Consider the following 57,671-nt stretch of genomic DNA (forward strand, 5'->3'; position numbering starts at 1 on the left):
ATCAAAAAAACTTCCAAAAAATTGCTGATAAATAACAGCGATCACAGCAACCAGTGTTACGAATAACGCTTTTTTTTTGGTGAGTAAGAAATTTGCGACAAATACTGTAATGACAAACAAAATACTAATTGCAAGATTAGGGCCATCCAGTGCAAAAGTAAGTATGCTTAAAAAAGGAATATCAACAATAAAAAAGCCAATAAATTGTTTACTGACCCCATGAGGATAGAACCTAAGCAACATCAGCTGTAAAGCTGCAATAACCGTATATGCAGCGACAGAGTAAAAATATAGACTTGGATAGATGTAATGAGATTCTTGATTTTCTAAGGTAATCAAAAAAATGATTGTTAGACAGCAAGCAATCACAATTCGATAAATTGAATACAATGCGCCTAGGCGGTAAATCGTTTGATAAATAGGAACAGATACCGTAGGCAGCATAATATACTCAAATAAAACTTTATATTTTTAATAGATTTAAGGTTTGATCAAGCCATAACGTATAGCCAGATGAGTCAATTTGACGTCACTGTCTAGTCCGAGCTTTTCAAAAATACGATAACGGTAGGTATTGACGGTTTTAACACTGACAAAAAGTTTATCTGAAATTTCTTGAGCACTCACACAATTGACCACCATCATCGCAACTTGCATTTCACGTTCTGAAAGCGCATCAAAAGGAGAGGTTTGCGTATCTGATAGATATGAGCTCGCCAATTGTTCAGCAATATCTGCGCTAAAGTATTTACCACCTTGCATGACTTTTTTGATTGCTCGAACCATTTCTGTAATTGGAGCGCCTTTGGTAATATAGCCTCTCGCTCCTGCTTTGAGTAGCAATGAAGGATATGGTTCTTCTGCAAGTCCACTCACGGCTAAAACTTTGGTATCTGGTGCTGTTTGTAATAAACGGCGAGTTGTTTCGACGCCACCAATTCCAGGCATATTGACATCTAATAAAACCACATTCGGATGGTGTTGTCTGACGATTGTAATGGCTTCTTCACCTGATTCGGCCTGTCCAATCACTTGAATATCAGTCTGATCTTCTAGCATTCTGCAGATGCCTGTTCTTACTAATTCATGGTCATCTACCACTAAGACAGTAATCACGTACACCTCCTCACAATTCTTAATATCAATATTTTTGTTACACAACGCAAAAAATACTTGCAATGTCATCACAAAATTGGCAATGCTATTCCTAATACCCGTAAAATATTTATGCACAATACTGTGATTAAAATATTTGTTTTAATATAGTCACGTTTGAGTGTAAATGTAAGTCATATTTGAGGCAATTAGCAAGTTTGTGAAAACCTCCCTGAGATGAGTAAATTATCGTGAAAAATTCCAAAAAAACGTTAATGAATGTACTGAGTTTATCAGTACTACTCAGTTTGAGTTCAACTGGTTTTGCTGACATCGTCATGAATTCACCAGGGGCGGCAGGACAAGCGACTGTAAGTTGGTCTTCTTCTGATGCAAGCCAATTGTTGAATGATGACTCTGTAGAAGATGAAGATGAGCCGTCTCCGCAAGGCTCAACGACTTTAACCACAACGATTCGTGCTTCAAATGCTGCACCTACAGCTTTGACCAATAAATCTGTACAGATTGCAGATACCAATAGTTTTAGCAACCAACCATCAGTCAATGCACGTGCTGCTTTGGTGATGGATGCAAAAACAGGTGAAGTACTGTTTAGTAAAAATACCAATACAGCGATGCCAATCGCATCGATTACTAAATTGATGACCGCTGTAATTACTGCTGATGCACGTTTGGATATGTCTGAAGATATCACTTTGCAGCAAATTGATTTTGCGGGTGCAGGTGGTAAAAACTCAAGTTCAACATTAAAAGCCGGCGATACAATGAATCGTGCTGAAATGTTGTTGGTTGCATTGATGAAATCTGAGAACCCTGCAGCCGCAGCTTTGGCTCGGACTTATCCAGGTGGACGTCAGGCATTCATTGCTGCAATGAATGCCAAAGCACGTCAATTGGGCATGAATTCTACGCATTATGCTGAATCGACAGGCTTAGACCCACGTAATATATCTTCTGCGCGTGACTTGGGTATTCTCGTGAGTGCCGCTTCGCAGTACGGGCTAATTCGTCAGTTTTCAACAACAGCACATTATGATTTTAATTTAGGTTATCGTGTTCTCAAGTCGAATAATACCAATGCATTGGTTCGTAATGGTGGTTGGAACATTAATATTTCAAAAACAGGTTATATTAATGAAGCAGGGCGTTGTGTCGTGATGCACACCACTGTAAACAGTCGTCCAGCTGTGGTGGTATTGCTGGGTGCAAGTACCTCTCAAGCACGTACCAATGATGCAACTAATTTGTTGAATTGGGTGAGTCACCTACCAAAAAGAATTTAATATTTTGATCTCAAAAGCTCTTCTATATGAAGAGCTTTTTTTGTGCCCAATCGGAATTGAAAAAGAATTGGCGAAGCAAAATAGCTATGATGAAGATTATGAGTACGAAGAAGAATAATTTTTGAATCTAGAAAATAAAAAAACCAGTTGCAAGCAACTGGTTTTTGTTTCAAATTATATTCTTACATATTTGAAAGGATAGAGTCTTTCACTTGATTCATTGTTGCATCAATTGACAACATGACTGCATCAGCACACTGTTTAATTGCAGTATCAGGATCTTTTAGACCATTACCTGTTACGGTACAAACAATCATAGAACCTTCAGGAATTTTACCTGCTTTAATATCACGGATTGCACCACCAATAGAGGCAGCAGAAGCAGGTTCAACAAATACACCTTCATACATAGAAAGTAGACGTTGAGCTTCTAAGATTTCAGCATCTGTTAATTCATCAAACCAGCCATTTGAGTCGCGCACAACGGCCTTAGCGTGGTTGAAGCTTTGCGGGTTACCAATACGGATTGCTGTAGCAACAGTTTCAGGGTTTTCAACTGGGCCACCACGTAAGAATGGTGCAGCGCCAGATGCTTGATAACCCACCATGATTGGACGACCTTCAGGATTTGGACCAGTGAACTTGTCAGTTGCTGCGTCATAAACCACTTGCTCAAATTCTTCAACAGGCTGGTTTGCAACAGCTTCGGTATAACCCATCCAATGCGCAGTAATATTTCCTGCGTTACCAACTGGTAAGCAGTGATAATCTGGCGCACGACCTAAAGCTTCTACAATCTCATAAGCAATGGTTTTTTGACCTTGCAAACGATAAGGGTTGATCGAGTTTACAATCGTTACAGGTGCTTGATCTGCAACTTCTTTCACGAGACGCATACCGTCATCGAAGTTACCACGGATTTGCATGGTAATTGCACCGTACATCATGGCTTGTGCCATTTTACCCATTGCAATTTTGCCTTCTGGGATCAATACAAATGCTTTAATGCCTGCACGCGCCGCATAAGCCGCAGCCGCAGCAGAAGTATTACCTGTAGATGCACAGATAATCGCTTTAGAACCTTCTTCAACCGCTTTAGTCACAGCCATGGTCATACCACGGTCTTTAAATGAACCTGTCGGGTTTAGACCTTCATACTTCACATAAATTTCAACATTCTTACCAATAATACCGGGAATATTGTCTAATTTAATGAGCGGTGTATTACCTTCATTTAAAGAAATAGCACGTGTAGTTTTCGATACTGGTAAGCGGTCACGATAGCGATCAACAAGTCCTGTATAGCGATTGGCATTAGACATGATGGTGTTCCAATTGTATGTAGAGCAAATAAAGATATTGTTGTAACCCCTAAATTGATTTTCATAAAACAGCTTAGGGGAATTAAAAAAGCCGATTAGTTATCGAGCAATTCTAAACGAATTCTGACGATTTCGCCATGAATAGCAGGTAAAGCTTGAATTTGAGAAAGTGCCGTGTTCATGATCGATTCTTGAACTGGATCCGTTAAAATCACAATAGGAATCAAATCTTTTAGGCGAGGTTGCTGCATAATGGCATCAATACCAATACCAGCACGGCTTAAAATCGTTGTTACATCTGCAAGTACGCCAGTTTGATCTTCAGCATTTAAGCGAATGTAATAACCCGTTGTCATTTCATCACTGCTTAAAATTGGCAGATCAGATAAAGCCTCAAAAGCAAGTTGTGGAATTGTACCTGCACCATCTTCGGTATAGATAATGTCACGGACAATATCTACAACATCGGCAACGACAGCAGACGCTGTAGGGCCTGCACCCGCACCTGCACCATAGTACAATGTTGGGCCGACTGCGTTGGCTTGAACCAATACTGCATTTTTGACGCCATTCACATTGGCAATTAATTCTTCTTCAGGAATTAAAGTTGGATGAACGCGAAGTTCAATGCCTTTTGCAGAACGACGTGCGATACCTAGATGCTTGATCTTATAGCCTAATTCTTCTGCATATTTCACATCTTGCGCAGTCACTTTGGTAATGCCTTCGGTATAGACTTTGTCAAACTGTAAAGGAATACCAAATGCACATGAAGCCAAAATCGTCAGTTTATGGGCAGCATCAATCCCTTCAACGTCAAACGTTGGATCTGCTTCTGCATAGCCGAGTTCTTGTGCTTCTTTAAGTACATCTGCAAAGGCACGACCTTTTTCACTCATCTCAGTAAGGATAAAGTTACCTGTACCATTGATGATCCCAGCAAGCCATTCAATTTTATTGGCTGCTAAACCTTCACGAATGACTTTAATAATTGGAATACCACCTGCAACAGCCGCTTCAAATGCAATTTGGACATGATGGTCATCAGCAGCTTTAAACAACTCATTACCATGTTCTGCTAACAGTGCTTTGTTTGCAGTAATGACTTGTTTGCCATGTTTGATGGCTTCCATAATGACTTCATAAGCAGGGTGAATACCGCCCATGACTTCAACCACAACATCGACATCGGGTTGACGTACGATATCGAGTAAATCTGCGCTTTGTTTAATGGTTGCAGGGAGATCTAAATCTGGACGTGGGCGACGCGTACCCACATGAGTAATTTCGATTTCACGACCGGTGCGACGTCGAATTTCGGCAGCGTTTTCTTGTAGTAGTTTAAGGGCTCCACCGCCTACGGTACCTAGACCGAGTATTGCCAGACGAACTGGTTTCACGTCACACTCCAATTATGCATATAAATTATATTAAGCTTAGATCATAGCTAAAAAATGCGCCAGACTCTAGGGTCTGGCGCACTTTATATTGATGTATAAATAATAGTAAATTTATTGATAAAAACTATTTATTTAAACGGCTTTCAATTTCATCTGCGGTCATGTAACCCCCTAGATATTCACCCTCTGAACTGTAAATCGCAGGTGTACCATTGACGCCCATTTTAAGACCTAAAGCATATTGATCACGAACTGGGTTTTTACATGTCGCAGGTGGAAGAGCAACGCCCGCAATTGCTTGGTCAAATGCAGTTTGGCGGTTTGGACTACACCACACACTTTCCATTGCAGGGATGAATTGTTCACCACGTGGCCATGCGATATAGCGAACTTCGATTCCTTTCGCTGTGATCTCACTCATATGCTCATGCAGTTTATGGCAATACGGGCAACTTGCATCGGTAAACACATAAACCACATGTTTGGCTTTGCCTTGTGTCGGATAAACCAGTAAGTCTTCAACTTTTAAGCTGGCAAAATGTTTCTTGTTCTCAGTGGCTTGAATTTTGTCACCAATACTGCTGAGTTTTTTATCACCTAAGCGAATTACATCGCCTTGAATAAGGTATTTACCATCAGCTGTTGCATAGACTGAACTCATACCTTCCATGCTGACCCAATACATATTTGGCATTTCAGTGGGCTTAACATCTAAAATTTTGGCATTGATGTCTGCTTTTTTGAAATTGGCTTGTAATGTTTGAATTAAACGTTGTTGTTTGTTTCGCTCAGTTAAATTAGATGCTTCACCAGTCGCTGGGGAAGTTGCTGTTAGGGTGTCATCTTTTTTTGAGTCTTGGTTTTTTGAGCAAGCACCTAATGCCATTGCACTTGCAACGATACAAGCGAGCATCAATTTTGAACGATTAAATTGCATAAATAACTCTTTATGTTTTTCAGCATGATTTGAGCGAATTCGCTTTGAGGGAATTAGCATAACAAAATTTTTGACGAGATTCGTTAAAACTTGATTAAGGGATAGAAATTGCCGACATATATCCGCAATGCTGTTCATTTAAAAGAGATTCAATGATTGCTGAGTTAAAATTACTCCTAACCTACGGCTTTGAAAAGAGCAGGGTATCAATGAAACAAATAACATTGGATAAATCGGGGGCTACTTATTTAGTTGAATCTGCCTAATAAAATATTCCTCATTCATCCATTTAAATTTAAGCCCGAGGGTGATATTTCTCATGTAATTGTTGCATGCGAACTTGCGCGACATGCGTGTAAATTTGAGTGGTGGATAAGTCGCTATGTCCGAGAAGCATTTGAACGACACGCAGATCTGCACCATGATTTAACAAATGGGTCGCAAAAGCATGTCTGAGTGTATGGGGTGATAATTCAGACTGAATATTGGCTTGTAAAGCATAACGCTTGATTGCATACCAAAAATTTTGGCGACTCATAATGCCACCATGCTGTGTAAGGAATAGGTAATCCGTAGAAGATTTATATAGTTGTGGTCGAGCAAGTGTTAAATATTTTTCAACCCATTCACATGCCACTTCACCTAATGGTACTAAGCGTTCTTTGTTACCTTTGCCTGTAATGCGTAAATAACCTTGTTTTAAATTGATCAACTCTAATCTTATATTCAACAATTCAGTGACTCGTAAACCACATGCATAAAGCACTTCAAACATGGCTCGATCACGTAAACCCAACGCAGTTTCTGTGTCTGGTGCTTGGATCAAAGCGTCAACATCTTGCTCAGATAAATCTTTAGGCAATGCTCGACCTAGCTTCGGGGTTTTATGTGTTGCGACAGGATTATCAAGACGAATTTTTTGTTCTCTAAGGAATTTAAAAAAAGAGCGTAATGCAGAAAGCGTACGTGCGATTGAACGCGGGCTTTTACCTTGTTTGGTGAGATTGATCAGCACATCAGAAATATCGTCCGCAGTCCAATCGGGTAGGTGTGAATTCACAGCTTCACTGCATTGAATTAAATCGGATAAATAGGCATTACGTGTATGTGGGCTGACTGTTTGTGCAATTAAATAGTCACGAAAACCATTTAGAAAACTTAAATTTTCTGGAATTGTTACAGCTGTTGGAATCCGTGGTTTTTTATTCAGCATAAGTTTAAAGCATATAAATTTCGGTTTATTGTTGAAATGTAGACTAAAAATAAAGTGAAGTCGAATCCTGTGGGAAATGAGAATTGTAATCAAACCTTATTTGGTAATTATTCTCATTTGTATGTATAATAAATTATATATCGAATTAATTTTAGGATTAGTTGCAGTGCGTTTGTCAGACTTGAAAGTAAAGCAAACTGCCATTATCAGCAAGGTCAATCGTACCTCAGAAGATAATGTCAATCAGCCAGATTTAGTGGCGAGTCGTTTGGAAACATTGGGTTTTGTACCTGGCACACGTGTTCAAGTCATCACCAAAGGTGTTTTTGGTGGTGACCCTATTTTGATTCAGGTTGGTTTTACTCGTTTTGCTTTACGTAAAATTGAGGCTGCCAAAATTGAAATTTATGATGTATTGGAAGGAGCTCCGACATGAGCGAAACATTAAGAGTCGCTTTAGTCGGAAATCCCAACTGCGGTAAAACTTCACTTTTCAATCATTTAACAGGAACGCGCCAAAAAGTTGCCAACTATGCAGGGGTAACTGTTGAACGTAAAGTCGGTACATTTAATCTACCCTCTCGTCGTGCAGTGCGTGTTTTGGATTTACCTGGAACATATAGTTTAAATGCAACCAGCCCAGATGAAGCCATTACTCGTGATGTGGTGATGGGTAAAATTGCCGAAGAACAAGAGCAAGATGCGTTTTTATGTATTGTCGATGCGACGAATTTAAAACTTCATCTTGGATTAGTTCTAGAAGTCATTGAACAAGGCAAACCGATTCTGCTTGTTTTGAACATGATGGATGAAGCGCGCCGCCGTGGTATGCAGATCAATACGCAAAAATTGTCACAACGTTTAGGTGTACCTATCGTAGAAACCGTGGCTGTGCGTAATGCAGGGATCGAAAACCTGATGGCTGCTTTGGATAATGAAAAATTCAAAACGCCTGATACAGAGCTGAGTGATGTTAATTTATCGGGTTCAAACCATGAAAAGATTGACCAAATTTTAAAAGATGTCGTGGTTTTTGTTGACCATGAAGATAAGCGTACAGATTTCCTTGATAAAATATTTTTACACCCCGTTTTAGGTTTACTGACGCTTGCATTAATGATGTTTGTGGTCTTTCAGGCAGTTTTTGCTTGGGCAGAACCTGTGATGACCCTGATTGAAGATAGTTTTGCATGGCTAGGTGGGTTCATTGGTCCATTTATTTCACATCCTTTGCTGAAGAGCTTGGTTGTGGATGGGATTATTGCGGGTGCTGGTGGTGTTGTGGTGTTCTTACCGCAAATTCTAATTTTATTCTTCTTTATTCTTGTCTTAGAAGAATCAGGTTATCTACCTCGTGCTGCATTCTTACTTGATAAATTGATGTTTAAAGCAGGACTTAGTGGTCGAGCATTTATTCCTTTACTTTCAAGCTTTGCTTGTGCTGTACCGGGAATTATGGCGACACGAAGTATCAGTGATCCACGTGATCGTTTAACCACGATTTTTGTTGCGCCATTGATGACTTGTTCTGCACGCTTACCTGTATATGCATTGTTAATTGCTGCATTCATTCCAGAAAAAATGGTTTGGGGCATCTTTAATTTGCAAGGTTTGGTACTGTTTGGCCTCTACATGTCAGGTATTGTCAGTGCTTTACTTGTGGCAACTGTGTTGAAGTTTTTGCAAAAAGATAAATCTCAACATGCTTTGCTTATGGAATTGCCAAGTTATCGTATTCCAGATATTCAAAGTGTTTGGATTGGATTGTTGGATCGTGCCAAGATTTTCTTAAAGCGTGTTGGCGGTATTATCTTCGCTTTATCTATCTTGTTGTGGTTCTTGTGTACTTTCCCACAACCCCCTGAAGGTGCAACTTTACCTGCGATTGATTATTCGTTCGCTGGGATGTTGGGGCATTTGATGCAGCCAATCTTTGCACCACTTGGTTTTAATTGGCAGATTTGTATTGCTTTAATTCCAGCGATGGCAGCACGTGAAGTCTTGGTTGCATCGTTAGGTGTGGTTTATGCATTGTCTGCGACTGATGAAGATGCTGTGACCCAAGGTCTTTCGCAATTGATCAGTCAGGGTGATTTGAGTTGGTCTTTGGCAACAGGTTTGTCACTTTTAGTGTGGTTTATCTATGCACCACATTGTTTAGCGACTTTAGCAACCGTAAAGCGTGAAACAGGGTCTTGGAAAACTGTAGCAGGAATGACGGCCTATTTATTTGGTTTGGCATACTTGATGGCATTTTTAACTTACCAAATTGCTTCGCGTTATTTTGGTTTATAAAAGTTGAATTGGTTTTACTGAGCTACGGCTAGGTTTGGTTTAAGTCTATAAGCGAAGGAGCTTGAGATGATTGAATTATTGATTATTACAGCATTGGTGGTTTGGAGTGCGATCTTTGTCTTTAAGAAAGTATTTCCAAAGTCTGCGTATTCGGTATTTTCGAAACTCTCTCAGTTTTGCCGTTCGAAAGGCTGGAATAGTTTAGCAAAATGGTTGCAGCCTGCGATGGTTGCAGGTTGTGGAGGTGGTTGTGGTTGCTCAAGCAATGATGCCGAAGTGCCTAAAAAACCTGAGGTTCAAGCAGTCAAGTGGAAGTAAATAACGCTTTCTAAATTTAAAAAGCCATTCTAGAACTTAGGATGGCTTTTTTATTGATATTCTCTCAAAGCATAATGACAATATTTTTACGGACTGACACAAAAAATTATCAAGAAATCAAAAACAGAAAAAGCTTTCAAATCGCCAAAGTGCTAACATTTTGCAAGTTTCAAAATTTACTCTGAGTGGGACAATAATGTTAATTCAACGTGGTGGCTTAAAAGTCGTTGCTGGGCTAGGTATTTCTGGTGTTTCAGCGGTTAATTTCTTACATGAACAAGGCTACCGAGTTGCAGTCACAGATTCACGTGAAGTCCCACCAGGACATGATAAAATTCCTGCTGCTGTGCAAACCAGCTTTGGCATGCTTGATCAAGACTTATTGTTACAAGCTGAAGAAATTATTATTAGCCCAGGGCTTGATTTGAAACTTCCTGAAATTCAAGCAGCGATTGCAAAAGGTATTCCAGTTGTCAGTGAAATTCAGATTTTACGCCGTGCAACAGACAAACCGATTGTTGCAATTACAGGTTCAAATGCCAAAAGCACAGTAACTACATTGATTGGTTTAATGGCACAGGATGCAGGGGTAAAAGTGGCCGTAGGTGGCAATCTAGGGCGTCCTGCATTGGATTTAACCCATGATGATCCAGATGTTTATATATTGGAGTTATCGAGTTTTCAGCTTGAAACGACGTCTAATTTGGCGGCGGAAGTTGCTGTTGTACTGAACATGAGTGAAGATCATTTAGATCGTCATGGTGATATGGCGGGCTATCACGCAGCAAAACATCGTATTTTCCAAGGCGTAAAAAAGGTGGTGTATAACCGTGATGATTCACTGACACGTCCACTGGTTCCAGATGTAACACCAATGCAAAGCTTTGGCTTAAATGCGCCAGATTTAAATCAATACGGTATTCTCAGAGAAGACAATGGTACGATTTGGTTAGCACGTGGTCGTGAGCGTTTGTTGAAAAGTTCAGAGATGTATATTCAAGGGACGCATAATGTTGCCAATGCCTTGGCTTGTTTAGCTTTGGGTGAAGCGATTGGTTTACCAAGAGACACAATGTTAGAAACTTTAAAAACCTTTAAAGGTTTAGAGCATCGTTGTGAATTTGTCAAAGAAGTCAACAATGTTCGTTATTATAACGATTCTAAAGGAACCAACATTGGCGCAACATTGGCAGCGCTTGATGGCTTAGGTGTTGCGATTGAAGCACAAGGTGGCAAAGTCGCGATTATTCTCGGTGGTCAGGGCAAAGGGCAAGATTTTACGGCTTTACGGGATTCACTACAAAAATATGCCAAAGTTGCTGTCTTGATTGGTGAAGATCGTCCAATTATCGAAAAAGCAATTGCAGGTACAACAACACTGTTGCATGCTGAATCTTTGCAAGAAGCTGTAGCTTTGTCTCAGCAACATACGCATGCGCATGATGTGGTGTTATTATCTCCAGCATGTGCAAGTTTTGATATGTTTACAGGCTATCCAGAGCGCGGACAGCGCTTTGTTGAATATGTAAATGCTTTGAACTAAAAGAATCATAAGGATAACAGTATGGCTGGGTTAGCTCAGACGACTATAAGTAAAATTAATCAGGTGTATGAACGCTGGGTGCCTAAGTTTCCAGCAGAGATTACACCTCGTAATGTACTGATATTTTGCGTCATTTCATTGTTATGCATAGGTACAGTCATGGTTGCTTCGGCTTCGATGCCTTATGCAGAGCGTATGCATGAAAATGAATTTCACTATGTGATTCGACATGCAATTTCGATTGTCGTGGCATTGGTTGCCGCTTTGGTCACCTATCGTATTTCGTTAAATATTTGGTTTAACAATACTTTTCCGCTGTGGTTAATTACCATTATTTTGTTACTCGCCGTTTTGGTGGTCGGGACAGAAGTCAATGGTTCAACACGTTGGATTCGTGTAGGTGGATTTACCTTGCAAGCCACAGAGGTGGCAAAGGTCATGATGACCATCTTTACCGCAGACTATGTTGTACGAAGAGCACAAGAAGTACGCAGTAACTATAAAGGGTTATTGCGTCTAGCCATTGTGATGTTACTTACGGTGGGTTTAATTATCGCTGAACCCGACTTGGGGGCAACAGTGGTGATAGCCGTTTCTATGCTTGGCGTATTCTTCTTAGCAGGTGCACCACTGATTCAATTTGGTATTGCTTTTGGTGCGATTCTTTCAGCGTTTATTTTCCTGATTGTTTTCGAGCCATATCGTTATGAACGTTTGATGTCGTTCTCAAACCCGTGGGCAGATCCGCTGGGTTCAGGGTATCAATTATCCAATGCATTAATGGCTTTCGGTCGTGGTGAGTGGTTTGGTGTGGGCTTAGGACATAGTATCCAAAAGATGTCTTATTTACCTGAAGCACATACGGATTTTATGCTGGCAATTTTAGGTGAAGAGTTCGGTTTCTTCGGTATTGCGACTGTTTTAGCTTTATCTTTTGCAATGGTGATTTGCTGTATTCGTATTGGTCAACGTGCGCTCACTCATCAATATTTAAGAGCAGGCTATTTGGCTTATGGCATCAGCATTATTTTCTTATTACAAATTCTGGTGAATGCTGGAATGAATATGGGAATGTTGCCAACTAAAGGTTTGACTTTGCCTTTCATTAGTTATGGTGGGTCTTCGCTGATCATGTGTGCTGTGATGATTAGCCTGATTTTAAAAATTGATGCATCGACAAAAGAAGCCAATCCTGCGCGAGAAGAATCAAGCTTCTAAGCTGCATTGGTTTAGTTCTAAATGTGAAGAAGGTGTTACATCGCTTGGTGTAATACCTTTTTTATTGCATGTTTATTCAAATTTATTCAAAAACCTATTTAAATGGTTATTTGAAGATCCCTTGAACTTGAGTCCCTTTAGGAATCAATTGAATGTCCCATTGTGCTACAGCTTGAGCGAGCATTTTATGCGGTTGGTCAATATCGACAGACGGTTGACCAAGTGCTGAAATCGCTTGTGAAAGCAATTCAGGTGCATTTTGAATATCAAGTGCATGTGCAAGATTTTGCTTAGAGAGTTTCTGCCCTTGAGCATTCATGGCGAGTGGAAGGTGCATATATTTAAGTTGTGGGTAGCCTAAAAGCTGTCCTAACCATATTTGACGTTCTGTGTTATCTAACAGATCTGCGCCACGTACGACATGAGTGATGCCTTGTAAATAATCATCAACCACAACCGCAAGTTGGTAGTTGATAATCCCATCACGTCGTTTAAGTACGAAATCGCCCAAATCAGTGATTAGATTGGAACAATGTTGGGCTTGTAGGCGGTCTTGAAAACAAATATTTTGATCTGAAACTTTGACTCGAATGGCTTGATTTGCAAAATCTAAATGCTTTTCCCGACAAGTTCCGAGATAGATATGATTTGAGCCAAGCATTTTACGCGTACATTCACATGCATAAACCAATTGTTTTTGTTTGAGTTGTTCTATAGCTGCATCGTAAAGGTTTAAGCGGTTTCTTTGATAAATAATTTCAACATCAGATTCAAATTCAAAGGCATCTAAGCATTTTAAAATGTGTTGTTCACTATCAGGGTAGATACGTGGAATATCGGTATCTTCTATGCGGACGATCCATGTGCCTTGGTTGGCTTTGGCATCGCAATAACTGGCAACTGCGGTGATCAGTGACCCAAAGTGTAGTGGGCCTGTGGGTGAGGGTGCAAACCTGCCCGTATAAACCATTCTATCCCCCTCCTTGTTGAAAGAAAGGGGGAGAGGAGGATTATTCAGTAACGTCATTAACCGTTATTCTGCTTCTCTTTGATTTCTGCAAGTGTTTTACAGTCAATACATAAAGTCGCTGTTGGACGTGCTTCTAAACGACGTAAACCGATTTCGATACCACACGTTTCACAGAAACCATAGTCATCGTTTTTAATCGCTTCAATCGACTGTTCGATTTTGCGAATGAGTTTACGTTCACGGTCACGAGTACGTAATTCAATCGCAAATTCTTCTTCTTGCGTTGCACGGTCATTTACATCGGGTAAAGAAGAAGATTCATCTTGCATGGTGTTCAAGGTGCGATCTACTTCAGACATTAACTCTGCTTTCCACGCGAGCAAAATTTTGCGGAAATGTTCGAGCTGCCCCTCAGACATGTATTCTTCGTTTTTCTTCGGCTGATAAGGCTCGATACCAAATAGACTTGCTGTAGTACCGTTGTCATTCGTCTTTGGCTTGGTTTTACGCACACGCTTTACAGACTTGTCATCTGTAGCCGCAGTTTGTTCATCCAAGATTTGATTTTGGTTGTCATTCGCCATAAAGGGCATTCCTCATCATCATATACGTACTGTTCTATACGTAAAAAATATGGTGATATGCAAGTATTTTTATCACTACCAATAGAATGAATCCATTGGGGGCGTCATCATATAGATTTTTTTACAAAGATGAAAGTCATCTCACCCTTAGTTCGACTTTCAGCATATCTCTATAGGTCGAATAACTTAATGGAAAAAAGCAAAAATGAAAAGCTAATAACCCGAAATTTCTTCATTTATCGTGACTTTGAAGTGATCTAGCCGATGAACGATGGTTTCAAATTCGCCATTGTTTTTTAAATGTAAGCAACGGTAACCAGGCGCAATTTCATCAAAAGCAAAATCTTGACTGAGTGGCTTAAATTGCACGCAAGTGGCTGGTGTTGAAATAAATTGGATTCCATTCCATTCATTTAGAGATTCTTGATGCACATGACCATGGAGCACCATTTTGATATTTTTAAACGGTGCTAATATTGTTTTAAATGCATCAGCATTTTTTAATTTATGTTGATCTAACCAAGCAGACTGCATATCGAATGGATGGTGATGACAAGCGATGATGACATGCTTGTCTTGTTGTTGTTCTAAAATGTGCTTTAAATGTTGTAGTTGCTCAGCTTCAATCCACCCATCCGTTTGCCCAGCGATTACACTATTTAAGAGAACGATTCGCCATTGACCTAATTCGATAACAGTAGGATGAGGCTCTGGAGTATGGAAAGGGAAGATCTCCAAATTGTCGTGATTACCTGGGATATGATAAAAATCGACCGCAAACTTTTGCATATACGCTAAATAGCGATGATATGTCGCAGGAAAAGCAGCTTGTGCAAGATCACCTGTATGTAAAATAAGATCCATATTTGGATAACGTTGCTGAATATCATCCATAATGGCATGAAAGTTTTCTTCAGGATTAATACCAACGAATTCTGCGTCTGGATGGTCCATCAGATGAGTATCTGTGATCTGGATGAAGACGATATCTTTATTTATTGGATTCGATGATTGCTCTGATTGCATGCCTTTCCCCTAGACATTTTCTAATTGGTTTACATGTTGTTGTAGCCATTGTAAAGCCATAATGATTGGCGCATTACATAAACGATTACTTTGGAATAAAAGATTTAGATCTGCGTATTGAATAATATGTAGTTTTATATTTTCGCCTTCATCAGGCATGCCGAAGACTCCGCCTTCAGAAGGTAGTTCTGCTTGAGCAACATAGAGATGAAAGATTTCATCACATGCGCCTGCAGAAGGGTAGAAACTGAATAGCAGTTCAATCTGATTTAATTCGCAACCCGACTCCTCGATACTTTCTCTTCGAATACAGCTTTCTGGAGATTCATCTCCATCGAGAACGCCAGCAATAATTTCAAGTTGCCACGGGGACACTTGGTCATCGATTGCACCTACTCGGAATTGTTCAATCAAAGCAAATTTACGTTGCTGATCATTGTAAATAAGTACACCAGCGGCTTCTTTACGTCGAATAAGCTCACGTTGGATAACAGTCGTATACTCAGATTGATTAAACAAACGATGTCGCAAGCTAATTTTTTCAATCTGAACAAATCCTTGATAGGCAGATTCACGCGATTGAATTTCCACATCTTTATCAGAGTAGGTTGCTTGCTGAGTGATATTCATGAATTAGAGTTAGGATAAAACGTGTTCATTTCATCCTAACTGAGAAATGATTAAAGACAAATATATTTTTTCATCTTTACACTTTGTGGTACAACTTTTGTCCGTGTTCCTGATAAACGGATTTCATGGTTTTCATACCATTTTCAATCACAGATTCATTTTCTGCTGTACTTCCTAGATCTTTTTGGTTTTGAGCATAATCTCTGACATTCTGCGTAATTTTCATCGAACAGAATTTTGGACCACACATCGAACAGAAGTGCGCAGACTTGTGTGCCTCTTTAGGCATGGTTTCATCATGCATCGAACGAGAAGTATCAGGATCTAAGCTGAGATTAAATTGATCTTCCCAACGGAATTCAAAACGTGCTTTAGATAATGCATTATCACGGACTTGAGCACCCGGATGACCTTTGGCTAAATCGGCTGCATGCGCTGCAATTTTATAAGTGATGATGCCATCTTTCACATCTTTCTTATTCGGTAGTCCTAAATGCTCTTTTGGCGTGACATAACATAACATGGCGGTACCATACCAACCAATCATCGCAGCACCAATCGCAGAAGTAATGTGGTCATAACCCGGTGCAATATCTGTGGTTAAAGGACCCAATGTATAAAATGGTGCTTCTTGGCAAACTTCAAGTTGCAGATCCATATTTTCTTTGATCATATGCATCGGTACATGTCCTGGCCCTTCGATCATGACTTGCACATCATGCTTCCAAGCACGGTGGGTTAATTCACCCAAGGTACGTAATTCTGAAAATTGAGCTTCATCATTGGCATCTTGAATACAGCCCGGACGTAAGCCATCTCCTAGACTGAATGACACATCATAAGCCTTCATAATTTCGCAGATTTCATCGAAATGGGTATATAAGAAGTTTTCTTCATGGTGAGCCAAACACCATTGCGCCATGATTGAACCACCACGAGAGACGATACCCGTCAGACGGTCGGCAGTCATTGGAACGTATCTTAAAAGCACACCTGCATGGATGGTAAAGTAATCGACACCTTGCTCAGCTTGCTCAATGAGTGTGTCTTTGAAAATTTCCCAAGTGAGGTCTTCAGCTACACCATCTACTTTTTCTAAAGCTTGGTAAATTGGAACTGTACCAATTGGGACAGGGGAGTTACGAATAATCCATTCACGGGTTTCATGGATATTTTTACCTGTCGATAAGTCCATGATGGTGTCTGCACCCCAACGTGTTGCCCATGTCATTTTGGCAACTTCTTCATCAATTGAAGAGCCGAGTGCTGAGTTGCCGATATTGGCATTAATTTTCACCAAGAAATTACGTCCGATAATCATCGGTTCAATTTCAGGGTGGTTAATATTGGCAGGAATAATCGCACGACCTTCAGCAACTTCTTTTCGCACAAATTCAGGTGTGATTTCCATGAGATTGCGAGCACCAAAGTTTTGACCTGCATGCTGACGCATGTCTACACCTTCACGCTGACGCTGATTTTCACGAATCGCAATATATTCCATTTCAGGTGTGATAATGCCTTGTTTGGCATAATGCATCTGCGTCACGTTCTGCCCCTGTTTGGCACGACGTGGTTTTTGAATATGCGCAAAACGGATGTCTGCGGTACGGATATCTTTTAGGCGCTCTTGACCGAAAGTTGAACTCAATGTTTCTAAACGTTCAGTATCCTGACGTTCGGCAATCCATGTTTCACGGACATTGGGTAAGCCTTTATTCAAGTCAATTTCAACTTGAGGGTCGGTATAAACACCTGAAGTGTCATAGACCATTACCGCTGGATTTTGCTCACCACCTAGACCTGTCGGCGTGTCTGTCAATGCAATTTCACGCATAGGCACTTGAATGTCAGGACGTGAACCTTGGATATAAACTTTTTGAGATGCAGGTAAAATTCGAGTGAGATCTTTGGCATCTTGCTCATGTTGAGCAGATAATTCATTTGAAGAGAGATTCGTTAATGGGTTCATTGCAATGATCCTTATGAATGATATCAACGAATCAAGCACGACCAAAAACGGTGGCAGATTGAGTCTATTTTTTAAATTCTGTATGAACCATTCAATGGCGAATAATACAGGTGTATTTCTACAAAAATAGATCAATAAAAAGCTAAGAGTTTTTAGATGGCTTGATTCCTACGCAGGTCTTAACCTGATCAGGTTCAACGGTACTTGGGTTTAAGTTCATTCAATTGAAGAACTGACTCAATCTCAGCGAGGAATTACTCGCGCTCCGTCAAGCTATGCGGTAAATATTAACATATTCACCCTGAATTAGATTTGCAATTTGTATAATTTATCGCAGTATTAAAATGGATCAATCACAACATTCGCTTAAATCATTTGGACGTTTTTATTGTTAAGAAAGTTGAATAAAGAAAAGGAAATAAGTTGAAAATCATCATATAGCGCTACATATTGCATCGCTAAAACAATCTCTTTTAGGGTTTTTAAAATCAATCGGTTTTAAATTTAAAAACTGATTCAGTTGAGAAAGGGCGAGTAATTGTGGATTATTTTCCAGTTTGGTTTGCTCTTTAACGCTGAGTTGAATTTTTTGCCTGCGTTGTTCCATCGACATATTGATAAATTGTTTAAATTTTTGAGCTTTTGAGGATAATTCACCATCATTAGAGTCAGCTAAACGCTCAATGACCATCCAATTCGCGCTATCCACTTCATTGGCACTTTCAAAGTTTAAAGAAATAGGTGAATGTTCAGGTCCTAAAAACAATAAACTTGTATAGGCATTTTCAAGAAAATGGGCATCACCAATATAAGGGCTTTCAGGATAGTTTCGCGCATATTCCTGCCAAAAAATTGCTCTTTTGGCAATTTCTTCAGCATCGAGGTTGAGTTTCTGATTTTTAAAAAGAGGTTGAGCATTTTGTTGAGCAAGGTTTTCTATAAATTTTTGCTCAGGCTGATCTAAATATGGTGCAAAAACTTTGGCTAAATATTGCGGATTTCTCCGATAAGTGACTTGATTGTCCCCTTGATCAATCAATTCGATATAAGCCTGACCTTTATGACGTAGCAGATATTGGTCACGAATATTCAATTGTTCAAAATGGCTTTGTTGAATTGTAGGATAAGCAGATTGATCTAAAGCATAGGCTTGAAAAGCATGTTGCTGTTCTGAGCTTCGATCCAACTGTAAGAATTGTTGATACATTTGTTTTGACAGTTGCATCAATTCTTTTTGTTCAGCAGGTTTCAGTAAAGGTAAGCACAAACGAATATCTTGATTGACTTGCTCGATTGCTAAAGTTGTTCTTTGCGCATCCATAGCAGTCATTTCTTTTTTTAAATTTTGGCAAATTTGACCGAGATCGGGAACGGAGTGTTCGCTTTGTTGAGGTTCTTTTGCTGCATGCACGATATCCGCCGCAGGTTTTTCACAAGCGGTGAGTAAACTACTAAGCGCAATCAGGGTGCAACAAAGAATAAGATGAGAAAGTTTGTAAGACAATTTCATTAGACGATCATTAAAAAAATTTACCTAATTCAGTACTTGGTTATTGTCGCTTAATCTCATATAAACAAATGCTATGTTTTGTAGTTTTGTGATCATAAAACGTTAATACTTTAGTCGGATTATGGCTTTGTGAAGGTGATTTTGAATGAATTAGTGATAAATTTACTGCGTCGGTCAAAATTGGACTATGTTTAAATAGATGTTTTAGGGCTTTTGCCCAAGCCCAAAGACAGTTAAAAAAATTAACAAATCAATGGATTCGTATTTATCGATGGTTGTGATTCTGGCGGTTTATTTGTTTAGATGTTTTTAGGCATATAAATTTCTTGAGGAATGCTTTGAGCTTCGTCTGAAAGAGAAATAGTTGTCATAAAAGATTCATAATTAGTATGGTTTAATATTAAATCTAAAAAAGCTTTTTGCTGTATGTGGAGTATCAGACTTTGAGCCCAAGTAATCCAGTGTTGACGCATCATATTTCTTCTCAATTTAATGAAGATTTGCAGGATGTAAATACCAAATTTATGACCATGGGTGGTCTGGTCGAACAGCAAGTTGCAAATGCCGTTCATGCGTTATTAGACACCAATGCCAATTTAGCAATCGATGTTCAATTTCAGGACAATACGGTTAACCGTTATGAACGTGAGATTGATGAAGCATTGACATTAATTCTTGCCCGACGCCATCCCGCTGCAATTGATTTACGTATGGTGATTGCAATGAGCAAAGCCAATACTGATTTAGAACGTATTGGTGATGAAGCGGCAAAAATTGCACGAATTGCACAAACCTTGTGTGAAGAGGGTGAGTCCCCACGTGGTTATATGGAAACTCGCCATATTGGCAACCAAGTTCGTGTGATGATTCATGATGCTTTAGATGCATTTGCACGTGTTGATGCTGATCAAGCTTTAAAAGTCTTATTGGCAGATGCGGACATTGACCGTGAGTATCAGTCAGCAACACGTACTTTAATGACTTATATGATTGAAGATCCACGTCATATTAGCCGTGTTATCAATGTGATGTGGGTACTCCGTTCATTGGAACGTATTGGTGATCATGCACGTAATATTTCTGAGCAAGTGATTTATATTGCGAAAGGTTTTGATGTACGTCATACCAGTGTGGAAGAAATTGAACAAAAAGTTCAGAGTAAATAATTTAAAATCAACCATTCGAATCGTAAAAGACCTGAATTTATCAGGTCTTTTTTTTGAGTTTTTACTGTGATTTTCTCAAAGCTTGGTCAAGGCAGTACCTTTATGTGCTGCAATATGATCAGATTTATCACTTTTGATTTCATATTGTGGCTCTTTTTCTGTGGCGTGATGTGTATAACCTTTGTAGTCAAAATCCTTCGTGTGGATTCGTATAATCGTACCTGAAACTCGCCCCGCCTCAGAATTCCAACTCACCTTATCACCGATTTTAAATTGTGTTTCCATGATGATCACATTTCCGTTTTGTTTTCTGTTTGGTCTGTATCAGTACTGGTATTAGCATACGATAGATTTCCATCAACAACGACCGCAGGTGCGGTATATCTATGTTCATCAGCTTTGCCGACTTTCATGATATGTCGCACTGTCCAACCTCTGACTTTTAAAGCATCGGATAACATAGAGCGATGACAACGCCACCATACGGCTTCAGCACACATGATGGCAGTTATTTGTTGGGTTGCTATTTCCTCTAACTGTTCAATGGCTTTTTCAAAAGCTTCGCTTTCCATATAATCGGCATAGCCACGAAAAGAATGATTGTGCCAACGGGTATTCTTTGAATCTTTTTTCATCCGCCGTCTTCCACCTAAATCTTTCAAATAAATGTACGTGATGCCATGTTCAGGCAAAGTAGTTTCAAGATTGTCTTGGTTAAATTGCAGATATTTTCGTGAGCCTGGTAAGCTGCGGATGTCGGCAAGTAATTTTATTTGAAAAGATTGCAGCATCTGCAAAAAATCTTCCAGACTATGGGTAGAATGGCCTATGGTATAAATGATACGTGGTGTCATTTCCTCATCCCATCACCTAATAGCAACTTATATTTATCAATATATTGCTGTTTTTGTTTGGATTTGTATTGCTGGATGTAGCGTGGGTGCTCAAGCACAGTTAACTTATCAAATAATTTTGCATCATGATTCAGTTGATTGATAAATGTTGCATTCTTTTTCCCCAGTATAAATACCTCTGAGGTGTTTAATCCAAAGCTGATCTGTTTTCGCAAGGATTCAATCATAAAGCCTTTGACATCTTGAAACAAAGTATCGTCATCATAATAGTTGGCATTTAATAATTGCCCACGACTTGTTTCGCGTACAAGCGCCAATGGAAAGGGTGAATTGATATAAAATTGTTTGTAAAAATCTTTTGCACCACCATAAGCAGCAATCACATCGTACATAAATACAGAAGAAATTTCGTGAGTATGTGCCGATTGCATTTTGATCCCACAAACAGCTTCCAAGCGTTTGGTGTCTGTAAATGGAATGCCTGTTACGCCTGCACCATGACGACTAGGATTAATACCGATAATAAATTTTCGCTCATTTGAATCATTATAATATTTATCATAAAACGCTTGCATGACTTGTATGGTTTCAGGGTTATCCATAAAGGGATTCATCACCTGAAAATCTTTTGGCAGTTTTCCCACATAATGTAACTGTTGGTTAAATGCTTTGATATGCTCTGCAAAAGTTTTGGACATCAGCACTCCATTTTTTGATATATGGAAGTATCATATTTTGTATGGATCTAGACTAACACACCCATCCTGCTAGTCTAGTAGAGCTTTATTTGAAGACCCAATGAAATTCATCAGGCATGGGTCTAGATACGTGTCACTTTATTTCAGAACGAGGGGGCTATAACTTCAAACAACCACTACACCTGGGCCAAAGCCTGTGCTAAATCTGTAATTAAATCATCAATATGTTCAATACCTACAGATAGGCGAACCATGTCAATACTGACACCTGCTGACTTTAATTCATCTTCATTCAACTGACGATGTGTAGTTGTCGCAGGATGACAAGCTAAGCTTTTCGCATCGCCAATATTGACCAAACGCGTGAATAGCTGCAAAGCATCAATAAAGCGAGTTCCACCTTCAAGTCCATCTTGCACACCAAAAGACAAAATTGCTGAAGGTTTTCCTTTCACATATTTTTGTGCCAAAGCATGTTGCGGATGATCGGTTAAACCTGCGTAATTGACCCATTTTACTTTTGGATGTTGCTGTAAATATTCAGCGACTTTTTGGGCATTTTCAGTATGGCGCTCCATACGTAAATTCAACGTTTCTAATCCTTGTAAAATTAAAAACACACTCAGTGGACTGATTGCTGCACCAGTATTACGCAGTGGAACGACACGTGCACGTGCGATATAAGCCGCTTCACCTAAAGCTTCAACATAGTTCACACCATGATAGCTTGGGTCAGGTGTATTTAAGACTTTAAAACGCTCAGGGTATTTACCCCAAGGGAATTTACCGCTATCGACAATTGCTCCACCGATAGAATTCCCATGACCACCAATATATTTGGTCAATGAATGCACCACAATATCTGCACCATGTTCAAAAGGTTTGAGTAGTGCAGGGGTTGCAACAGTATTATCGACAATTACAGGGATGCCATATTCATGTGCAATTTTGGCAATGGCCTCTAAATCAATGATATTACCCAATGGATTACCAATTGATTCTACAAAAACCAATTTGGTTTTTTCATCAATTAAACCATGTAAAGCTTCAGGGTTTTGATAGTCAAAGAAACGAACTTCAATACCTTGTTTCGGTAAGGTATGGGCAAATAAGTTGTATGTTCCGCCATATAAGGTTGAAACAGAGGCAATATTATCTCCAGCTTCTGCAATGGTCTGAATGGAATAGGTGATTGCAGACATACCCGAAGCCAAGGCTAATGCACCAATACCCCCTTCAAGTGCGGCTAAGCGTTGTTCAAGCACCGCAGTTGTTGGGTTCATGATGCGAGTATAAATATTACCTTGTACTTTTAAGTCAAACAGGTCTGCGCCATGTTGCGTATTATCAAATGCATAAGAAGTGGTTTGATAGATGGGTACGGCAACAGCTTTAGTGGTTGCTTCGGGTGTATAACCTGCATGAATCGCAAGGGTTTCATCTTTATAAGTCATCTTTTTCAGCTTTTTTGTTAAATTTCAAATGAGTGTATCAAATAAATATATGAAGTAAACATGAGTTTTTGTATTTTAAAATCATAAAAAATGATAAAGCTGATGATTGGTGAAGTGGGTTTTTAACATCTATGTATTTATGTATTTTTATAAAAATTAAATTATTTTGGCCAATCTTTTCCTTTTACTCCTTCACCTCCATTGATGTATGATTCTGAAAATTTAGAAAAATTTATTTTTATTCGTTCAATGCTTGATTGGTATGCGGTACCTGCACATTTATCGCCAAACTCAGAACCAGCGATTGGATTGGATAGAATGTTTAGAAATTCATTCATGCGATTTGCAATGTCTTCATTAATTTCTTTGCGACCAGTATTTGGGTTTATTGTCATAATATTTTCAATATCAAAATCACTTGGCCTTAATAGGATTGGTATTTGATCAACTGAAAACTGTGGATTTAATTTGAGCATATGCTGTCTATTATAGTTTTCACACTTATCTAGAACTGTAGGCAGGTCTGGGTCGGTTAAGAAATCGTAAAGATTTTTTTCTGTTTCTGGGGTTACATAAGGAATACCATCATTTTCACCTTTAGCTAAATAATCCTCGGACTTGAGTGCTGTTTCCTCAGGATTACCTTCACCGAATTTATAATGTAATTCTTTTCCATTAAAGATGAAGGTCTTGTCTTTCCAATTTGGATTTGGCGAAAACTTATCGAGTTTAATTTCTTTTATTTTCCCCACATTATTAGGAGACTTTTTTTCATCATTCTTTTGATTTGTAATATTATTATTTGGATTTTCTAAAGAATTTTGAGGTGAGTTTTTGAATGCGTACAAAACATAGGCAACCAATACAATCAGTATAGAGCAGGTTAAAATGAGTAATAATTTAATTTTCATTAGAATGGTTTTTTTTTAACTTTATCAGCAAGAATACTTAAGTTTTTCTAATTCACCAAGCCATATATATTGACTAAATGTAACAATGTTACATATTGGAAATTTAAGCTATTTCAAAACATTTTCTTCAAATGAGCGGTTATATCGCCATTTTAAATCCTGTCATTATGATGTCATTTGTCCTGATTAACATAAGCAACTCAATAAACTATACAACAAACAAAAATGACGATGAAAATTGCAATAATGAAAAAAACGACTTTAACGCTGGCTTTATGTGGATTGATGAGTCTAACTGCATGTTCAGATGATGATGACACTCAATCTTCCCCAAAAAACTTGAGCGAAACCCTCACTTTAGAATTTGGCAATGACGCATGTTCAATGGGCGGTACACGTATTCAAAGTGGTTTAGATAAGAATGAGAATGCTAAACTCGAAGCCAATGAAATAACCAAAACAGAAGACAGTTGTAAAACGAATCTTTTCACACAAGGTGTGGAACTTCCATTCACAGTATTGGGGAGAAATAATGCCAATGGGACAACTATTGACACTGCTTTTGATATCCGTCAGGGTGGTTTTGGTTCAGATGTTGCAGCACATCCAAGCAATAAAAAGCAATTTTATGCCTTAACAGATCGTGGGCCGAATGCTGATTTTAATGATGGTGTGCATGGGGCAGGTAAGATTTTTGCGATTGCTGACTATGTACCTAAAATTGGTTTATTTGAAGTTCAAGACAATGGCACTGTGAAACTGGTTAAAACCATTTCTTTAAAAGATCGTAATGGTAAAGAGATCAGTGGATTGCCCAATACTTCTGCTTTAGGCGGTACGGGGGAAACGCCTTATGATGTGAATGGTAAAGTAATTACAGTTGATTCAACTAAGCCTTTCGATGCGGTTAATAATCCAATCAAATTAGACGATTATGGATTGGACAGTGAAGGTCTTGCAGCCTTAAAAGATGGGACTTTTTGGGTGAGTGATGAATATGGCCCACACATGGTGCACTACGATGCCAATGGTAAGGAAATCGGTCGTATTAACCCATTTAAGGCAGACAAACGTAACAATTGGACATTACCAACTGAATTCAGTTATCGCCGTGCAAACCGTGGTATGGAAGGTTTAAGCATTACACCAGACCAAAAAACCTTGGTGGGTATCATGCAATCTACTTTGAGTTTACCCAATAAAAATGTTAATAAATCAACACTGACCCGTATTGTGACCATCAATTTGGAAACAGGAAAAGTTGCCCAATATCTGTATCAACAAGAAATAAAAGAGAATTCAAACTCTGCGATAGTGGCTTTAAGTGATACGCAATTTTTAGTTTTAGAACGTGATGGTCTATTTTATAAAGATTCAGCGAATGTTATGAAAAATGTCTATCGTATCGACCTCAGTAAAGCGACAAATCTAGAAAGCATTCAAGATCAAAATAATCTTAAACAAGATGAAAAATTAGGACTAACTATTGCAGGAAAGACCCTAGAAGAATATCAACTTGAGCAAGGTTGGGACGCGCTAAAAGCCTTAAATATTGTACCTGCACCGAAGACCTTGGTTTTGGATATGGGGAAAGCTGTGAAATACCCACATGACAAAATGGAAGGTTTGTGGCTGATTAATCATACAACTTTAGGTATTTTAAATGATGATGATATGGGGCTGTGGTTTAACAGCAAAGGGATGGAACCCAAATACTTGGATGCTGCCCGAACTCGTATCGACATAAATACGTTGTACATTGTTGATAAATTAAATTTAAAAGCACAATAAGTTCATCATTAGCCACCAAAAACGGTGGCTTTTTTATAACAATTTTCAAATTTAAAAAGAAAAGCAGGATTGAAAATGAATAAAAGATTTCTTCTCGTATTGTGCAGTGGTTTTGTGATTTCAAATACTTGGGCTGCACCACAAGTGACGTCACGTGAATATAAGTTGCTATTACAAGCTGATCAGTTTAGCTATTCCAATGAATCTGCAAATGTTAATACGTATATACAACAAGCTAAAAATATTATCGCTCAACAAACAGGTCGTAGCGTTACGGGAAATTTAACATTAGATAAGCAACGTCAAATTCGTTTTTATGATTCTCCAAGTAGCTGTTTACTCAATACTATTGGCTATAGTTTTAGAGAACGTATTGAAAATGGCGCATCTGAAGTGACGCTTAAATTTAGAAGTTATGATCATTATCTGGCTGATTTTTCGGATTTAAGTAGTCCAACGTCTGGTGCAAAAACCAAACTTGAAGATGATATTACTCAAACCGCAACACAAGGCTTTTTAGTGGGAGCAAGTAAATCGACCACTGTTCCCAACACGCGGACTTTGAATGATTTTTTAGATATTCATACACATTTTCCAAAGTTTAAAGAAAGCTTTGCAATCAGTGACAATCAGGCTTTATATAAAGTCGGTAATTTAACCATTTATGAGCGAAATTATAGTGGTGTCACTATAGATTTGGGCGAATTTGATGCAGAAATGGAGATGAGTTTATGGTACACCCAAGCACCATACACAGGCCTCAAACCTGCTGTGGTTGAAGTGTCATTTAAATACCAAGATCCAAATGCGAACTATACAAATAAAGTTGTGCAACGTGCTGCGATTAGCTTTTCAGCTTTGAAATCATTGTCGAATTACAACGCACCAAGCTCAACACAAACCAAGACACAATTTGTTTATCAGTATCAACCAAATTTTTGTTCTTAATGGACTTTGAGATAGGCAAATGATTGAGTTTGTTATGCTTGGAAAATAGTCAAGAGATCTTTTGAAAATATCTTGATCAAATTGGGCGAATCTAAACAAAAATAGATAAATTCAGCGTATAATTATTGCCATTTATTTGTTCGCGTTTTGCGAATTTCTACTCATTATAGAGGAGTCCTACGTGGCCCAATATATTTACACGATGAACCGTGTGTCGAAAATGGTTCCGCCTAAGCGCGAAATCCTAAAAGACATCTCTTTATCATTCTTTCCAGGTGCAAAAATTGGTGTGCTTGGTTTAAACGGTGCAGGTAAGTCTACCTTGCTTCGTATTATGGCTGGCGTAGATAAAGATTTCTCAGGTGAAGCTCGTGCGCAACCGGGTATTAAAATCGGTTATCTAGAGCAAGAACCACCATTAGACCCAAATAAAGACGTTCGTGGTAACGTTGAAGATGGTTTACGTGAACCATTGGATGCATTGGCACGTTTGGATGAGGTTTTTGCTGAATATGCTGCTGAAGATGCAGACTTTGACGCGCTTGCGAAAGAGCAAGAAAAACTTGAAGCGATTATCCATTCTTGGGATGCACACAATTTAAGTAATCAAATGGATCAAGCTGCTGCTGCATTGAACCTTCCAGCGTGGGATGCAGATGTAAGCTTGCTTTCAGGCGGTGAACGTCGTCGTGTTGCATTGTGCCGTTTATTGTTGTCTAAACCAGACATGTTACTTCTAGACGAACCGACGAACCATTTGGATGCAGAATCTGTATCTTGGTTAGAACGTTTCTTGAAAGACTTTGCGGGCACAATTGTTGCGATTACGCATGACCGTTATTTCTTAGATAACGTTGCTGAATGGATTCTTGAGCTTGACCGTGGTATGGGTATTCCGTATCAAGGTAACTATTCTTCTTGGTTAGAACAAAAGAATGCACGTTTAGAGCAGGAACAGAAACAAGAAGAATCTTTTGCTAAAGCATTGAAAAAAGAACTTGAATGGGTTCGTTCAAATGCCAAAGGTCAACAAAAGAAAAACAAAGCGCGTATGGAGCGTTTTGAAGAACTTAACTCACGTGAGTTCCAACAGCGTAACGAAACTTCTGAAATCTATATTCCACCTGGTCCACGCCTAGGTAATAAGGTTGTAGAAATTGAAGGCATCAGCAAATCATTTGATGGTCGTTTACTGTATAAAGATTTGACCTTTACTGTTCCACCTACAGCGATTGTCGGTATTGTGGGTCCTAACGGTGCAGGTAAAACCACGTTATTCCGTATGATGACCGGTGAACAGCAACCAGACACGGGTACTGTGACTCTAGGTGAGTCAGTTAAAGTGGCTTATGTCGGACAGATCCGTGATACTTTGGATAATAACAAAACGGTTTGGGAAGAAGTTTCTGGCGGTTTAGATATCTTAAGAATTGGTGAATACGAAATCGCATCACGTGCTTATATTGGTCGTTTTAACTTTAAAGGCCAAGATCAGCAAAAACGTGTAGGTGAGTTGTCAGGTGGTGAGCGTAACCGTTTACAACTTGCGAAAATCCTGCAAATGGGTGCAAATGTCATCTTACTCGATGAGCCATCGAACGACTTGGATATTGAAACATTACGTGCGCTTGAGGATGCAATTCTTGTATTCCCAGGTACGGTAATGGTGGTATCGCATGACCGTTGGTTCCTTGACCGTATTGCAACACACATCTTGTCATTTGAAAATGAACAACCTGAATTCTACGAAGGTAACTATGCTGAATACGAAGCATATCGCCAGTCACGTTTAGGTGATGATGCTGTACAAAAACGTACTAAATACAAAAAAATTGGCGGTTAATCGCTGATTTAAAGCAAAAACCAGCTTTCGAGCTGGTTTTTTATTGTCTAAATAATGGTAAAGCATTGAGTTGGTTTTGAGCCTCAACATGTCCTTGGTTTGCTGCTAAAACTAGCCATTTTTGCGCTTTTAAGGTGTTGCTGTCTAAGCCTAACTGCCCATGTAAATACAGCATTCCCAATTTATACTGCGCTCGGCTATAACCTTTCAATGCTGCATGTAAAAGTAGCCAAATTGCATTCCGTTGGTAATGATGCAGTTGATGATTAAAAGCATTTTCAACATCAACACGGTATCTTTGATTGGCTGCTAGATGCTCATAAGCTGTTGCTCGATGATAGGTATTTTGAGCTTCTGAAACTATAAAGGCATGATTATTCACATAATGTTGTAAAGGCATTATTGATTTCCATATCATCCGAATTATTTTTATTAAATTCATTTTCCTCTACTCACTCTATTTGCAATAAAGCTTTCATTTCTAAGATTAAAATAAATAAATAGAATAAGAAATACTCTGATTCTGATATTGATAAAAATAGTCTGCTTAAAGTGTGATATTTATCATTCATTATAAATTTAGTGATAATTTATTTGCATAAAAATAATAATTTTGTAATTTTAAGAAATTAAAAGGTGAAACATTTTCATTAAATTGACATTTTATTTTAAGAAATATTCAACATAGCTGCAAAGTTGTTTTAACGATTTGAATAGGAGAATGTATTCACAGCAAAATTTGCTAGGCGTATTGATCAACTGTTGAAAACTGCAATAACCTATATATTTCAGTTCAATAAAAAAGAGTGTTATTTAAACACTCTTTGAATCAATCAGTATGTATTTGCCAATCAAAGACGCATTTCAATGCCTTGGTCTGCTAAATATTGTTTAGCTTCTGGAATGGTATATTGCCCAAAGTGGAAAATAGAAGCTGCAAGTACAGCATCTGCACCACCTTTTAAAATGCCATCGGCTAAATGTTGTAAATTACCCACACCACCAGAAGCGATCGTTGGAATGGTGACACGATCATTGATTTGGCGCATTAATTCGATGTCATAGCCTGCTTTGGTACCATCAGCATCCATTGATGTAATCAACAGTTCACCTGCACCGAAGTCTGCCATTTTGACAGCCCAATCAATCGCATCGATCCCTGTTGGTTTACGACCACCGTGGGTAAAAATTTCCCACTTGTTATCTGCTGTTTTTTTCGCATCAATCGCAACCACGATACATTGTGCGCCAAAGCGTTGTGAAGCCTCTTGTACAAATTCAGGATTAAACACTGCCGCAGAGTTAATGCTGACTTTATCTGCACCTGCATTTAACAGCAGGCGAATATCTTCAACTTTACGAACCCCACCACCGACAGTCAAAGGAACGAATACACTTTCAGCCATGCGTTCTACAGTGCGATAGGTTGTATCTCGCTCACCTGAGGTTGCCGTGATGTCTAAAAAAGTAATTTCATCAGCACCTTGTTCATTATAACGACGTGCAACTTCTACGGGGTCGCCTGCATCACGAATATCAAGGAATTGAACACCTTTGACTACACGCCCATTATCTACATCTAGGCAAGGAATAATACGTTTAGCAAGCATAATTTTTTCCAAAAATAACAGCCGATTATGAAACTGAGCGATGTTGGTGCTACACCTCGCGAGTCAGAGAGGGTATTCTATCAAACTTATGTAAGTTTTTTCGCAGGTTTTATATGTCGGTTTATACCACTTTGAGTTTAAAGGAAGTTCAAGCCTTTGCAGCACCGTATGGATTAGAGGTTATTGAGCTGAATCCAATTCAAGGCGGTATTCAAAATACCAATTATTTTATTGTCTGTGCAGATGGGTCACAGTTTGTTTTAACATTGTTTGAAAATATGGACACGCAAGCAGCAGCGGAATTGATTCCAGTTTTAGAATATTTAGGACAACAAGGTTTAGCTGTTCCAGTACCGTTAAAGCATAGTGGTCAATCTATTCATACGTTGAAAGATAAACCTGCACAAATTGCACCACGTATGTTAGGGCAGCATCCAATGCCTTCAACACTGGAGCAAGTTGAACAAATCGCAATTGCTCAGGCTCAAATGCATGTAGCTTTACAAGATTTTCCCTTACAACGCAAAACAGCACGTGATCATGCCTATTGGTACAATGTCGCAAAGCAGATTAAACCGACTTTAAATGTTGCAGATACCGCATTGCTGAATAATCTTTTGGGTTTGTATGAAGCTTTAACAGCCATGTATCCAAATCGTCCCAAAGGTTTTATTCATTCGGACTTATTTCGTGACAATACTCTATTTGAAGGCAATACACTCAAAGGTATTCTTGATTTTTATGAAATGAATCGAGATGAATTACTCTTTGATATTGCGATTACTTTAAATGATTTCTGCACCGAATATCCTGAAGTCACTTTGGATGAAGCCAAAGCAATGGCTTTTTTAAATGCATATTCATCTGTTCGTCCTTTAACTCAAGATGAAAAGTCTTGTTTAGAGTTATATTTGGCGATGGCAGCAGGGCGTTTTTGGATGATGCGTTTGCAAGTGGCACAAATGAATCAAGCAGAAGGACGTACAGGGGATGATATTTTGCAGAAAAATCCTTTAGAAATGCGTAATATGCTGGTAGAAAGATTAAAGTTTGTAACGGCTTAATAGCTTATGACTTCTTTTATTCAAATGATGTTGTGCTATGTAGAAATCATTGAAGCATGAATAAAAGAAGTCAAAATGATTTGGGATAAATAAATGCGTGATCAAGGTCGTTTGGTTGAATGGTTTGATGATAAAGGCTATGGCTTTATCCAGCCCAATGATGAGGCTAAAGATCGTGTATTTTTACACATCAAAGACTTTGCACAGAAAGGACCACGTCCACTGGTCGGTTGCGCACTGGAATATGTCGTGCAACTGGATGGACAAGGACGTTTTAAAGCCAAACAAGTGACTTATTTAAAAGCCAATCAAGCAAAGAAATTATCAAAAAAATCGAACAGCATAGACACTCAATCACCATCAAAATTACAGCCGATGCAAATTTTGTGTGTGATTTATATTCTAGCCTTGGTTATTTTGACTGTTACAGGTTTGTTGAATAGTCTGGCATTACTTTTTATTAGTATTATCAATGCGATGACCTACTGGTTTTATTCTCAAGATAAAGAAGCAGCCCAATTGGATCAACGTCGTGTTCCTGAAAATACTTTGCATATACTTGCTTTTTTAGGCGGTTGGCCAGCAGCTTGGTTAGCTCAACAACGGTTACGACATAAAACACAAAAACAACCTTTTAGAAAGGTATATTTCTGTACTATATTCTTCAATATTTTATTGATTTTATGGTTAATTTCTCCTTTAAATGTATTTAGAACTTAAAGGCAAAGAACCTATGACTTGAGGAATGATAATGAATAATTATGTAGATCCAAACAACAGTAAATCACTGACTTTAATTTTATATATTCTTTATATCGTTGCAATTTTTTCGGGTGGAATATTCGCCATTGTGGCTTTAGTGATTAACTATGTGAAATTAGATTCGGTACGAGGTACTGTTTTTGAAAGTCATTTTAGATGGCAAATACGCACTTTTTGGTGGTATTTAATTTGGACATTATTGGCATTTGTACCGTTCCTTTTCTTGTTTTTTACGATGGATAATGCCAATGCGTTTGCAGGTGTTGCGGTGAGTGCGACGATATTCTGTGTTGCGGTGTTATTTGTTTCTTGGGTATGGATTGTTTATCGTGCCATTCGGGGCATTATTGCTTTGAATGATAATCAGCCTGTGCCGCTATAGTCTGCTATTTTTTTAATAAAATCAGCGATTTTCATGGTGATTTGTAAAGTGTCATATAAATGAGATGATCTTGTGTTTGAATAGAAAATAAAGGTTCATAAAAGGAGATCAACATGGTGATTGAACAGGCTTTATTTCACATCATTGATGGCCAACAGATGGCTTTTGAAAAGAAATTTTATGAATTATCCGATATTTTTAGAAATGCGCAGGGTTGTGAAAAATTTAAACTGATTCGTGGAATCGAAAACCCACAAAATTATGTTTTACAAATTCACTGGACTGATTTGGCAACCCATACCGATGTTTTTATGAAAACAGAAGAATTTCAACACTGGTTTATTGCACTGAAACCATTTTTAGCCCGTAAGATCGAAATGCAACATTTTGAAAATACGTTATAAGAATAGATCGGATTGACGTATTGAAAATGCATTTTTGATAATGATCTACACATGATCGTTAGAAACTAAAAAGAGAACATGACGTTCTCTTTTTTATTGCAGTGACAAGCTTCGGATTAAAAACCTTGCTCATCCAATAACAATTGCGCTTCACGAAGGTTTAAAGTCCCTTCATAAATAGCACGACCTGTAATTGCACCCAAAATACCATGTTGGCCTTTGAGATTACGAACATCATCAAGATTGGTGACGCCACCAGAAGCAATCACAGGTAATCCTGAATATTGAGCTAGATGAACCGTTTGTTCAACATTTACACCTTGCATCATGCCATCACGAGCAATATCGGTATATACGATGCTTGAAACACCTGCATCGGCAAAACGCTTTGCCAAATCCGTTGCTTTTACATCCGTTACATTCGCCCAACCGTCCGTTGCAACGAAGCCATTGATCGCATCGATACCTACAATGATGTGTCCTGCGAATTTTTTACACGCTTCTTCAACAAATTCAGGTTCTTTGACTGCTTTCGTACCAATAATCACAAAAGAAACACCAGCCTCAAGGTAATGTTCAATTGTTTCTAAAGAGCGAATACCACCGCCAATTTGAATTGGAAGTTCAGGTTGTGCTTTTGCAATGGCTTCTACCACAGGTTTATGGATCGGCGTACCTGCGAAAGCACCATTTAAATCAACTAGATGCAAACGACGAGCGCCTTCATTTACCCAATGCTGTGCAGTTGCCACAGGATCATCAGAAAATACGGTATCGTCTTCCATACGACCTTGTTTTAAACGGACACATTTACCGTCTTTCAGGTCAATTGCAGGGATGATCAGCATGCTTTCGCTCCTTGCCTAATCTCATGAGAATTCATTGTGGCCCATCTTAGCAAAGTATTGATCAATTTCTAAGTGTCAGTTGCTGCTTTTATTGGGATGAATTCCCAATTTAAGCGCATTATTTTCAATGGTTTTGGTGAGTAAACCTAAACGAAGCAGCTCTTTAAAGATCAAAACAGGTGCATAAGCATCGGCGGCGGCATATTCAATCTGTTGTTGGGTTAGGGTTCTACGTGCCCAATTGGAAGTGCTAATAGATTTACTTTTTGGGAAATTAATTTGAAATAACAAGGCCATGGCATTTTTAATACCGACTGGATTATTGAGTCCAAAACTTGAAAAGCTTTTAGACAGTTCAATGATATTATTCAGTTCAATGCCTTTTTTTCTAAACAAATGCGCATCATTTTTTAAGCCAAAACCAACTTTGATTTGGTCTTTATTTTCAAATACAGATTTTAAAAAATCTAGAATCTCTGCCGATACTTGAAATAAGTAAGCTTTTTCAGAGGTTGCGAGCTGAATAAGATGAGGGCCTGTTTGGACTTCGCCTTTGGTAAATGTTGGCTTAGATTCTGTATCAAAGCCCAATAAAGGCGCAGTTTTTAAAGTGTTTTCAATATTTTTGCATTGCTGGAGTGAATTGATCACTACAATATTTTCAAGAGAAAGATTTTGAAAACGAGGAAATGTCTGAATTTGCTCTTTGCTTGGAATGGGTTGAACAGGGTTATCCACGATCTTTCAGCATTCAAAAAATTAATCATTTTGTTATAACAAACTTTAGCTAAAAAGTGGTAGTTTTGTGGGATGAAAAAGAGGGAAGAGAACTGATGGTAGAAAAAGATGATGATCTTTTTATTGAAGGTGCAAAGCGTTTAAAGCAACTCATTCAGGATAAAAATATTAAAGCCAGTGACATTGTGAATGTATTAGAAGCATCAAAAGGCACAATGGGTAAATGGCTACAAAATTCGACGCCTTCTAGTGCGCAGAGTTTGATTGAGTTAGCACGTTTGGTGGGAATGACTGAACGCTGGAATGCTGAATCTAAACAACAAGATAAGCAAGATCGTGCAGATCTCGTCAATCAAGCTTATATTGCTTCTGAGGTTGATTTAAGCCAAGCCACAATTGAACAGCTCATGGAAGAAATTAAACAGCGTTATCGTGCTTTGAATTTAAAAGCGGAGATTAAAATTAGCGTACAACCACTCGAAGGTGGTTTTGTGACTAGAGAAGATGATACTGAAAAGTAGAAATAGCCTTTTATTCGGTAAATAAAAGGCTATTGAGATCAAGCTGTGACAATCATTTATTCAGATTGTTCGATGTTTTGTTGGTACTCTAATTGTTGTAATTGCGCACGTTCAAGATAGCTTTGATATGCGGGAATTGAAATCGCAGTGAGTACGCCCATTAATGGAATTGTGATGATATAAATCCAAGCTAGCACTTTTTCCCAAGCTTTGGTTACACGTGGTGCGCCATAGTTGTTTGTACCTTCATCACCTTTGGCACAGCATAAATAAACCAGAAAGAAAAAGTTAATAAAAGGTACAAGCATGACAAGTGACAACCAACCACTTTGGTTTTTGTCATGTAAACGACGAATGGTAAAGACGAAAGTGAAGTAAATGAATGCAATATAGAGGACTAAAAAAATAATCATTGCTGGAATAGAAAGTCCTGAAATACTTTCAGGGTTTGTTCCAATCATGAGAACAACGACGACAATCGCAACGATAAAAAACACCAAAGCACTTAAAAAAGACCAGCCTAAATAAGACATACGTCCAAAACGCCCACTTGCACTTAAAGGTGAATCATTGGTTTGAAAATTAGAATTCATTTTATTTTCCTATTTAACGGCTTATTTAATCAGTTCTGAGATTTTTGTATTAAATTCGATCAAATCATAAAGAAAAAAACAATAAAAAGAAAGGTTAGGAAGAAATCCACATCTAAAAAGCAATCAAGCCAATAAAAATTGGCTTGATTTAAATGACTTAACCTTAAAAATTAAAAGATATTTAAAAGCTCATCTAAGAAAAGTTAAATATCCCATTCCACAAAGTTTTTAAGCAGTTGTAAGCCCGCAGTGTGACTTTTCTCAGGATGGAACTGTGTTGCGAATAAGTTTTCTTTATGGATTGCAGTACAGAATGGCAAACCATAATCACACGTTGCAGCAACAAGATTTTGATCTTTAGGTTCAACATAATAGCTATGTACAAAATAAAAACGTGCATCTTGATCAATGTTTTTCCACATTGGATGACTTGGATCAGCTTGATGCACTTGATTCCAGCCCATGTGTGGGACTTTTAAACCGTCTACATTTGGGAAATGCTTAACAGCACCTTCAAAAATTCCCAATGCTGCTGAACCACCATTTTCTTCTGAAGATTCAAGTAAGGCTTGCATTCCGACACAAATGGCTAAAACAGGTTTATTAAAAGCAGCATGGCGTACGACTTCATCGATTCCTGCTTCATGCATGCCTTGCATACAATCACGCATCGCACCCACACCAGGGAAGACAATTTTATCTGCCTGAGCAATTAATTTGGGATCATTGGTCACATCAACTGTTGCACCAACATGTTCAAGTGCCTTCGCTGCTGAGTGAAGGTTTCCCATGCCGTAGTCAAGAAGGGCAATACGGGTCATTACAAAGTTCCTTTGGTAGAAGCAACAGTATTTTCAGCACGAGGATCAATTTCACATGCCATACGCAATGCACGAGCAAATGCTTTAAACACACTTTCAATTTGGTGATGGCTATTTTTGCCCTTTAAATTGTCAATGTGCAAAGTCATCAAGGCATGATTTACAAAGCCTTGGAAAAATTCAGAAAATAAATCGACATCAAATGTACCAATACGCGCACGTGTGAAAGGAATATCCATCCATAAACCCGGACGACCTGATAAATCAACGACTACACGGCTTAAAGCTTCATCCAGCGGTGCATAAAAATGACCGTAGCGTTTTAAACCTTTTTTATCACCTAAAGCTTGTGCAAAGGCTTGCCCAAGTGTGATCCCACAGTCTTCTACAGTGTGATGATCATCAATGTCTAAGTCACCATCACAATGAATATCAATATCAAATAAGCCATGACGCTTGATTTGATCAATCATATGGTCTAAAAAGGGAACACCTGTATTGAGCGTGCCCTGACCAGTACCATCAAGATTCACACGAACTCGAATTTTGGTTTCGTTAGTGTTTCTTACTACTTCACTGATACGTTGTGTCATGACACGTTCCTCAAAAACGTCAAAAAAGTTTGATGTAAAGATGTTTCGCTGTGACGAAAGTGACAGCATATTAGATTGCTCAGGAGGGTTAATCAATGCCTATTACCATACATGCTAAAACTTCACTCGAAAATGCGGAAGTTCGCGAACAGCTTGAGCGATTATATGACACCAGTCCCGAGTTTGGTGATGGCAAAGATGCCATAGAGCAACTTGAGCAAAACTTAGCTCAGTATACCTTACTTTACACCGCAGAATTTAATACCAAGATTATTGGTGCACTGTGGTGCAGTGGTCAAGGCGAGAGTAAGGTTTTAGAAAATATTGTGGTACATCCTGCAAATCGAGGCAGAGGCGTCGCTGAGCGTTTGGTTGAAGAAGTCTGCAAAATCGAAGAAGCGAAAGGTGTGAAAGTTTTTGAACCGGGTTGTGGTGCAATACATCGCTGCCTTGCACATCTTGGAAAAATTTAAGATTGAATGATTGCTGTTGAATAAAAACTTGAACACATCAGTTTAATCGCATAAAGACAGTCATTTCGGCTGTCTTTATGCATTTTTGCTATTGGAAAAATGCGAAATATCGCTAATTTGCTGTAAAAATAGACTATCGAACAAAAACATGTAGACAAGACTTGACGGCATTACGGTTAAATTGTTTAATACGCCCCATCGGCGTGATAGCTCAGTAGGTAGAGCAACGGATTGAAAATCCGTGTGTCCCCAGTTCGATCCTGGGTCTCGCCACCATATTTAAAAAATCTTTTAAGATTTCAATCCCTGATCCCATCAGGGATTTTTTTTGCGTAAAAAATATTCGGTTGAATAAAAAAGTCATGATTTATATTGACTATTGATCTGAGATACGGCTTAATACACGGCATCGGCGTGATAGCTCAGTAGGTAGAGCAACGGATTGAAAATCCGTGTGTCCCCAGTTCGATCCTGGGTCTCGCCACCATATTTGAAAAAACCTCAATTTTTTTGAGGTTTTTTTTTGCGTATATAAAAGTCATCAATGAATCACTCATTGACCCTGATTGAATTGAACTGATTGTCTTACAAAATATATGCCTACATAATGGAAATGTCGTAATATAAATTTTTATGAAAAGAATAGATTGTTATAAGAAAAATGAAAGATTTATTTTCAACAGCTAGTCAGCTTTATCAGCAAGCTCGACCCAGTTATCCGCAGGATGTTATTCAGGAAATTTTAAAATATGTTCCTGAGCAGCATTTTGTCTGGGACTGTGGCGCAGGTTCAGGTCAATTTACTCAACTCTTAGCGCCGTATTTTGATCATGTTGTGGCAACTGATATCAGTGAACAGCAATTACAACACGCCCCTTATTTTGAAAATGTCAGCTATCAAGTACAGCCTTCAGAAAAGACTTCATTTCCTGCTCAGGGTTTCGATTTAATTACTGTTGCACAAGCAATTCATTGGTTTGATTTTGAATCTTTCTATCGAGAAGTAAATCGTACATTAAAACCAAATGGTATTTTGGCTGTGATCGGTTATGGTTTGATTCACGTGGAACATCATTTAATCAATCAAAAAATTCAGCAGCTTTATTTTGATACTTTAAAAGGTTATTGGGATGCCGAACGTGGTTATATTGATGAACAATATCAAACCATTCCTTTTCCTTTTGACGAAATAGTGATGCCTGAACTAAAAATGCAGTATCAGTGGTCATCTGCACAGCTCTTAAAATATTTGTCTACATGGTCTGCAGTAAAACATTATATTGATCAAAATAAAATCAATCCTTTACATGATTTGGCAGAAGTTCTGAGCGCTGAGCAGGCGCTGTTAACAATAGAATTTCCGATATTCCTAAGAGTCGGTAAGGTGAATAAAAAACATAAGAAAAAAAGTTTTATGAAAAAAATTGGTCTGTAATTTTTTATCAAAAAATAGACTACCCTTGATTTGTGAATGCGCCAAGCAAAGCGTGTTCTAATCTTGGATTAAACGTTTGCCTAAACAGACCACTTCGATTTCCTCATAGCCTAATTGCTCATAAAAGCTTTGTACGTCAATATTGTCTTTGCGGATCAGTAGTTGTAGTTTGGGGCAACCTAATGCAATCAAACGCTTTTCAAGCTGTTGTATGAGCGCTGTTGCCACACCATTGCGTTGAACATGAGGGTGTACTGCTAAATAGTTCACCCAGCCACGATGACCATCATAGCCACCCATCACGGTCGCGATGAGCTGTTCATCTTTGACTGCCAATAAAAATAAGCCATCTTTTTGTGCCACTTTACGGAAAATATCGATTTCAGGATTATTCCATGGACGAGTAAGCTCACAGACTTCCCATAAGGCGATCACATCTTCTAAATCTGTTTCTTGAAACTGACGGATAATAAACATGGCTTTTATTCTATCTCTTGTTTTTAAAAGAAAGTTTACATCAGCTTAATATAAAAATGGGGTGATGATAAGTTTATTTTTTAAACAAAAACATGCTCACATTCATTTAATTTTCTGTGAGATTTTTCATAAAGTATGGTTGTGATTCTATGTAGAGAAGCATTTTTTCTGTCTAAAATTCATGCATAATGAGCATATAAAGACAAAACAAAAAAAGGATTTCATGTGAATAAGACGGAATATGATTATATTGTTATTGGTGGTGGAAGTTCAGGCTGTGTACTCGCGGGGCGTTTGTCGGAGGATTCAACGGTATCCGTTTGTTTGCTAGAAGCGGGTGGGACTGGAGATGGATGGAAGGTCGAAGTTCCGAGTGCTGCTGTGATCAGTATTCCGACAAAAATCAATAATTGGGCGTTTGAAACCATCCCGCAAAAAGGGCTAAATGGTCGTAAAGGCTACCAACCTCGTGGGAAATGTCTAGGGGGTTCTTCTGCGATTAATGCCATGATTTACATTCGCGGCAATCGACAAGATTATGATGATTGGGCAGCTTTGGGCAATGAAGGTTGGTCTTATGACGATGTGCTGCCTTATTTTATAAAATCTGAAAATAATCAAAGAATTCGCAACCCATATCATGGTAATGCAGGCCCATTATCTGTAACCGATTTACACAGTGATAATCCGCTTCAGGAAAAATTTCTGACTGCTGCACGAGAGCAGGGTTATACCATTCTTGATGATTTTAATGCTGAACAGCAAGAGGGACTGGGGGTATATCAAGTTACTCATATCAATGGGGAGCGTTGCAGTTCTGCACGCGCTTATTTATTTCCACATCGTGATCGAAACAACTTAACCATTGAAACATTTGCACAGACACAGCGAATTTTGATTGAAAATGGTGTCGCTGTTGGCGTGGAATACAAACAAGGTGGGCAACTTAAACAAATATATGCTCGCCGTGAAGTATTACTGAGCGCAGGAGCAATGCAGTCACCACAAATTTTAATGCTTTCAGGTGTGGGTGATCAGCAAGAATTGATGAAACATGGGATTGAAGTGAAAAAGCATTTACCTGGGGTGGGGCAAAACTTTCATGATCATCCTGATTTTATTTTTGGATATAAAGTTCGTGATATTCAAGGCACTTTTGGACTGTCTATACCAGGTTCGATTGATCTCATTAAGCAAATTCAGCGCTATCGCAAAGAACGTCGTGGTTTGATCACCACTAATTTTGCAGAATGTGGTGGTTTTCTGAAAAGTTCAAGTGAACAAAGTATTCCAAATCTACAGTTACATTTTGTTGTGGCGCTGGTCGATAATCATGCACGAACCATGCATGTCGGGCATGGTATTTCTTGTCATGTGTGTTTACTCAATCCGAAAAGCCGTGGTTCAATTAAAATCAGTGGGCCAAGTATTGACGATCCATTATTGATAGACCCTGATTTTTATGGAGATGAATCTGATTTGGAGGAAATGGTCAAAGGTTTTAAAAAGACCAAACAGTTGATGGAGTCGAGCGTTTTTAAAAGCATGGTTAAAGAAGACTTGTTTACAGCCAATGTACAAACGGATGAAGAAATTCGTGAAGTGCTCAGAGATCGTTCTGACACGGTGTATCACCCTGTTGGGAGTTGTAAAATGGGCATAGATGATATGGCTGTGGTCGATGCACGGCTACGAGTTTACGGTATTCAAAATCTGCGTGTGGTCGATGCTTCAATTATGCCAAAAGTGGTGAATGGCAATACCAATGCCCCTGCAATCATGATTGCTGAAAAAGCGGCTGATATGATTCGTCAGGATCAGGCCAGTGTGGCATTTATTCAGAAGAAAGAGAAAGTAGGTGTTGCAATTTAGTAGACCACTACAAGTTGAGATTCTCTAGATTGAAAAATTTTCTCCCTTGGCGATGAAGCACTAGGCCTGCAAGGGAGAGAAGGAACGATCTGCATTTTTCTTATCATGATGCGTTATAAAACGCCTGCAATATAAATTTGCCCATTTAGGTTGTATTTTCCTAGTTTTACATCATTGAAAGTAAATTTTTTTTTGTCTTCTGAAATACTTAAACCTGAACAAGGCATATGCCCATCACCACAGTTAAGTTCTGTACTGTCCTCATAATAAGATAAATAAAATGGATGTTGTCCAATTTGGTTTATAGAAAGCGTTAGATTTTCTTCTCCTAACGCAAAAACAAGTGCGTAGCTTTTTTCATTGTTATTAGTAGTTGCAAATAGTGTTGAATTTCCAAGTAATAAGGTGAGTGGTTGATTGTTGGCTTTGAGTTGTGCATGATTCTTTGGGATGGTCAATTGCACTGAAATTTTGCCTGTAGCTTTATTGTTTATTGTCTTCATTGTTACAGGGCTAAGATTTACCTTTATTTCTTGCGTGGTTTCCTGCCAACGAGGGTCATCTGTTTTAAGTTCTAATTCATAAATCTCATAGTCATGTTGGAAGGTTAAATTTCGGGGTGCATTTGTCGTCGCTTGATTGTAGAAAATAGTTAACGTTTTATCCTGATGTTTAAATGTAAAATCATAATTTATTCCGTTTGAAGCATTTAGGGTGGATAATCCGAAATTGATGCCAACTAAATGATAATTTTCGCCATTAAAGGTGAGTTGTCCTTGTACAGGTAACATAGGAAAGCGGTGAGATTGAAATATCGCCCAATCGGTGGGTGCTTTGATAGATACAGACCCTGTGAATTCAACGAATTGAGGGCGAATGTTTAAGGTTGTTGAATATAAACTATTGGGTTGTTTTATATTGAGTTGGATACTTTTATGCTGATGACTTGCATCTGTAATGTTGTAACTTGTTTTGGATGCTGAAGTGCTGGCAGAAAGATTACTTTGAATTTTCCAATATCTTTGTCGATAAAATTTAAGGGGATCTGTTTCAAAAAAATCTATATGTGCATCCGGTGAATTTGGACTGACTCGCATATCGCCAGAAATGGTGTTTTCATTATTACCCCAATAAATGTGAGAGAGAGGATCATTTGCAAATGCAGAGAGCTGATAATAAAAATGATTAGCTGGGAAAGTCTTTTCTTCCTTAATATTTTCTCCTGTGAGTAGGAGCTTAAATTCACTAGAACTAGTATCAGGCGGAATAGATGTTCCTGATTTGTCTCCCCAAAATACCAAGAGGGTAATGAAGCCTAAAATTGCTAAAATAATTGATATTTTCATTGTGCTTATTTTATTTAGAATAAAGATGGTCGTGATTGTATTCTAACCATTTTTTATCATAGATGAGTATTTAAACAAATAAAAAAACGCCCAATTGGGCGTTTTTTAACATCAGCTTTTAAAGCTTATGCAGACTTTTTCACTTGATCTTGAGTTGCTAGCATATGACCTGACTCTTCAAAGTTTGAGTGCCATGCAAGTGCTTCACGAAGAATGTGAGGGGTGTGGCCGCCTTTTTCACATGCACGATCAAAGTAGTCGTTCAATGCATCACGGTACATCGGATGAGCACAGTTATCAATGATTGCACGTGCGCGCTCACGAGGTGCTAAACCACGTAAATCAGCAAGACCTTGTTCAGTCACAAGAATATCCACATCATGCTCAGAATGGTCAATATGAGAAGCAAACGGTACAACAGAAGAAATGCCACCGCCTTTCGCAATTGATTTGGTTACAAAGATTGCCAAGTGTGCATTTCGTGCAAAGTCACCTGAACCACCAATACCGTTCATCATTTTAGTACCACACACGTGAGTTGAGTTTACGTTACCGTAAATATCAAACTCCAATGCAGTGTTAATACCAATGATGCCTAAACGGCGAACCAATTCAGGATGGTTTGAAATTTCTTGTGGACGAAGAACCAATTTATCTTTGTATTGTTCAAGATTATTAAACACTTTTTCGCCGTATTTAGCAGAAAGTGTAATTGAAGAACCCGAAGCAAACTTCATTTTACCTGCATCAATCAATTCGAAAGTACAGTCTTGAAGAACTTCTGAATACATCACTAGATCTTCAAAGTTAGAATCTTTAAGCCCTGTTAAAACAGCATTGGCAATAGAACCGATACCTGCTTGTAATGGACCTAAGTTTGCAGGTAAGCGTTTTTCAGCCACTTCTTTTTCAAAGAAAGCGATTAAATGATTGGCAATCCCTTGAGTTTCGTCATCTGGTAGGGTCACGGTAGATGGCGAGTCATGCAATTCGCTGTTAAATACGATACCCACGATTTTTGCAGGATCAATATTGATGGCATGCGTACCAATACGCTCGTCAACTTGAGTCAATGGAATGGCTTGACGTGTTGGACGGTATGTTGGGATATAAATATCGTGTAAGCCTTCAAATGCAGGGCTTAAATTCGTATTGATTTCAACAATCACTTTTTCAGCAAAAATTGCAAAGCTTGCAGAATTACCGACAGACGTTGTTGGGATAATGCCACCGTCTTCAGTAATCGCAACCGCTTCAATCACCGCAACATCTGGCTTTTTCAATTGAAGGTTACGCATTTGTTCAACTGTTTCAGACAAATGTTGATCGATGAACATCACATCACCAGTGTTGATCGCTTTACGAAGCGTATTATCCACTTGGAATGGTAAACGACGTGCAAGTACACCCGCTTCAGTCAATTGTTTGTCTAGATCGTTACCCAGACTTGCACCTGTGATTAACGTGATTTTTAAAGGATTCACTTTGGCTTGTTTTACCAATGCCAACGGTACAGCTTTCGCTTCGCCAGCACGAGTAAAACCACTCATACCTACCGTCATACCATCTTGGATAAAAGTTGCAGCTTGTTCTGCGCTCATGACTTTGTCATGGAGAGATGCTAAACGGATACGATCTAAAGACATGGTTTACGCTCAATTCTTGTTCAAAACTAGACGGATTGTACCGTCCTAAAACTAAATTGTGCATGCCTCTAATGCTAAGGTCTAATTTTTTCAAAAAATGCAGGTATAAAAAATAATGATGATTTTCAAGTTGTTATTTATTAATAAAATAATATTGGCTGTGCATTAAATCAACACAGCCGAATGTTGCTTAAATAACCGGTAGTTAAAAACGATCACTCAAAGTTTGCTTAATTTTTTGAATTGGGTTGGTTATAGGGGCTTCTTCTTCAATTTTTATTGCAATCGGTAATGAAATAATTGCTTGTAAGCCACCTGTTGTACGGTTAGAAATTGACAATTCACCCTGATGAATATCGACAATACGTTTGACAATGGCCAAGCCTAAACCACTACCTTGTACGGTTCTTGCTGAATTTCCACGAACAAAGGGCTGCATCAAGTCTTCAATTTGGTCTTCAGGAATCCCTTCACCATGATCGGCGACACAGATTTTAATATGTTCATCTTCAACAAAAGCACTCAGTTCAATCGGTTCAGCGCCATAGCGTTTCGCGTTATTAATCAAGTTTCCAATGAGTCGTTTCAGAGATAACGAACGAGCAGTCATGATCGGTAATTCATTCGGGGTAAAACGAATATCCAAAGGTTTGAATTGAATCACTAATTCTTGTAGCAAGATATTGATATTGGTCTCTTGAAGCTCCTCATCTGAACCATCTCGCATATAGGAAATGAACTGGCTTAAAATTGCATCCATATCATCTACATCATAGATGACGCCTTCTTTAAGAAAGTCATCATCCGACATCATTTCTGCGCTTAGGCGGATTCGGGTAAGTGGTGTACGTAAATCATGTGAGATTCCCGCGAGCATGATTTGACGATCTCGTTCAGTCTGTTCAAGGGTGTAGATCATATGATTAAAGGCCTGATTCACTTCACGAATTTCTTGCGGGCCGTGGTTGGTTTCTAAGTAAGGAGCTTTACCTGTTTTACTATAAGTATTGGCAGCATTTTGTAGACGGCGCAGTGGACGGTTAAGCTGCCGAACCAAGGTCAAAATAATGGCTGCTGCAATCATGGGAATACCCAATAACCAGCCTAAAATAAGTTCAGGACTATAATTGGCATAGGTTTTTAGTGGTTCACGAACCCAGTTGCCATTCATTTCAGGGGTTTGTACCCAAATCCTTGGACTCGGTTTAAATTGAAAATAGACCGTGACATCTTTCATGTTCAACTCTTTGGCAAGTTGACGTTCAATACGGTTGGTGAAAAAGTCTGCAATTATTTTATCTTTAACATTTGGATATTCTTTAGGGTCAGTGACATATTCAACTCCAACTCTTTGTTTTAACCATTGGTCAATATCGAGCTGCACTTCATCATGATAAATCTGTAAACGAGGATTATTGATCATTTCCAATTCAACAGCTAAAAATCTTGCATGTTGTTGAATTTCAGGTAAGTAGAGTGTTTTCCAAAAGAACCACAGTGACATAAACAGACTAAAAAACACCACAAATAAAACCAACACGGTGGTACGCATGGCTGCGGAACGTGGTTTGATTTTGTCTAAGAAGCGTTCCCAAGGTGTACGTTTCCTTTCTTGGTACGTTTCAAAATCTGTAAATGCTTGCGGATCTATAGGGTCTAATTTCACTGATGAATCCAGATATTTTTGAGTGTGAATTAAATATCAATATTTTAGAATTTAAGATGATTTGATTAAAAATAGCAAAGTGCTATATAAATCGTGTTTTGCTGTTCAGTATTGTATTCGTAAAATAAAATAAGCCTATCGAGATAGGCTTATATAAACTCAAATATTATTCAGCGCCATCTGGAACAAAGACATAACCCACGCCCCAAACGGTTTGAATATAGCGAGCACGAGCAGGGTTTTCTTCAATCAAACGACGTAAACGAGAGACTTGAACATCAATCGAACGTTCCATTGCACCCCATTCACGACCACGTGCAAGATTCATTAACTTATCACGGGTTAATGGTTCACGCGGGTGCTGTACCAATGCCTTTAGAACAGCAAATTCACCAGTCGTCAGCGTAACCACTTGACCTTCACGGGTTAATGTACGTGTTGAAAGATCCAGTGCCCATGGGCCAAATGAAACAACTTCTACGTTCTGACTCGGAGCACCTGGGACTTCACGGACTTGGCGACGCAAGATTGCACGAATACGTGCCAATAACTCATTTGGATTAAATGGTTTTGGTAAGTAATCATCGGCACCTGCTTCAAGACCTGCAATACGGTCAGAATCGCTACCACGCGCGGTGAGCATGATGATTGGTGTGTCAATATTCGATTGACGCAAACGACGGCAAATGCTTAAACCATCTTCTACAGGAAGCATGAAATCTAAAACAATCAGTGAAAAGAGTTCACGTTGCAGTAAACGATCCATCTGTGTTGCATCGTGTGCAGTTTTTACCACAAAACCTTTATCTTCCAAGAACCGCTGTAAAAGGGTACGCAAACGCACATCATCATCGACAACTAAAATGCGTTCGACACGGTCAGTTTCGTTTTGTACAACATCTGTATTTTCAGCAGGTACAACCAAACTCATGATGCACTCCCTTAATATTGTAAATTATATCGATCGTTAATCTCAGTATAATGCCTAAGTTCTTGTTAAGACTATGTATCAAATTGCTCAAAATTACAATTTTAAGCCTGTTTTGAAACCAAAAAACAACATGTTGAAATTATCGAGCTCATTCTATGTTTATAAATAAAAAGATATAACATTTGCAAATGAAAAATTGATGTATTTTGACAATAAGTTTTTGTTTAAGCGTATATATTCATCATTTTTTATCATTAGAAATAAAAGTGACGATCATTCACCGTTTGGAGTGATTTTTGGATCATGTCCAAATTGATGTCATTTAATCAGTTATACACGATAATTTTAAATTAAAAAGTAATAGATTAAGAAAGCAATATTGCTTTTTATTTTTAGTGAGATAAAAGGGCTGAAAGAAGTGTCAGAAAAACTATTTTACAAAGCAATCTTGCATCGAAATATCCGTAAAATCGCCTTTTACATGATAAAAATTTAAGAAAAATGATCTTTAATCATTTTTTTCACTGCTAATTTGTAAAACAATTGTGGATTTTATGGTCTTGGTCTTTATAATCACTAACTTTTAGTCCTTATCCTTGTGGAATTAAACACGATGACTGACTTAGTTCAGCAGTTGGCAAGTGAGCTTGCCGTACGTCCAAACCAAGTAGAAGCTGCCATTAAACTGATTGATGAAGGTTCTAGTGTTCCATTTATTGCACGTTACCGTAAAGAAGTAACGCAGGGCTTAGACGATACACAATTACGCCAACTTGATACACGCCTTGTTTATTTACGTGATTTGTTTGAGCGTCGTGAAAAAGTAATCGAATCTTTAAAAGAACAAAACAAGTTATCGGATGACTTACTTGCGCGAGTGAACGCTGCGGAAACAAAAAATGCATTAGAAGAACTTTATGCACCATACCGCCCGAAACGCACCAGTAAATCATTTAAAGCAAAAGAAGCAGGCTTAGGTCCAATTGCTGAAAAAATTCTCAGTGAAAATATTGATCCAACAGAAGCTTTGGCTGGTTTCAGTCACGAAGATTATGCAGATGTTGAAAGCCAGTTAGATGCGATTCAACACATCATCATTGATGAGTGGGCTCAAAATATTGGATTAACCACAGAACTGAAAACAACATTTGCCAAAACAGCAGTATTAAAAAGTTTAGTGGCTTCTGATGAGAAAAAAGAAGTAGGTAAGAAATTCCGTGACTACTTTGATTTCTCTGAAAATCTCAATAAAGTACCTTCACATCGTTTATTGGCAATGTTACGTGGCCGCCAAGAAAATGTGTTGGGTCTGAAAGTTGATGGTCAAGATGATGCGCCATTGGCTCGTGTTGAAACAGAATACAATCTTGAAACTGCTCAACCACAAACTCGCCAAGACTTCTTAAAACAAACAGCAAAACTGTTTTGGTTAGGTAAAGTTCGTCTGACGATTGAACATTCATTACTCACAGAAAAACGTCTTGCTGCCGAAGCTGAAGCAATGGATGTCTTTGCTGAAAACCTTCGTCACTTGTTGCTTTCTGCGCCTGCTGGTTCACGTTGCACATTGGGTGTCGACCCTGGTATTCGTACAGGTGTGAAATTGGCTGTTGTGAATGAATCAGGTGATGTGGTTACACATAGCACGATCTATCCATTTGCACCAAAAGAAGATAAAGAAGGTTCTATTGCTGAACTTGCTCGCTTATGCCGTGACTACAATGTCGATTTAGTTGCGATCGGGAACGGTACTGCAAGTCGTGAAACAGAAGCTGTTGTTGCAGAAATGATGACTGCAAATAGTGATCTGAAATTAACACGTGTTTCAGTATCTGAAGCAGGTGCATCCGTTTATTCAGCATCTGAATTGGCTTCTGCTGAATTGCCTGATCTTGATGTCTCTATTCGTGGCGCAGTGTCTATTGCTCGCCGTTTACAAGACCCATTAGCAGAATTGGTAAAAATTGATCCTAAGTCGATTGGTGTAGGTCAATATCAACATGATGTGAATCAAACGGGTTTGGCGAAAACACTTGAAGCAGTAGTAGAAGACTGTGTGAACTCTGTGGGTGTCGATGTGAATACGGCATCTCCTGCAATTCTGTCTTATATTGCAGGTTTGAATAAGTCGATTGCGCAGCAAATTGTTGATTATCGTAAAGAAAATGGTCGTTTTGACAATCGTCAAGCACTGAAAAATGTACCACGTTTAGGCGAGCGTACTTTTGAGCAAGCGGCAGGCTTCTTACGTATCCAAGCAGGTTCTGAGCCTTTAGATGCATCTGCTGTTCACCCTGAATCTTATGGTTTGGTGAATAAAATTGTTGAAGCAAAAGCAACGACTGTAAAAGATATTATTGGTAATACTGAGATCATTCGTCAGGTACAAGCGGAAAGTTTTGTAGATGACCAGTTTGGTCTGCCAACCATTCAAGATGTATTAAGCGAGCTTGAAAAACCGGGTCGTGATCCACGTCCTGAATTCCGTACAGCGAAGTTCCGTGAAGACATTACAGAAGTAGGTCAATTGACAGAAGGTTTACAATTGGAAGGTGTGATCACCAATGTGACTAACTTCGGTGCTTTTGTTGACGTAGGTGTGCATCAAGATGGTTTAATCCATATTTCTGAGCTTGCCAATGAGTTTGTTTCTGACCCACATAAAGTGGTAAAACCAGGTCAAATCGTTCAAGTGCGTGTTTTAACTGTAGATGCTGAACGTAATCGCGTGAACTTATCTATGCGTCCAGAAGGTTCTGAAGCACCTGCTAAAGCACCTCGCCAAAAACGTGAGTTCAATAATGAACAACGCGGTGAGCGAAAGCCACAGGGTAAACGTCCGCAGGGTGCTCGTCCAAACCATGATAAAAATCATGATAATAAAGACAAAGCGCCTCGTCATGATAAGAAGCCACAAGCAGCGAAACCACAAGAAAACAAAATTGGTGGTTTAGGTGCGTTGTTATTGCAAGCAGGGATTAAAGGTTCGAAGTAACTTTTGATTTTTAGAATTGCTAAGTAAAAGACCGCCGAAAGGCGGTTTTTTATTGTTTATTGATCTTTGAAATGTCGCAGTCCTTTTGAAAAGGACAAGGTTCTTGCGTTATTAAGTTTTCTAGCAAAGATTGAATGTTGTGTAGTTGCAGAATCTTGTTTTGAATAACACTCAGTTTATCTTTCAAAATCTCGTGGAATTGTTCAGCGGGAATCTCATGAACACGCATAAGATCTGTGATTTGTTTCACTTCAGTTAAAGTAAATCCTAAACTTTTTGCTGTTTGGATGAGTCTGAGTTGTTGAATATTCTGTTCGGAATATTCTTTATAACCATTATTTCGAATTAAGGGTTGGATAAGATCAAGTTTTTCATAAAAGCGAATCGTATCACGACTCAGGTTCAAATATTTTGATAACTCACCAATCAGCATTACATTCTCCAGTGCTATTTTTATTCAAAATGTTTGATTATTGGGGCTTGACCATAGAGCATACTCCACAGTTTAGCTTATGTATGAAACATTCAAAAGGGTATAACTTCATGCAAGATCATCAAACAATAAAGAACGTTGCTTTGGTTTTTGGTGCGACAGGATTTACAGGTCGTTTCCTGATTGCACGTTTATTACAAAATAATTTTCAGGTATTTGCAATTTGTCGAAATGTTGTAGAGCAAGCTAAAACATTACAAAATTGGTTAGAGCAAAAGAATATTGATACACAACAATTAAAATGTATACAGGGCGATGTAAGCTCTGCCGATTTAGGGCTATCCGATGAGGATTGGAAAACGCTTAAAGATGTAAATTATCTTTTTAATATGAGCGCTTTATTTACGTGGAATTTGTCCATGCAGCAAGCCCGATCGGTCAATGTTGAAGGGTTGATTAACGTATTAAACTGTGTGAATTTACATTGTCAATTAAAACGAGCATTCCATCTATCAGGTTATATGTTAACGCTAACGCAGCATTTACAAGAGGCTGGTGTGAACTTAAGGCAAATAGATCAAACGAATTGGGACAAAGTCTATAAGCGCTTAGGTGCTTATGAAGCTTCAAAAATAGAAGGTCATTTCACATGGATTAAATCTGCGGAGCAGCTGAATATCAATTGGACGGTGATTCACCCTGCAACTGTAATTGGCGAAGAAGTTTCTGGTGAAATTACAGAAAATCAGCCTATTACAGATTTAATTTCTAAAATCAAACAAGGTAAAATGGCAGCAATACCTGCAACACCACAACATTATTTACCAGTTGTTTCTTTGAATATGTTAGTGGATTCAATTGTACATGCAGTACAAGACCTAAATACGATCAATCAAGAAATCTTAATTGCTCATCCAACACAGATGTCTTTACAGCAAATGATCATAACCATGGCTGAAACATTGAATGTGAAAGCACCTACACAATTTATCCCTTTATCGATTTTAAAATTAATTTTGAAATGTAAATACTTGGCGACAAAATTAGAAATGTCTTCTGAATCGTTAAATTTTTTAAGAACGGAGAAATTATATATAAAACCATTTTTAGTTTTAAATCAAAAATGGCAAATTCCAGTCAATGATTTGGATAAAACCATCAGAAATACAACAGTTTGGGTAGATGGTAATATTCATTGATCATTTTAGGTAACACCCATCTTAATCAATGGGTGTTACCTATGGAGAGGATAAAGCTTTCAGCCGACTTTAGTTTTTAAACAAAAAGTATCCCCAATACACAATCACAGGGATAAAAAAGATCAAAAGTTGAATCTGTATTTCTTCTGCAAGCGTATAACCATGTGATAGTCCAATACACAAATTCCAGAAAACCACAGCAGCCCAAATTAAACTAAAAATAATACCTGCGATGATCTGGAATTTTTTAGGTATAAAACCCATTAAAGCTAAATCAATACAAAGACCTATAGCAATAATAATCAGCGAACGCATATGTGATTCCAGCGGTTCTATCAACATATTTTATGTTCATAGAACCGAATATTATCAAATTGAAAGGAAGGGGGATTAACGTGTGGTATAACCGCCATTGGCGAAAATGGTTTGACCTGTAATCCACCAGCCTTCAGTCACTAAAAAGCGCACTAAAGGTTCAATATCTTCAATCTTGGTTAAACCGCCGAGTGCCGTAGCGGATTTATGATAAGCCACAGCTTCAGGTGCTTCCTGACCATAGAAGAACGGTGTATCCATAGGGCCTGGTGCGACAGCAGTCACTGAAATACCACGCTCGCCAAACTCTTTAGACGCAGCACGAGTATAGTGCTCGACTGGTGCTTTTAAGCCTTCATAAGTTGAGTATAAGCCAGTATAAGCGGCTAAAAGACTGGTGACGATTGAGCAAATTTTACCGTTATTATTTAAATGCTTACCCGCAGCTTGAATAAAGAAATAAGCAATTTTATTGTTGACGTCATTCATTTCGTCAAACTCTTGTTCAGTTGTCTCAACAAAAGGTTTTTTTAATACGCGGCCTACCGTATTAATGGCAATATCTACACCACCAAATGCTTCTTTTGCTTGAATAAATAAGTTTTCAATTTCTTGTATATCAGACAGATTCGCTTGTAGAAGGACTGCTTTAGCGCCTAGACTTTGAACATCAGCAAGTGTTTTTTCAGCATCTTCTAATGTCGCAGCACTATTGTAATGAATCACAAGGTTTGCGCCATGTTCTGCAAATTTGCGGGCAATCAGACCACCCAAATTTTTTGCACCGCCTGTAATAATTGCTGTTTTACCGTTTAAAGAATGTTGAGTCATTTTTTATTTTCCAATTTATTGCTAAAAGGATTCATTGTATGAGCTATTTTTCATGTTAAATAGTGAGTAAAATTGAACAGACTGTTCGAATAAATTGAATAATAAGTATGGATAAAATTGAACGCTTAAAAATATTTTGTTTAGTTGCAGAAAAGCAATCTTTTGCCAAAGTCGCAAATCAGTTAGATCTTCCTCGTTCAAGTATTACCTATGCGGTGCAATTACTTGAAAAAGAATATGAAGTTTTGTTGTTGAATAGAACAACCAGAAAAGTGAATTTAACCAATGATGGTGTTTTATTCTATCAAGAAGTTCGACAACTGATTATTCAATCTGAAGGATTAAATAAGTTTAAGCTTCAGAACCGAGAACATACTGGACAAATCAAAATTGGCTTACCAATAAGAATGGCAACGCAATATTTAATTCCACATCTCCATGAATTTTATCAACAATATCCCAAAGTAAAAGTAATTATTCATAGTAGTGATGATTTTTCGAATTTACTTGAAGAGCGTTTGGATTGTGTTGTTCGGGTTGGCAATCTGATGGAGAATCATTTAATTGTACGGCCGATTGCCAAAGCTGATTTATATACTGTCGTTTCCAAAAAGTATTTGAATAACAATACTCAAGCGATGCATATCGATCACTTACACAATGATTATATCATCGGATATCAGTTGAAAAATACAGATTCTGGGCTAAGTGAATTGGTGTTTCAAGATCGGCAGGTCGAATTGCCTTATCAATTGGTGGTTGAGGATACCGAGAGCTATTTAAAAGCAGGTTTACAAGGTCTAGGAATATTTCAAATACCTGATTTTGATGCAATACCGTTGATGCGAGAGCAAAAATTAGTCAGAGTTTTTGAAGAAGAAAAGTGTTTAAAGCTAGATATTAATTTTTTATTCTTAGAACGTAAATATCGTCCGACGTATTTTCAGTATTTTATAGAGTGGTTGGAAAGCCTACTTAAAAATAAACTTTCCAACTTGATTTAATTCATTGATAAATTAAAAACTTACCAATGCTCACCTGGGAATAAGCGTGCATAAGCACGTTGTACGAGATTTAACTTCTGTTGCTCGCCTACAGACGCTGTAGAGCTTGGGAATAAGTTAAAACCGATTGACATCAATTTGTTATTGATTTCAGGTGCAATTGAATAAGTAATTGATGCTAAACGACCTAGATTGGTTGCAACTTTCTTCGGACGTTTCACAATTGCATAAGCAACTAAATCAGCTGCTTGTTCTGGTGAAAGTGTTGGTACGTATTTATAAATCTTGGTTGGTGCAATCATCGGAGTACGTACTAAAGGCATATAAACTGATGTAATTGCAATTTTATGTGAATGAACTTCCGCAGATAAACAACGGCTAAATGCATCTAATGCAGCTTTTGACGCAACATAAGCCGAGAAGCGAGTTGCATTGGCCAAAACACCAATCGAGCTGATGTTGATAATTTGACCGTCTTTACGCACCATCATTTGTGGTAAAACATTTAAAACCAAACGAACTGCACCGAAATAATTCAACTGCATCGTACGTTCAAAGTCATGGAAACGATCTACAGACTCATGCACAGCGCGGCGAATTGAGCGACCAGCGTTATTGATTAAAATATCGATATGATCAACAGATGCGATAATCTGTTTAGAGACTTCATCAATCGCATTCATATCATTCAAATCACAAGGGAAAATGTCAGCTTGACCACCTGCTGCGATAATATCAGCTTGAACTTCTTTTAAAGTTTCTTCTGTACGGGAAACGAGAAGTACATGTGCACCTGCTGCAGCGAGTTTTTTTGCAACCGTTAAACCAATACCACTTGATGCACCTGTAATTAGTGCAATTTTACCTTGAACTTTTGATTGAAAAAGTTGCTCTAATTTTTGATTCATAGCTGTTTCCCTAATTGACTTTAAACGAATATATGGGCTGTATTTGTTGTTTCGAGGGTGATCATGGCTTTGTATAAAAGGTGATCAGATTTATTGGGCGCAATAATATACAAAAAAAATAAAAATACTAGACTTAAGTTTATGAATTCACAAAATATTTTTAGAGTAATTGCTCTATTAATTTCCCATTTATTAAGTGATTTTTACCATATATAATGCGAAATTCAAAGCATGAATATGGTGAAATGGGTTAAAAAATAATCAAATAAATTCAATAAAGTATATCCAAATTTGTAAATAAACAGAGTCAGATCAAACTCTGTTTATAAACAAATAATGTAATATTTCTTTCGTAATTTATGAGAAAGCGAGTTCATTATACGCTTTTTTTAGCTCTTCCTTTGCATGGCTATGGCCTTGGTGGGCTGCTTGTTCAAGCCATTTTTCAGCATGGCTATAACTACGGTCTAAACCAAGTTGTCCATTTAAATAACTTAAACCCATTTTATATTGTGCTTCTTGATCTCCTCGTAAAGCCGCTCTTAGATAACACCACATTGCATTACGATTATCCACCGAGTTTGATGGCGTTTCTTGAAATGAATTTTTACTTTCAAAATCGTGTGCTTGAGATTTTTCTAAAGATGCTTCCGAAACATTTTTTTCAAATGCGTAGCGAGATGTCGAATCTCCTAAAAAACGGTTCAAAATATGCACTAACATATACAACCTCCTTGCTAATCCATTAACAAAGTAAAAGAGACAGCTAATCACTAAAATGATTAGATCTACTTAATTTAGCGCGTTTTTTAGACTTTGCAAATAACTAAATGTAAATTGTCAATTGCGATTTGTATGCTTTTTATAATATGTAGAATTGTCATGAATATTTATGGGATTTATCACATCTTTATCTTTGCCATGTTGGCGATGTAATTTTATTACATATGTTTATTTGTTATATTGATGCGGATTCAAAATTTGGGCCAAACGTGTGAAGCGTTCAGGATTTTTTATTACAGTCATATTGAGTTTATTCATGTTTCAAAGTCTTTGGAACGTGGCTGCAGCTTTTTGTGGACATGAAAACCTGAAAATCACCCCTATTCAAAATGTCCAATCACACTTTGGGCATCATGTTGCATTACATTGTGAAAGTGATGCAAGTCATAAAAAAACTGCTGTATATGCAGATAGTCAGCTAAGTACCGACTTTCTTAATAATTTTCAAGATGATCATCGTGATCATTTGCCTTCATTTGCTCATTTTATTGTGGCGGATGTACAACAACAGGCAGATCAGCCCAAATCGGTGGCTTATTTTGATTCTGCTTTTATTGACTGGGAAAATTTGTATCAGTCCCCGCATTTATTTTTGCAAAATCCCCCTCCTATATCTGCCCCGCTATAAGGTGGGGTAGCCAAAACATTGCCCACCACTCATTATTTCATTTAGTGGGGGCATTCAAATGTCTAAAAAATTATGTCGTTCCAAAGCCGGACGTGGTGCTGTGCTTAAATTATCTGTACTCAGTGGATTATGGATGGGGATATTTTCATCCTCAATTTATGCAAATACTGCACAAAATACACTGTCATTGAACCAAGCGATTCAACGCGTTGAGCAGTATCAGCAATCACAAGATGTGTGGAAAACTCAACAGCAAATTGCATCTGCGAATATAAAACAAGCAAAACTGTGGATAAATCCTGAGTTGTCCATAGAGCAATCGGGCTTTAATGCGGATCAGGAAAAAGAGTTTTCGATTGCTATTTCACAGCGCTTAGATGTGTTTGGTGAGCGAAAGGCCACTCAAAAACTGGCTCAAATCTCGAAAGATCAAACGGATTTGAAACAGAAAATTTATCAGGCGCAGCTTTCATTGGCTGTGAAATATCTATGGTCACAGTTGGCTATTTTTGAACTTGAGCGAAATATCGTTCAAGAACAGTTAAAAGTGAGCCAAGAAAACCTAAATGCAATTCAAAAGCGTTATCAGGCGGGCAATATTGCACAGGTTGACGTGGATCGTGCTCGTTTAAGTCATGCTGAAAATGGTCGCTTATATCATCAAGCAGATTTGCAGGTACAAGTTGCGACACAACAATTGTCTAATTTATGGGGAGAGTTAGATAAATCTATTGCGATCGGTTTAAGTCCTCAATCTTTATGGCCTGCGTCTACGCATCAACAGGTACAACAGTATCTTGCTGATAACTTGTTTGAAAAATCACGTCAGTTACAAGTCTTAGAAGCCAAGGCAACAGTGGATCAGTTAAAAGCTTCAGCACGTCCCAATCCGACAGTGAATGTTGGAATGAATCGAACTCAATCACCTGAAACATCGACAGAAAATACATTGGTCGTGGGTGTCTCTATTCCGTTAAATATTTTTAATCGTCAGCAATATGGTGTGGGGATTGCGCAAGCCAAGCAGGATTTATTGGCTAAACAGCAGTCGTTTTATATCAAGCAAAATGCGTTACAAATAGGCGCATTATTAACTGAATTGCAGGGTTTGGAGGTGCAATTTAACGCGCTTGAGCAAACTCAACTACCGCTTGCAACGCAGGTACAACATAAAACTTTGCAGGGGTTTAGTGCAGGCAAATTTGCAGTGACTGATGTACAGCAAGCGACTTTGCAATTGCAGGATGTGCGTATGCGCAAAGTACAACTTTTAAAAGAGGCTTGGCAACGTGCCATTGAAGCAGAGAGTTTAAGTTTAGGCATTGAGCCAAGTCAGGTCATGGCGAAGGATGCAGTTGCACAGATCAATCAAAGTTTATGGCAAGAGACAC

57 protein-coding genes, 2 tRNA genes and 1 riboswitch (2 of these 60 only partly in view) are annotated in these 57,671 nt (G+C 38.3%); of the genes, 25 read left to right on the forward strand and 34 right to left on the reverse strand.

Translation table 11 applies throughout. The annotated features are described in order from the left end of the window. Both ACY45D_RS01310 and gacA read right to left on the reverse strand, forming a co-directional pair. Window positions 1–444, reverse strand: partial view of a sensor histidine kinase gene (locus ACY45D_RS01310; RefSeq protein ID WP_463108119.1) — the start only. 1,125 nt of this gene lie to the left of the window's left edge; only the first 444 of its 1,569 coding nucleotides appear in the window; its start codon is at window positions 442–444; the stop codon falls past the left edge of the window. Window positions 445–480: 36 nt separating this feature from the next. Continuing rightward, window positions 481–1,116 carry a response regulator transcription factor GacA gene (gene gacA / locus ACY45D_RS01315; protein WP_120382748.1) on the reverse strand — a complete coding sequence of 212 codons (636 nt, stop codon included), beginning with the start codon at window positions 1,114–1,116 and terminating at the stop codon, window positions 481–483. A 230-nt stretch (window positions 1,117–1,346) separates the two neighbouring features. Between gacA and pbpG the strand changes: the two genes are divergently transcribed. Continuing rightward, the gene (gene pbpG / locus ACY45D_RS01320) at window positions 1,347–2,399 is read left to right on the forward strand and encodes a D-alanyl-D-alanine endopeptidase PBP7/8 (RefSeq protein WP_463108120.1); all 1,053 of its coding nucleotides are present in this window, start codon (window positions 1,347–1,349) and stop codon (window positions 2,397–2,399) included. Between the two features lie 182 nt (window positions 2,400–2,581). Here the strand turns inward: pbpG and thrC are convergent, their stop codons facing one another. From thrC to xerD, 4 genes are all read right to left on the reverse strand, one after another. Continuing rightward, window positions 2,582–3,721, reverse strand: a complete 1,140-nt coding sequence (gene thrC, locus ACY45D_RS01325) for a threonine synthase (protein ID WP_089605236.1) — start codon at window positions 3,719–3,721, stop codon at window positions 2,582–2,584. Between the two features lie 95 nt (window positions 3,722–3,816). Continuing rightward, on the reverse strand, window positions 3,817–5,121 hold the full coding sequence (locus ACY45D_RS01330; RefSeq protein ID WP_463108121.1) for a homoserine dehydrogenase: 1,305 nt from the start codon (window positions 5,119–5,121) through the stop codon (window positions 3,817–3,819). A 124-nt stretch (window positions 5,122–5,245) separates the two neighbouring features. Next, entirely contained in the window at window positions 5,246–6,058 is an 813-nt protein-coding gene (locus ACY45D_RS01335; protein WP_463108122.1) for a thioredoxin fold domain-containing protein, read from the reverse strand. 295 nt (window positions 6,059–6,353) lie between these two features. Continuing rightward, window positions 6,354–7,271 carry a site-specific tyrosine recombinase XerD gene (xerD, locus tag ACY45D_RS01340; RefSeq protein ID WP_463108123.1) on the reverse strand — a complete coding sequence of 306 codons (918 nt, stop codon included), beginning with the start codon at window positions 7,269–7,271 and terminating at the stop codon, window positions 6,354–6,356. Between the two features lie 166 nt (window positions 7,272–7,437). On the opposite strand from xerD, the gene ACY45D_RS01345 reads away from it, so the two are divergent. The 5 genes from ACY45D_RS01345 to ftsW all read left to right on the forward strand — a co-directional run bounded on the left by ACY45D_RS01345 (window position 7,438) and on the right by ftsW (window position 12,645). Further along, on the forward strand, window positions 7,438–7,707 hold the full coding sequence (locus ACY45D_RS01345) for a FeoA family protein (RefSeq protein WP_463109395.1): 270 nt from the start codon (window positions 7,438–7,440) through the stop codon (window positions 7,705–7,707). Beyond that, a complete protein-coding gene (feoB, locus tag ACY45D_RS01350) occupies window positions 7,704–9,566 on the forward strand; it encodes a ferrous iron transporter B (RefSeq protein ID WP_463108124.1) in 1,863 nt (620 codons plus the stop codon). Before ACY45D_RS01345 ends, feoB begins: the two co-directional genes overlap by 4 nt. Before the next feature lie 66 nt (window positions 9,567–9,632). After that, the gene (locus ACY45D_RS01355) at window positions 9,633–9,884 is read left to right on the forward strand and encodes a DUF6587 family protein (RefSeq protein ID WP_463108125.1); all 252 of its coding nucleotides are present in this window, start codon (window positions 9,633–9,635) and stop codon (window positions 9,882–9,884) included. A 196-nt stretch (window positions 9,885–10,080) separates the two neighbouring features. Then, a complete protein-coding gene (gene murD, locus ACY45D_RS01360) occupies window positions 10,081–11,427 on the forward strand; it encodes a UDP-N-acetylmuramoyl-L-alanine--D-glutamate ligase (RefSeq protein WP_463108126.1) in 1,347 nt (448 codons plus the stop codon). Window positions 11,428–11,448: 21 nt separating this feature from the next. Beyond that, on the forward strand, window positions 11,449–12,645 hold the full coding sequence (ftsW, locus tag ACY45D_RS01365) for a putative lipid II flippase FtsW (protein ID WP_463108127.1): 1,197 nt from the start codon (window positions 11,449–11,451) through the stop codon (window positions 12,643–12,645). Window positions 12,646–12,751: 106 nt separating this feature from the next. Here ftsW and gluQRS read toward each other — a convergent pair whose 3' ends face one another. The 6 genes from gluQRS to ACY45D_RS01395 form a co-directional block, all read right to left on the reverse strand. Then, entirely contained in the window at window positions 12,752–13,672 is a 921-nt protein-coding gene (gene gluQRS / locus ACY45D_RS01370) for a tRNA glutamyl-Q(34) synthetase GluQRS (protein WP_463108128.1), read from the reverse strand. Beyond that, window positions 13,672–14,199: an RNA polymerase-binding protein DksA gene (dksA, locus tag ACY45D_RS01375; protein WP_463108129.1), complete on the reverse strand. Its 528-nt coding sequence runs from the start codon at window positions 14,197–14,199 to the stop codon at window positions 13,672–13,674. The genes gluQRS and dksA overlap by 1 nt, the downstream gene beginning before the upstream one ends. Window positions 14,200–14,412: 213 nt before the next feature. Further along, window positions 14,413–15,225 carry a 3',5'-cyclic-AMP phosphodiesterase gene (cpdA, locus tag ACY45D_RS01380; RefSeq protein ID WP_463108130.1) on the reverse strand — a complete coding sequence of 271 codons (813 nt, stop codon included), beginning with the start codon at window positions 15,223–15,225 and terminating at the stop codon, window positions 14,413–14,415. A gap of 9 nt (window positions 15,226–15,234) precedes the next feature. After that, window positions 15,235–15,855, reverse strand: a complete 621-nt coding sequence (locus ACY45D_RS01385) for an NUDIX domain-containing protein (RefSeq protein WP_463108131.1) — start codon at window positions 15,853–15,855, stop codon at window positions 15,235–15,237. Between the two features lie 76 nt (window positions 15,856–15,931). Then, window positions 15,932–17,827: a phosphomethylpyrimidine synthase ThiC gene (gene thiC / locus ACY45D_RS01390; RefSeq protein WP_463108132.1), complete on the reverse strand. Its 1,896-nt coding sequence runs from the start codon at window positions 17,825–17,827 to the stop codon at window positions 15,932–15,934. A gap of 148 nt (window positions 17,828–17,975) precedes the next feature. After that, window positions 17,976–18,105, reverse strand: a riboswitch (TPP riboswitch). A 155-nt stretch (window positions 18,106–18,260) separates the two neighbouring features. Next, entirely contained in the window at window positions 18,261–19,337 is a 1,077-nt protein-coding gene (locus ACY45D_RS01395) for a hypothetical protein (RefSeq protein WP_463108133.1), read from the reverse strand. 443 nt (window positions 19,338–19,780) lie between these two features. Here ACY45D_RS01395 and phoU point away from each other — a divergent pair, with 443 nt between their 5' ends. Beyond that, complete coding sequence (phoU, locus tag ACY45D_RS01400; protein WP_089605250.1) at window positions 19,781–20,503, forward strand: phosphate signaling complex protein PhoU; 723 nt, start codon at window positions 19,781–19,783, stop codon at window positions 20,501–20,503. A 75-nt stretch (window positions 20,504–20,578) separates the two neighbouring features. On the opposite strand, the gene ACY45D_RS01405 is transcribed toward phoU, so the two are convergent. The 5 genes from ACY45D_RS01405 to ACY45D_RS01425 form a co-directional block, all read right to left on the reverse strand. After that, window positions 20,579–20,788 (reverse strand): hypervirulence associated TUDOR domain-containing protein, encoded by a 210-nt coding sequence (locus tag ACY45D_RS01405; RefSeq protein WP_463108134.1) that lies wholly within the window; start codon window positions 20,786–20,788, stop codon window positions 20,579–20,581. Window positions 20,789–20,793: 5 nt separating this feature from the next. Beyond that, the gene (locus ACY45D_RS01410) at window positions 20,794–21,357 is read right to left on the reverse strand and encodes a DUF488 domain-containing protein (RefSeq protein ID WP_463108135.1); all 564 of its coding nucleotides are present in this window, start codon (window positions 21,355–21,357) and stop codon (window positions 20,794–20,796) included. Further along, window positions 21,354–22,055 carry an SMUG2 DNA glycosylase family protein gene (locus tag ACY45D_RS01415; RefSeq protein WP_463108136.1) on the reverse strand — a complete coding sequence of 234 codons (702 nt, stop codon included), beginning with the start codon at window positions 22,053–22,055 and terminating at the stop codon, window positions 21,354–21,356. The genes ACY45D_RS01410 and ACY45D_RS01415 overlap by 4 nt, the downstream gene beginning before the upstream one ends. A gap of 176 nt (window positions 22,056–22,231) precedes the next feature. Then, window positions 22,232–23,509 carry an O-acetylhomoserine aminocarboxypropyltransferase/cysteine synthase family protein gene (locus ACY45D_RS01420; protein ID WP_463108137.1) on the reverse strand — a complete coding sequence of 426 codons (1,278 nt, stop codon included), beginning with the start codon at window positions 23,507–23,509 and terminating at the stop codon, window positions 22,232–22,234. Between the two features lie 161 nt (window positions 23,510–23,670). Further along, window positions 23,671–24,420, reverse strand: coding sequence for a hypothetical protein (locus ACY45D_RS01425; RefSeq protein WP_463108138.1), 750 nt, complete (start codon window positions 24,418–24,420; stop codon window positions 23,671–23,673). 246 nt (window positions 24,421–24,666) lie between these two features. Here ACY45D_RS01425 and ACY45D_RS01430 point away from each other — a divergent pair, with 246 nt between their 5' ends. The 3 genes from ACY45D_RS01430 to ettA all read left to right on the forward strand — a co-directional run bounded on the left by ACY45D_RS01430 (window position 24,667) and on the right by ettA (window position 29,002). Then, on the forward strand, window positions 24,667–26,211 hold the full coding sequence (locus ACY45D_RS01430; protein WP_463108139.1) for an esterase-like activity of phytase family protein: 1,545 nt from the start codon (window positions 24,667–24,669) through the stop codon (window positions 26,209–26,211). A gap of 75 nt (window positions 26,212–26,286) precedes the next feature. Beyond that, window positions 26,287–27,159 (forward strand): hypothetical protein, encoded by an 873-nt coding sequence (locus ACY45D_RS01435; RefSeq protein ID WP_463108140.1) that lies wholly within the window; start codon window positions 26,287–26,289, stop codon window positions 27,157–27,159. Window positions 27,160–27,340: 181 nt separating this feature from the next. Beyond that, window positions 27,341–29,002 carry an energy-dependent translational throttle protein EttA gene (ettA, locus tag ACY45D_RS01440; RefSeq protein WP_463108141.1) on the forward strand — a complete coding sequence of 554 codons (1,662 nt, stop codon included), beginning with the start codon at window positions 27,341–27,343 and terminating at the stop codon, window positions 29,000–29,002. Between the two features lie 40 nt (window positions 29,003–29,042). Here ettA and ACY45D_RS01445 read toward each other — a convergent pair whose 3' ends face one another. Both ACY45D_RS01445 and hisF read right to left on the reverse strand, forming a co-directional pair. Then, entirely contained in the window at window positions 29,043–29,402 is a 360-nt protein-coding gene (locus tag ACY45D_RS01445; protein ID WP_463108142.1) for a sel1 repeat family protein, read from the reverse strand. Between the two features lie 451 nt (window positions 29,403–29,853). After that, the gene (gene hisF / locus ACY45D_RS01450; RefSeq protein WP_463108143.1) at window positions 29,854–30,612 is read right to left on the reverse strand and encodes an imidazole glycerol phosphate synthase subunit HisF; all 759 of its coding nucleotides are present in this window, start codon (window positions 30,610–30,612) and stop codon (window positions 29,854–29,856) included. A 113-nt stretch (window positions 30,613–30,725) separates the two neighbouring features. Here hisF and ACY45D_RS01455 point away from each other — a divergent pair, with 113 nt between their 5' ends. From ACY45D_RS01455 to ACY45D_RS01470, 4 genes are all read left to right on the forward strand, one after another. Continuing rightward, complete coding sequence (locus tag ACY45D_RS01455) at window positions 30,726–31,676, forward strand: homoserine kinase (protein ID WP_463108144.1); 951 nt, start codon at window positions 30,726–30,728, stop codon at window positions 31,674–31,676. A 93-nt stretch (window positions 31,677–31,769) separates the two neighbouring features. After that, entirely contained in the window at window positions 31,770–32,396 is a 627-nt protein-coding gene (locus ACY45D_RS01460) for a DUF1294 domain-containing protein (protein ID WP_463108145.1), read from the forward strand. A 31-nt stretch (window positions 32,397–32,427) separates the two neighbouring features. After that, window positions 32,428–32,820 (forward strand): DUF4870 family protein, encoded by a 393-nt coding sequence (locus tag ACY45D_RS01465; RefSeq protein ID WP_463108146.1) that lies wholly within the window; start codon window positions 32,428–32,430, stop codon window positions 32,818–32,820. 113 nt (window positions 32,821–32,933) lie between these two features. After that, the gene (locus ACY45D_RS01470; protein ID WP_010112980.1) at window positions 32,934–33,224 is read left to right on the forward strand and encodes a putative quinol monooxygenase; all 291 of its coding nucleotides are present in this window, start codon (window positions 32,934–32,936) and stop codon (window positions 33,222–33,224) included. Window positions 33,225–33,340: 116 nt separating this feature from the next. On the opposite strand, the gene hisA is transcribed toward ACY45D_RS01470, so the two are convergent. After that, window positions 33,341–34,072, reverse strand: coding sequence for a 1-(5-phosphoribosyl)-5-[(5-phosphoribosylamino)methylideneamino]imidazole-4-carboxamide isomerase (gene hisA / locus ACY45D_RS01475; RefSeq protein WP_463108147.1), 732 nt, complete (start codon window positions 34,070–34,072; stop codon window positions 33,341–33,343). A gap of 75 nt (window positions 34,073–34,147) precedes the next feature. Next, entirely contained in the window at window positions 34,148–34,810 is a 663-nt protein-coding gene (locus ACY45D_RS01480; protein WP_463108148.1) for a 3'-5' exonuclease, read from the reverse strand. 95 nt (window positions 34,811–34,905) lie between these two features. Between ACY45D_RS01480 and ACY45D_RS01485 the strand changes: the two genes are divergently transcribed. Further along, the gene (locus tag ACY45D_RS01485; RefSeq protein ID WP_463108149.1) at window positions 34,906–35,331 is read left to right on the forward strand and encodes a transcriptional regulator; all 426 of its coding nucleotides are present in this window, start codon (window positions 34,906–34,908) and stop codon (window positions 35,329–35,331) included. 56 nt (window positions 35,332–35,387) lie between these two features. Here ACY45D_RS01485 and ACY45D_RS01490 read toward each other — a convergent pair whose 3' ends face one another. From ACY45D_RS01490 to hisB, 3 genes are all read right to left on the reverse strand, one after another. Continuing rightward, window positions 35,388–35,924: a DUF805 domain-containing protein gene (locus ACY45D_RS01490; protein WP_463108150.1), complete on the reverse strand. Its 537-nt coding sequence runs from the start codon at window positions 35,922–35,924 to the stop codon at window positions 35,388–35,390. Between the two features lie 203 nt (window positions 35,925–36,127). Then, complete coding sequence (gene hisH / locus ACY45D_RS01495) at window positions 36,128–36,745, reverse strand: imidazole glycerol phosphate synthase subunit HisH (protein ID WP_463108151.1); 618 nt, start codon at window positions 36,743–36,745, stop codon at window positions 36,128–36,130. Further along, entirely contained in the window at window positions 36,745–37,338 is a 594-nt protein-coding gene (gene hisB / locus ACY45D_RS01500) for an imidazoleglycerol-phosphate dehydratase HisB (RefSeq protein ID WP_010112988.1), read from the reverse strand. Before hisB ends, hisH begins: the two co-directional genes overlap by 1 nt. 95 nt (window positions 37,339–37,433) lie before the next feature. Between hisB and ACY45D_RS01505 the strand changes: the two genes are divergently transcribed. The 4 genes from ACY45D_RS01505 (at window position 37,434) to ACY45D_RS01520 (ending at window position 39,246) form a co-directional block, all read left to right on the forward strand. Further along, window positions 37,434–37,811 (forward strand): GNAT family N-acetyltransferase, encoded by a 378-nt coding sequence (locus ACY45D_RS01505; RefSeq protein ID WP_463108152.1) that lies wholly within the window; start codon window positions 37,434–37,436, stop codon window positions 37,809–37,811. A gap of 200 nt (window positions 37,812–38,011) precedes the next feature. Further along, window positions 38,012–38,087 (forward strand) — tRNA-Phe (locus ACY45D_RS01510). 135 nt (window positions 38,088–38,222) lie between these two features. Beyond that, window positions 38,223–38,298: transfer RNA gene (locus ACY45D_RS01515), tRNA-Phe, on the forward strand. Between the two features lie 174 nt (window positions 38,299–38,472). Beyond that, the gene (locus tag ACY45D_RS01520; protein WP_463108153.1) at window positions 38,473–39,246 is read left to right on the forward strand and encodes a class I SAM-dependent methyltransferase; all 774 of its coding nucleotides are present in this window, start codon (window positions 38,473–38,475) and stop codon (window positions 39,244–39,246) included. A 57-nt stretch (window positions 39,247–39,303) separates the two neighbouring features. Here ACY45D_RS01520 and ACY45D_RS01525 read toward each other — a convergent pair whose 3' ends face one another. Continuing rightward, complete coding sequence (locus ACY45D_RS01525; protein WP_463108154.1) at window positions 39,304–39,723, reverse strand: GNAT family acetyltransferase; 420 nt, start codon at window positions 39,721–39,723, stop codon at window positions 39,304–39,306. A 225-nt stretch (window positions 39,724–39,948) separates the two neighbouring features. On the opposite strand from ACY45D_RS01525, the gene ACY45D_RS01530 reads away from it, so the two are divergent. Beyond that, the gene (locus ACY45D_RS01530) at window positions 39,949–41,595 is read left to right on the forward strand and encodes a GMC family oxidoreductase (RefSeq protein WP_463108155.1); all 1,647 of its coding nucleotides are present in this window, start codon (window positions 39,949–39,951) and stop codon (window positions 41,593–41,595) included. 113 nt (window positions 41,596–41,708) lie between these two features. Here the strand turns inward: ACY45D_RS01530 and ACY45D_RS01535 are convergent, their stop codons facing one another. From ACY45D_RS01535 to ompR, 4 genes are all read right to left on the reverse strand, one after another. Further along, complete coding sequence (locus tag ACY45D_RS01535) at window positions 41,709–42,941, reverse strand: hypothetical protein (RefSeq protein WP_463108156.1); 1,233 nt, start codon at window positions 42,939–42,941, stop codon at window positions 41,709–41,711. A 125-nt stretch (window positions 42,942–43,066) separates the two neighbouring features. Then, a complete protein-coding gene (locus tag ACY45D_RS01540; RefSeq protein ID WP_463108157.1) occupies window positions 43,067–44,587 on the reverse strand; it encodes an acetyl-CoA hydrolase/transferase family protein in 1,521 nt (506 codons plus the stop codon). Between the two features lie 205 nt (window positions 44,588–44,792). Further along, window positions 44,793–46,253 carry an ATP-binding protein gene (locus ACY45D_RS01545; RefSeq protein WP_463108158.1) on the reverse strand — a complete coding sequence of 487 codons (1,461 nt, stop codon included), beginning with the start codon at window positions 46,251–46,253 and terminating at the stop codon, window positions 44,793–44,795. Window positions 46,254–46,419: 166 nt separating this feature from the next. Next, complete coding sequence (gene ompR / locus ACY45D_RS01550) at window positions 46,420–47,184, reverse strand: osmolarity response regulator transcription factor OmpR (RefSeq protein WP_463108159.1); 765 nt, start codon at window positions 47,182–47,184, stop codon at window positions 46,420–46,422. A gap of 613 nt (window positions 47,185–47,797) precedes the next feature. Here ompR and ACY45D_RS01555 point away from each other — a divergent pair. Further along, window positions 47,798–50,179: a Tex family protein gene (locus ACY45D_RS01555; RefSeq protein WP_463108160.1), complete on the forward strand. Its 2,382-nt coding sequence runs from the start codon at window positions 47,798–47,800 to the stop codon at window positions 50,177–50,179. A gap of 49 nt (window positions 50,180–50,228) precedes the next feature. On the opposite strand, the gene ACY45D_RS01560 is transcribed toward ACY45D_RS01555, so the two are convergent. After that, on the reverse strand, window positions 50,229–50,612 hold the full coding sequence (locus ACY45D_RS01560; protein WP_463108161.1) for a MerR family transcriptional regulator: 384 nt from the start codon (window positions 50,610–50,612) through the stop codon (window positions 50,229–50,231). A 110-nt stretch (window positions 50,613–50,722) separates the two neighbouring features. Between ACY45D_RS01560 and ACY45D_RS01565 the strand changes: the two genes are divergently transcribed. Next, window positions 50,723–51,811, forward strand: a complete 1,089-nt coding sequence (locus tag ACY45D_RS01565; RefSeq protein WP_463108162.1) for an SDR family oxidoreductase — start codon at window positions 50,723–50,725, stop codon at window positions 51,809–51,811. Between the two features lie 69 nt (window positions 51,812–51,880). Here ACY45D_RS01565 and ACY45D_RS01570 read toward each other — a convergent pair whose 3' ends face one another. Both ACY45D_RS01570 and ACY45D_RS01575 read right to left on the reverse strand, forming a co-directional pair. Beyond that, the gene (locus ACY45D_RS01570) at window positions 51,881–52,126 is read right to left on the reverse strand and encodes a hypothetical protein (RefSeq protein ID WP_463108163.1); all 246 of its coding nucleotides are present in this window, start codon (window positions 52,124–52,126) and stop codon (window positions 51,881–51,883) included. A gap of 75 nt (window positions 52,127–52,201) precedes the next feature. Further along, window positions 52,202–52,957 carry an SDR family oxidoreductase gene (locus tag ACY45D_RS01575; protein ID WP_463108164.1) on the reverse strand — a complete coding sequence of 252 codons (756 nt, stop codon included), beginning with the start codon at window positions 52,955–52,957 and terminating at the stop codon, window positions 52,202–52,204. Window positions 52,958–53,064: 107 nt separating this feature from the next. On the opposite strand from ACY45D_RS01575, the gene ACY45D_RS01580 reads away from it, so the two are divergent. Next, window positions 53,065–53,961, forward strand: coding sequence for a LysR substrate-binding domain-containing protein (locus ACY45D_RS01580; protein ID WP_463108165.1), 897 nt, complete (start codon window positions 53,065–53,067; stop codon window positions 53,959–53,961). 20 nt (window positions 53,962–53,981) lie between these two features. On the opposite strand, the gene ACY45D_RS01585 is transcribed toward ACY45D_RS01580, so the two are convergent. Further along, window positions 53,982–54,869, reverse strand: a complete 888-nt coding sequence (locus ACY45D_RS01585) for an SDR family NAD(P)-dependent oxidoreductase (protein ID WP_463108166.1) — start codon at window positions 54,867–54,869, stop codon at window positions 53,982–53,984. A gap of 357 nt (window positions 54,870–55,226) precedes the next feature. Continuing rightward, on the reverse strand, window positions 55,227–55,592 hold the full coding sequence (locus ACY45D_RS01590; protein ID WP_463108167.1) for a hypothetical protein: 366 nt from the start codon (window positions 55,590–55,592) through the stop codon (window positions 55,227–55,229). A 271-nt stretch (window positions 55,593–55,863) separates the two neighbouring features. Between ACY45D_RS01590 and ACY45D_RS01595 the strand changes: the two genes are divergently transcribed. Together ACY45D_RS01595 and ACY45D_RS01600 are read left to right on the forward strand one after the other, a co-directional pair. Beyond that, window positions 55,864–56,280: a cation efflux protein, CzcI-like gene (locus tag ACY45D_RS01595; protein WP_463108168.1), complete on the forward strand. Its 417-nt coding sequence runs from the start codon at window positions 55,864–55,866 to the stop codon at window positions 56,278–56,280. A 58-nt stretch (window positions 56,281–56,338) separates the two neighbouring features. Continuing rightward, window positions 56,339–57,671, forward strand: the 5' portion of a protein-coding gene (locus tag ACY45D_RS01600; protein WP_463108169.1) for a TolC family protein. 32 nt of this gene lie beyond the right edge of the window; only the first 1,333 of its 1,365 coding nucleotides appear in the window; its start codon is at window positions 56,339–56,341; the stop codon falls past the right edge of the window.

The organism is Acinetobacter sp. BZX-2, assembly GCF_055179795.1.

What these genes read in the sequence shown, in the direction of transcription:
- thrC (WP_089605236.1), bottom strand. Translation starts at nt 3,721, where the DNA reads ATGTCTAATGCCAATCGCTATACAGGACTTGTTGATCGCTATCGTGAC.
- ACY45D_RS01335 (WP_463108122.1), bottom strand. Translation starts at nt 6,058, where the DNA reads ATGCAATTTAATCGTTCAAAATTGATGCTCGCTTGTATCGTTGCAAGT.
- xerD (WP_463108123.1), bottom strand. Translation starts at nt 7,271, where the DNA reads ATGCTGAATAAAAAACCACGGATTCCAACAGCTGTAACAATTCCAGAA.
- feoB (WP_463108124.1), top strand. Translation starts at nt 7,704, where the DNA reads ATGAGCGAAACATTAAGAGTCGCTTTAGTCGGAAATCCCAACTGCGGT.
- ACY45D_RS01355 (WP_463108125.1), top strand. Translation starts at nt 9,633, where the DNA reads ATGATTGAATTATTGATTATTACAGCATTGGTGGTTTGGAGTGCGATC.
- murD (WP_463108126.1), top strand. Translation starts at nt 10,081, where the DNA reads ATGTTAATTCAACGTGGTGGCTTAAAAGTCGTTGCTGGGCTAGGTATT.
- ftsW (WP_463108127.1), top strand. Translation starts at nt 11,449, where the DNA reads ATGGCTGGGTTAGCTCAGACGACTATAAGTAAAATTAATCAGGTGTAT.
- gluQRS (WP_463108128.1), bottom strand. Translation starts at nt 13,672, where the DNA reads ATGACGTTACTGAATAATCCTCCTCTCCCCCTTTCTTTCAACAAGGAG.
- dksA (WP_463108129.1), bottom strand. Translation starts at nt 14,199, where the DNA reads ATGGCGAATGACAACCAAAATCAAATCTTGGATGAACAAACTGCGGCT.
- cpdA (WP_463108130.1), bottom strand. Translation starts at nt 15,225, where the DNA reads ATGCAATCAGAGCAATCATCGAATCCAATAAATAAAGATATCGTCTTC.
- ACY45D_RS01385 (WP_463108131.1), bottom strand. Translation starts at nt 15,855, where the DNA reads ATGAATATCACTCAGCAAGCAACCTACTCTGATAAAGATGTGGAAATT.
- thiC (WP_463108132.1), bottom strand. Translation starts at nt 17,827, where the DNA reads ATGAACCCATTAACGAATCTCTCTTCAAATGAATTATCTGCTCAACAT.
- ACY45D_RS01395 (WP_463108133.1), bottom strand. Translation starts at nt 19,337, where the DNA reads ATGAAATTGTCTTACAAACTTTCTCATCTTATTCTTTGTTGCACCCTG.
- ACY45D_RS01405 (WP_463108134.1), bottom strand. Translation starts at nt 20,788, where the DNA reads ATGGAAACACAATTTAAAATCGGTGATAAGGTGAGTTGGAATTCTGAG.
- ACY45D_RS01410 (WP_463108135.1), bottom strand. Translation starts at nt 21,357, where the DNA reads ATGACACCACGTATCATTTATACCATAGGCCATTCTACCCATAGTCTG.
- ACY45D_RS01415 (WP_463108136.1), bottom strand. Translation starts at nt 22,055, where the DNA reads ATGTCCAAAACTTTTGCAGAGCATATCAAAGCATTTAACCAACAGTTA.
- ACY45D_RS01420 (WP_463108137.1), bottom strand. Translation starts at nt 23,509, where the DNA reads ATGACTTATAAAGATGAAACCCTTGCGATTCATGCAGGTTATACACCC.
- ACY45D_RS01425 (WP_463108138.1), bottom strand. Translation starts at nt 24,420, where the DNA reads ATGAAAATTAAATTATTACTCATTTTAACCTGCTCTATACTGATTGTA.
- ACY45D_RS01430 (WP_463108139.1), top strand. Translation starts at nt 24,667, where the DNA reads ATGAAAAAAACGACTTTAACGCTGGCTTTATGTGGATTGATGAGTCTA.
- ACY45D_RS01435 (WP_463108140.1), top strand. Translation starts at nt 26,287, where the DNA reads ATGAATAAAAGATTTCTTCTCGTATTGTGCAGTGGTTTTGTGATTTCA.
- ACY45D_RS01445 (WP_463108142.1), bottom strand. Translation starts at nt 29,402, where the DNA reads ATGCCTTTACAACATTATGTGAATAATCATGCCTTTATAGTTTCAGAA.
- hisF (WP_463108143.1), bottom strand. Translation starts at nt 30,612, where the DNA reads ATGCTTGCTAAACGTATTATTCCTTGCCTAGATGTAGATAATGGGCGT.
- ACY45D_RS01455 (WP_463108144.1), top strand. Translation starts at nt 30,726, where the DNA reads ATGTCGGTTTATACCACTTTGAGTTTAAAGGAAGTTCAAGCCTTTGCA.
- ACY45D_RS01460 (WP_463108145.1), top strand. Translation starts at nt 31,770, where the DNA reads ATGCGTGATCAAGGTCGTTTGGTTGAATGGTTTGATGATAAAGGCTAT.
- ACY45D_RS01465 (WP_463108146.1), top strand. Translation starts at nt 32,428, where the DNA reads ATGAATAATTATGTAGATCCAAACAACAGTAAATCACTGACTTTAATT.
- ACY45D_RS01470 (WP_010112980.1), top strand. Translation starts at nt 32,934, where the DNA reads ATGGTGATTGAACAGGCTTTATTTCACATCATTGATGGCCAACAGATG.
- hisA (WP_463108147.1), bottom strand. Translation starts at nt 34,072, where the DNA reads ATGCTGATCATCCCTGCAATTGACCTGAAAGACGGTAAATGTGTCCGT.
- ACY45D_RS01485 (WP_463108149.1), top strand. Translation starts at nt 34,906, where the DNA reads ATGGTAGAAAAAGATGATGATCTTTTTATTGAAGGTGCAAAGCGTTTA.
- ACY45D_RS01490 (WP_463108150.1), bottom strand. Translation starts at nt 35,924, where the DNA reads ATGAATTCTAATTTTCAAACCAATGATTCACCTTTAAGTGCAAGTGGG.
- hisH (WP_463108151.1), bottom strand. Translation starts at nt 36,745, where the DNA reads ATGACCCGTATTGCCCTTCTTGACTACGGCATGGGAAACCTTCACTCA.
- hisB (WP_010112988.1), bottom strand. Translation starts at nt 37,338, where the DNA reads ATGACACAACGTATCAGTGAAGTAGTAAGAAACACTAACGAAACCAAA.
- ACY45D_RS01505 (WP_463108152.1), top strand. Translation starts at nt 37,434, where the DNA reads ATGCCTATTACCATACATGCTAAAACTTCACTCGAAAATGCGGAAGTT.
- ACY45D_RS01520 (WP_463108153.1), top strand. Translation starts at nt 38,473, where the DNA reads ATGAAAGATTTATTTTCAACAGCTAGTCAGCTTTATCAGCAAGCTCGA.
- ACY45D_RS01525 (WP_463108154.1), bottom strand. Translation starts at nt 39,723, where the DNA reads ATGTTTATTATCCGTCAGTTTCAAGAAACAGATTTAGAAGATGTGATC.
- ACY45D_RS01535 (WP_463108156.1), bottom strand. Translation starts at nt 42,941, where the DNA reads ATGAAAATATCAATTATTTTAGCAATTTTAGGCTTCATTACCCTCTTG.
- ACY45D_RS01540 (WP_463108157.1), bottom strand. Translation starts at nt 44,587, where the DNA reads ATGTCTTTAGATCGTATCCGTTTAGCATCTCTCCATGACAAAGTCATG.
- ompR (WP_463108159.1), bottom strand. Translation starts at nt 47,184, where the DNA reads ATGAGTTTGGTTGTACCTGCTGAAAATACAGATGTTGTACAAAACGAA.
- ACY45D_RS01555 (WP_463108160.1), top strand. Translation starts at nt 47,798, where the DNA reads ATGACTGACTTAGTTCAGCAGTTGGCAAGTGAGCTTGCCGTACGTCCA.
- ACY45D_RS01560 (WP_463108161.1), bottom strand. Translation starts at nt 50,612, where the DNA reads ATGCTGATTGGTGAGTTATCAAAATATTTGAACCTGAGTCGTGATACG.
- ACY45D_RS01565 (WP_463108162.1), top strand. Translation starts at nt 50,723, where the DNA reads ATGCAAGATCATCAAACAATAAAGAACGTTGCTTTGGTTTTTGGTGCG.
- ACY45D_RS01570 (WP_463108163.1), bottom strand. Translation starts at nt 52,126, where the DNA reads ATGCGTTCGCTGATTATTATTGCTATAGGTCTTTGTATTGATTTAGCT.
- ACY45D_RS01575 (WP_463108164.1), bottom strand. Translation starts at nt 52,957, where the DNA reads ATGACTCAACATTCTTTAAACGGTAAAACAGCAATTATTACAGGCGGT.
- ACY45D_RS01580 (WP_463108165.1), top strand. Translation starts at nt 53,065, where the DNA reads ATGGATAAAATTGAACGCTTAAAAATATTTTGTTTAGTTGCAGAAAAG.
- ACY45D_RS01585 (WP_463108166.1), bottom strand. Translation starts at nt 54,869, where the DNA reads ATGAATCAAAAATTAGAGCAACTTTTTCAATCAAAAGTTCAAGGTAAA.
- ACY45D_RS01590 (WP_463108167.1), bottom strand. Translation starts at nt 55,592, where the DNA reads ATGTTAGTGCATATTTTGAACCGTTTTTTAGGAGATTCGACATCTCGC.